This is a genomic window from Streptomonospora mangrovi, assembly GCF_027604915.1.
Lineage (GTDB): Bacteria > Actinomycetota > Actinomycetes > Streptosporangiales > Streptosporangiaceae > Streptomonospora > Streptomonospora mangrovi.
In genome coordinates this window covers 1-57,359 of record NZ_JAJAQC010000041.1, presented here as the reverse complement: position 1 = coordinate 57,359, position 57,359 = coordinate 1, and the positions used below count along the sequence as shown (strand labels likewise).

Sequence of the window (57,359 nt, the reverse complement as noted above, 5' to 3'; positions counted from 1 at the left end):
GATGCCGTTGGTGACCACCGAGATGGCCTCGGCGGTGCTCAGCGTGCCGCTGGGCGACTTCACCTTGGCCTTGCCGTCGGCGGTGACGCCCTGGCGCAGTTCGCGGAAGACGGTCACCACGCGGCGGATCTCGGCGAGGCTGGTGGGGACCTCGGGCAGCTCCAGCGAGCGGCCGAGGTCGGCCACGCGCCGGGTGACGATGTCGATCTCCTCGTCGATGGTGGCCGGCACCGGCAGCACCACGGTGTTGAACCGGCGGCGCAGCGCGCTGGACAGGTCGTTGACGCCGCGGTCGCGGTCGTTGGCGGTGGCGATCACGTTGAAGCCGCGCTGGGCCTGGACCTCCGTGCTCAGCTCGGGCACCGGCAGCGCCTTCTCCGACAGCACGGTGATCAGGGCGTCCTGGACGTCGGAGGGGATGCGGGTCAGCTCCTCGACGCGGGCCAGGCGACCGTCGGCCATGGCGGTCATGACCGGGCTGGGCACCAGCGCGGCCTGGGAGGGGCCCTCGGCCAGCAGCCGCGCGTAGTTCCAGCCGTAGCGGATGGCCTCCTCGGCGGTGCCGGCCGTGCCCTGCACCAGCAGGGTGGAGTCGCCGGAGATGGCCGCCGCCAGGTGCTCCGACAGCCAGGTCTTGGCGGTGCCGGGCACGCCCAGCAGCAGCAGCGCGCGGTCGGTGGCCAGGGTCGCCACCGCGATCTCCACGACGCGGCGGTGGCCGATGTACTTGGGGGTGATCTCGGTGCCGTCGTCGAGCTTGCCGCCCAGGATGTACTGGGTGACGGCCCACGGCGACATCCGCCACCCCGGCGGGCGCGGGCGGGAGTCGGCGCGTTCGAGCGCGGCCAGCTCGTCGGCGTAGCTCTGCTCCGCGTGCGGCCGCAGGGCGGCCCCGGTGGCGGGGTGGCTCAATGGAACTCCTTGTGCATCTCGTGGCGGAAACGCAGCTTCTCGGCGAGGCCGCGCAGGATCTCCGCGACGCGCTGGGCGTCGCGGTCGGGCTGGTCGGAGGGCGGGCCCAGGCGGGTGCGTGCGGCCTCGGCGATCCGGGGGTGTAGTTCGGGGGGCATGCGGGTCTCGGCGGCGTGGGCCAGGGCGGCCAGGCCGCTGTCGGAGTTCTCGGCGCCGATCAGGACGTCGGCCACGATCTGGCCGAGGTCGGGGCTCCAGGGGCACTCCACGCACTCGACCACCGACAGCAGGGCGGTGGCGCCCCGCGTTCCGGGGGAGACCTGCTTGGCGTGCTCCAGGGCCCAGGCGCACTGGTCGTCGGGCGGCAGCAGCCCCACGAGGGCGTGGGCGCGGCTGGACCGCACGTGGTGGCGCCGGGAGAGCCGCTGGAACAGGGCGGGCAGCAGCGCCCGCGCCCAGTCGGGGCGCCGCTGCACGACGGCGGCGTTGGCCAGGGTGTCGAGCAGTTCGGGGTGGGCGGAGGCGGCGGCCGCGACCTCGTCGGGGTCGGCGCCCAGCCGGCCCAGCCAGCAGTCCAGGGGGGCGTGGGTGACCAGCGCCCACAGCCGCTCCTCGCGGATCTCCTCGCGGGTGCCGGTGGCGGCCGACAGCCCCAGCGCGGCGGGGACGTCGGGGTCGGCGACCTCGGGCGGGCTGATTTCGACGGCGCCGTCGCGCAGGGTGACGTGGCGGCGGGCGAGGTCGGCCAGGCGCCGGCCGCGCTCGGTGTCGGGGAGCTGGGCCAGCAGCGCGAGGGCGATGCCGCGCACGCGCGAACTGCGGTCGGCCATGGCCTCTTCGAGGAGGGATTCGTCGGCGGGCGACAGGAGGGGTTCGCGGGCCTCCAGCAGCGCCCGGCGGTTCTCGGCGCCTTGGGCGCGCCACTTCTCGACGGTGAACTCGCCGGTGTGGGTGTGGCGCTCCAGGTAGGCCCAGCGGGAGCTGACGGCGGCCAGCCACCGGCCGCGCTCGCCCACCACGCGGGCCAGGGCCCGGCCGAGGTCGTGGTCGCGGGCGCCGCGGTTGAGGACGGCGGGGAGCAGGTCGGTCGGGACGACCATGCCGCGCCGGGCCGCGAGGTCGGCCCACTCGCGCAGCAGCGGGAGGTCGCCCTCCAGCAGCGAGGCCAGGCGCCGGGCGGCGGCCGCCGGCACCGCCGGGGCGGTGTCGGGCGCGGCCGGGGGCAGGCGGCCGGGGTCGTCGGGTTCGACGCGGGCGGGCACGCGGCCCGCGCGCAGCCGCACCGCCGCCAGCGCGGCGCGGTCCAGCAGGGCCAGCGCGGGGTCGTCGCGCCGGACCTCGGGCAGGCCGGCGGGTTCGGGGACCGAGCGGCGGGCGGTGCCCACCAGGGCCGCGGAGACGAGGTCGCTCCAGGTGTCGGCGGGCACGGTCGGGGAGTCGGGGGGCACAGGGGTCCTCTCACCTGGGAAAGGGCGGGGGCGAAGGGTCGGCGGCCGGGGGCGGCGGTACGGGCTCAGGCGCCCGCGGCCCCGGCCGGGACTCTGGGGTCGAGGGAGACGCAGCGGCCGTCGGGGGCCCACACCGACAGCGGGCGCAGCCCGCCGGGGGTCCACTCGCCGGCCACGGTGACCGGCGCGCCGCCGCTGACGGCGGCCGCGGTCAGCGGCGGGCAGCAGTCCTGGCGCAGCGGCAGTGCGGCCCCGGTGGGGTCGGCCAGCAGCCAGGGGGTGCCGCGTACGAACTCGGCGTCGGCCACGACCACCGGCCACGCGGTGCACCAGGGGTCGGCCGCCAGCGCCGCCGACCAGTCGGCCAGGGCGGTGTCGGCCCCGGTGCCGGGGGGTTCGGCGGCGGAGTCGCCGTGCAGGGCGACCAGCACCGCGCGGGACTCGGCGGGGTGGAAGGCGAGGTCGGCGTCGACGGCGGTGCCCACCCGGACGGGGGTCTCGGGCACCTGGCCCTGGGGCGCGAAGGACACCATCATGGCGGTGCGCCCGGTGGTGGCGCCGCGCAGCCAGATGCGCCGGCCCCGGACCTGGCCGGCGGGGAAGTCGCACCGGCCCAGGACGTGCCAGGTGTCGCGCACCGGCGCGGAGAGGTCGGGGGAGGAGGGCAGCCCCACCCGGGCGCGCACGGTGGCGCGCATGGGTTCGGGGAGGTGCTCGCGCCGCTGGTAGGCGGCGGTCAGCAGGCGCAGCAGGGAGTACTCGGTCAGCAGCCGGGCCGGCCAGTCGGGCAGCGAGGTGACGCCGCTGAGGCCGCGCACGTGGTCGGCCAGGCGGCCGGCCTGGGCGTCGACCAGGCGGGCGGCCACGGAGTCGAGTTCGCCGTAGCCCATGCCGGGCGCGCCGGCCAGCCCGGACTCGACCTGGTCGCGCAGCCAGAGTTCGAGTTCGGCCAGGCCCTCGGCCACGCGCTCCTCGCGGCGTTCGAGCCGGCGGGCGGCGGCCTCGGGGTCGGCGGGCGCGGCGGGTTCGGCCGCGGGGCGTTCGCGCGCGGCCTCGCGGCGGGCCAGCCATTCGGCGGCCCACTCTGGGGGGTCGCCGGGGTCGACCGTGTTCTCCGACCACAGGTACAGCAGGGCCAGCGCGTGCTTGCAGGGGAACTTGCGGCTGGGGCAGGAGCACCGGGAGGCGGGGGCGGCCGCCAGGTCGACCACGACCTGGTAGGGCTTGGATCCGCTGCCGGAGCATTCGCCCCACACCGCGAGCCCTCCGCCGGAGTCGCCGGCGCGGAAGCCGCGCAGCGCCCAGGAGGCCGGTTTGGCGGTCTTGACGGCGGCCTTGCGGGAGGATGCGTCAGGGGCGAGGGCCCAGACGTCGTCGGGGGTCCAGCGTTCGCTCACATCCCTGAATCTAGGGGGTGCCACCGACAATTCCGGCCGTCGCGGGGCGTGCCGCGCGGATCGGGTCGAAGTCGTTTCCCGGCGGGCGCCGACCCGGCCCTCGGCGCGGGCCGAAGGGCGCGTGGCGGCGGCCCGCAGGCGGTACGATGCGGGCCGCTGGTGGGGAAGGGCGGTGCCGCGGCGCGCACCGCCGTCGGCGGTGCCGGGCGCTCAGGGTGGCGGATCCCCCACACGGCGTTACCGTGGTCGAGGTCGAGGGCGAGGAGGGCCGCCATGGCCGGTCAGGAAGCCGAGAGCCGCGAGCTGCTGCGGCTGATGGTGGGGCCGTGGCTGGCCGAGGCCGCCGTCACCGCCGTGCGCACGGGAGTGGTCGACCGGCTCGGCGACGGCCCGTGCGGCGCCGACGAACTCGCCGCCGCGCTGGACCTGCGGCCCGAGCCGCTGGTGCGGCTGCTGCGGCTGCTGGCCGCGCTCGGCCTGGTGGCCGAGCACGACGGCCGGTTCGCGCTGACCTCGATGGGCGAGCTGCTGCACAGCGACCACCCCTCGTCGATGCGCGATCTGGCGCTGCTCTACAACAGCGACTTCTTCCTGGCGGCCTGGCGCGGGCTGCCCGACGCCGTGCGCACCGGGGAGCAGGCGTTCGAGCGCGTGCACGGCACCGACGTCTACTCCTACCTGGCGGCCCACCCCGACGACGCCGCGCTGTTCGACGCGGGGATGTCGGTGGGCAGCGGGTTCGCCGCCGGGCTGCCCGCCGCCTTCGACTTCGCCCGCGTCGGGCGGGTGGCCGACATCGGCGGCGGCGACGGCACCCGCCTGGCGGCGCTGCTGCGCGAGCACCCCCACCTGCACGGCACCCTCCAGGAGCGCCCCCAGGTGCTGGAGAACGCGCGCGAGCGGCTGGGGCCGTTCGTCGCCGAGGGCCGCTGCGACCTGGAGGGGGCCGACTTCCGCGAGCGGGTGGTGCCCGGAGCCGACGTCTACCTGCTGTGCCGGGTGCTGCACAACTGGGACGACACCGTCAGCGGGCGGCTGCTGGCCAACTGCGCGGCGGTGATGGGCCCGCGCTCGCGGCTGCTGATCGTGGAGCGGATCATGCCCGACGGCCGCCACCCGTGGCTGTCGCGGGCCTTCGACCTGCACATGATGGTCATGACCGCCGGCCGCGAGCGCACGGTGGGGGAGTACGAGGCGCTGCTGCGCCCGGCGGGGCTGCGCACCCTGGAGGTGCGCGACCTCGCCGTGGAGATGCGGGTGCTGGTGGCCGGCCCCGCCTGAGCGGCGCGGGCGGCGGGCCGCGGGGGCCGCGCGGTCGGCCGCGTTGGGGCGGCCGCGGCGGGGGAGGGCAGCGCGGGGAGCGGGGGAGGATCGCCGGCGGACCCGGGCACACGCGGTCCTGAGCTGCAAGGGGGTCGGATGGTCAAAGGACGCGCGTCGATCGGCCCGGGCCCGACCGGCAACCCCCTGAAGTGTGGCCGATTCGCGGGAATTTAGCGAGGTCAGCGGTGAAACCGCAGGTCAGCGCGGTTGACGTGGACCGGCGTGCGGGCCGGCGGATGGGGCGAGGGGCGGGTCAGGGCGCCTCGCCTCGCGCGGCGGCCAGCCGGTGGGGGCCGGAGCGTCAGCGGCCCTGGAGGGCGTCGAGCGCCACGGCCATGGCGATGACCAGGCGGCGGTCGACGTTGGGGTCCTGTACGTGGACGGTGTAGCGGTCGCGCAGGCCCCACTTCTTGTCCACCGAGAAGATCGGGTGCTGGCCCGCGACGAAGTCGAAGTGGTAGGGGATGAACTGCGCGGCCTCGATGAAACGGCGCAGCACGCCCAGCACCTGGTTGCGCTCCTGGCCGGTGGCGGTGAACAGGCCGGGCTGCTCCAGGTGCCAGGTCGAGCGCAGCAGCGACTGCTTGAAGTCCTTGCGGAACAGGCCGATCGGCTGGCCGTTGTGGTCGGTGACGTCGTAGGTCGCGCCCAGGTCGATCGCCTGGCGGGCCCGGAAGCCCAGCACCGGGTACTGCTTGGTGTCGTCGGTGTAGAGGGTGACCTGCTCCTTGAACGCCAGGCGCTTCTGCTGGGCGAAGCAGATCAGGTCGCCCTCGCTGCCGTCGGGCAGCATGGCGCGGACCTCGTACTGGTTGACCATCATCCGGATGCGCTGGCGCACGGCGAACTGGGTCAGCGTCTGCAACTGGTTCATTGGGTGACTACCTTGGGTCATGGGGACTTGGGGGGTGAACCCGGCTGATCCTAGCGTTGAGCCTGGTCGCGAAGCGTCGGCGGACGGCCCGGGCGGGATCGTCGGGCGCGGTGCGACCGGGATCCGCGAAGCGGGGAGTGTCCGCCGGGCGCCGAGGGCAGGGCGACCGGCCGGAGCCGGGGAGGCGGCGGGCGGACGGCGGGAGCGGGACCGTCCGCGGCGCGGGTACGCGCCGCCGCAGCGATCATAGACTAGCGGCCATGGACGGCGCGGCACGCATTTCCACCGAATCTCCCGATAACACCCGCGCCGCGCGCCCGGTGCGCCGCGGGCGCCCCACCGGGCGCACCCCCCAGGGCGACTCCGTGCGCGAACGCATCCTCGCCGCCGCCACCAGGCACTTCGCGGCGGGCGGCTACCACGGGTCGTCCCTGGCCCGCATCGCCGCCGACTGCGGGCTGTCCCAACCCGGCCTCCTGCACCACTTCCCCAGCAAGCGCCGGCTGCTGGAGGAGCTGCTGGCCGAGCGCGACCGCCGCGACGTGCGCGCCGTGGGCGGCTGGAGCGAACCCGGCGGTGCCGGGGTGCTCGACTTCACGCGCCGCCTGGTGGCCCACAACGCCGGCCAGCCCGACGTGGTCCGCGCCTTCGCGGTGCTCTCGGGCGAGGCCGTGGGCACCGACCACCCCGCCCGCGACTACTTCGTGGAGCGCTACCGCACCGGCGTCGCCGCCCTGGCCGCGGGCCTGCGGCGGGGGGTGGCGGCCGGCGAGCTGCGCGCCGACCTCGACTGCGCCGCCGTGGCCGCCGAGGTGCTGGCGGTCATGGACGGCATGCAGACCCAGTGGCTGCTGGCGCCCGACCGCTTCGACATGGCCGCCGCCTTCGCCGCCTACACCGACCGCCTGCGCGCGGCCATCACCGCGCCCGATCCCGCCGAGGGCTGAATCCACAGGCCGCCGAAGAGAAAGGTGCGCGCCGGCCCCGGCCGCCTACAATCACTCTGTGTTCATTGACCAGTACCGTGTGTCGCGGGCCGACGGTGTCTCCTACCGCGGCCGCGTGCAGGGGCTGCCCCTGCGGGTGTTCCGCAACGAGTGGCGGTCGCTGTGCCCGCCGCGCCTGGGCTCCTGGACGCCCCGGCTCACGGTCAGCGTCGTGGTGTGCGGCGCCGATCCCGCGCCGCTGGCCGCCACCCTCGACGCCCTGGCCGCCCAGACCTACCCGGCGGCGCTGATCGAGGTCGTCGTCGTCCACGACCCCCACCGCCCCGCGCCGCCCGGTCCCCTGGGACCGCGCACCCGCGCCGCCGCCGTGCCCGCGCTGGGCGCGGGCGGCCCGGCGCCCCAGGGCCGCCTGCGGGCCTACGGCGCCCACACCACCGGCGGCGACCTCCTGTGCTGGCTCGTCGCCGGCGCCCGCCCCGACCCCTCCTTCGTGGAGTCCCACGCCCGCTGGCACCACCTGCACGCCGAATGCGCCACCCTGGCCCGCACCGGCGCCGTGCGCGCCGCGCCCCTGGGCGGCCACCCGCCGCGCGCGGGCGCCGCGCTGATGCTGCGCCGCTCCCTGTACGAGGCGGCGGGCGGCCTCGACCCCGACTCCGGCCCCGAGTGCGAACGCGAACTCTGCGCGCGGCTGTGGCACGCCGGCGCGGTGCTGGTGCCCGAACGCGCCCTGGCGCAGGCGGCGGGGGCCGCGCGCGGGGCCGATCCCCGCGGCGCCCCGCCCGGCCCGGCGGGCGCCGCCGCCCACCGCGTCGAGGCGGTGGTCGAGGCCGGCGGGGTGCCCGCGCCGCTCGTGCGGGCCTGCGTGGACCGGCTGCTCGCCCAGACCGGGTGCGACCTCGCGGTCACCCTGGTCGGCGCCTGGGACCGCGCCGACGGCCCCGGCCCGCCGGGCGGCACCGGGCTGAGCGCCGTGCGCGACCACTACCGGGGCCATCCCCGGGTGGCGTTCAGCACCGTCGCGCCGCGCACCGGGTTCCCCGCGCCGTGGCTGCTCCAGGTGCCGGTGCACTGGGGGCTGGCGCCGGGCGCCCTGAGCCGGCTGATCGCCCGCGCCGAGCGCGCGCGGGCGGGCGTCCTTGAAGCGGTTCCGGCGCGCGCCCCCGCGCGCGGCTGCGGGGTGCGGCTGTGGCGCACCCGGGCGCACACCCGCGCGCTGCGGGTGCGGGTGCGCGGCGAGGACCCCGCCGACGTCGTGGCCGAGGTCTACGGCCGCTACCGCCTCCAGGCGGGGGAGTCCGTGCTGGTCGACCTGCTGGGACCGCCCAGAGCGCCCGCGCCGCGCGCCGCCCGGCCGCCCGCCCCCCGGCCCGAGCCCGACCCCCGGCCCTCACCGCTGGCCCGGCTCTACGCCGCGCTGCGCGCCCGCCGCCGCTGAGCGCGGGCGCGCGGCGGCGGCGTCAGCCGGTGGAGCCGATGGCGGCCACCGCGTCGAGCAGGTCGGCCCGCAGGTCCTCGGGCAGCGGCGCCGACCCGGTCTCCTCCGAGGCCGCGCGCTGGCCCGCCTCGCTGAACACGTAGCCCAGGAACGACCGCACCTGCTCGGCCTCCTGGGGGGTGGGGTAGCGCAGGCACGCGATCTCGTAGGTCACCAGCACGATCGGGTAGGTGCCGGGCTCGGTGGTGCCGTAGTCGATCTCCAGGGCGTGGTCGTGCTCGCCGCCGCCCTCGCGCTCGGGCGAGGCCGCCACCACGCGCGCGGCGGCGTCGGGGTCGACCCCCACGAACTCGCCCTCGCCGCGGCCGATGGCGGCCGTGGACATCGCGCCGATGTGGGACGCCTCGACGTAGCCGATGGCGCCCTGTGCGCTCTCGACCGCCTCGGCGATGCCGCTGTTGCCCTGGGCGGCCTCGGCGGGCGGGCGCGGCCAGTTGCCGCTGGGCTCGTGCGGCCAGGAGTCGCCGGCGGCCGCCGCCAGGTAGGACGTGAAGTTCTCGGTGGTGCCCGACTCGTCGGAGCGGGTGACCGGGGTGATGCGGGTGTGGGGCAGGTCGGCGTCGGGGTTGTCCCGGGCGATCTGCGGGTGGTCCCAGTGGGTGATGCGGCCGTCGAAGATCTCGGCGAGGACGGTGGGGCGCAGGTTCAGTTCGTCCACGCCCTCCAGGTGGAAGACGACGGCGATGGGCACCACGTATCCGGGCAGGTTGACGGCGGGCGCGCCGGTGCAGCGCTCGCGCGCGGCCCGGTGCTCGTCGGGCTCCAGCGCGGAGTCGGACCCGGCGAAGTCCACGGCCCCGTCGATGAACTGGCTGCGCCCGCCGCCCGAGCCGATGGCGTCGTAGAGCACCAGGGCATCGGAGCAGGCGATCTGGTAGGCGGCCACCCAGGTGTGCATGGCGTTCTCCTGGGCGCTTGAGCCCGCACCGGAGAGGGCGCCGTCCAGGCAGTCGAGGTCAGCGGGCACAGGCGGGGGCTCCTCGCCGCGCAGGGCGTTGTCGCTGCCGCACCCGGCGCCCAGCGCCAGCACGGCGACCAGAGCGGCGGCGTTCACAGTCCGAAGTCGGCGTCGATGCCGGGACGAGGCCACGAGGTGTCAGTCCCCCTTGTGATCGAACGGTAACCGCTCGCGGTCGGATTGCCCCAAGGATGGCCCTGGGGTATCGCTCCGATGAGCGGATGACGGCGCAGAATCTAACAGGAGGTTAACGCCCTCGATGAGAGGGGGCGCCCGACAACACGACACTGTTCCGGTCGGGGATACCGACCTCCGACCTCCGACCTCCATGGTCAATACGCCTGGAGCAGCGTGCGGCACCCGGCGCCCGCTCCGCCGCGCCTGGTCAGCGCTGGTCGGTGATGAGGTCGGTGATAGCGGACGGTCCGGAGAAGTCGGCGGCAACGGCGTCCATGAGGACCTCGGCGCAGGGTCGGCCCAGCCAGTACCCCGAGTCGCGCAGGCGTCCGGCGTGCTGGAATCCGGCCTTCTCGTAGGCGCGTATGCCGGCGGTGTTGGGTTCAAGGACCTTCAGCCAGACCATGCGCAGGCCGATGAGGTGGAAGGCGTAGTCCAGGGTGAGCCGGGTTGCCATGGTGCCGATGCGCCGCCCTTGGGCCTCGGGGGCGATGACGATGATGAATTCGGCGGTGCGCACCTGGTGGTCGATGAGCAGGCTGGCGAGCCCGACCGGGGTCGGCTGGGCGTCGGCGGTCTCGTAGACGGTGAATCGGGCCTGGTCGGGATAGCCGTGCAGTTGGTGATTGAGTCCTTCGGTGCGGGATTCAAGGCTTTCGGGGAGTTGGCGGCCGTAGCCCAGGACAGTGCGCGGGTCGTTCTCCCAGCGCCAGTACTCCGCAACGAGATCGGCACGCAGGGGGCCGAGTGCGATGCCGTCGGATTCAACCCAGAGAACCGGCCGGGTCGGGTCGCTCATGGAATGCTCCTGGAAAAGGCGTGTAGTTGGCGGTGTCGGCGGGTTCGTCGACGGGACGACCGCCGGCTTGCACCCATGCGTGCAGCCGTATCGGGTCGGTGGCTACGCCGTGCCGCCACTGAGCGCTGTACCCCAAGGCGCGTAGCGTGACCATGGCCGCTGTTGACTCCTCTAAACATGCCACGCGCGCCGGAATCAGGCGGGAGACTCGGCGTACAGCGCGTACCGCGTGGCGCACGGTGGCTGGAGGGGCGGGCCGCAGCGGAGTCTGCCGGGTAGCCAACCGTTGCAGTCGGGCGAACCGGCGTTGCCGCCTTCCGGCATGGCGGGTGATGAGTGTTGCGATCAGGGCCGCTGCCGCAGGCAGGTGCCAAGGCCATGGGGGCGCCGGGATCGCCGTCAAAGCGGCTGGGCTCACATGGGTGCCCCAGCTCGGGGATGGCTCATGGCCTATGGCCGGAGGACTCCAGGGCTGCGCGGTCGCGGTGGATAGGAGCAGTCGTCGCTGCGCCAGTGCGCTAACGGTGCGCGCCACGGTCTCGGGGGCGATACCGGCAACAGGTGCTTGCGGGTCGGCGGTGGTCGCGATTTCCGCCCAGATCTTCGCCGCCGTACCGGTCAGCGCCTGCACGGTTCCGGTGCGTGTGTCGAGGAGGACTGTGACGGCGGGAAAGGCGACCGATCGTAGGTGCTCAGGGGCGGTGACGTAAGCGTCCATTGAAATTTCCTGGTTGGGCCGTGCTGTAGGTCCAAGCGATGGGCGTTGCGGCCGTGACAGCGCGCGCCCAGACTTCGGCTGCGATGGCCGCTTCCACCGATCCGAATGGCGCGGGAAGGCCGGTCGCTCCGTTACCCAGGGCGGCGTTGAGTCGTTGGGTGTCGATCAGTCCGTGTCCGGCGAGCCATCCTTCGGTCAAGTCCCGGGTCTCTGTGAGATGGTGGCGCAGGCCGCGATAGTGGTCGGCGGTGGTGTCGCCTTTCGTGTGGCGTCGCCGAACCAGGGCCGGAAGGACGTCGGCCATCGCGACTGTGATCTGCGGTTTGTAGTTCCACGGGGACCCGCGGTCGACAGGGTGGAAGCGGAGAGCCGCCTCGATCACCGCACGGTCGAAGAACGGAGCGTCGAGTCGGATGCCCCAGGCTGCGGCAATCTGGGTGTCAGCCTGGGCGGTGCGGGCGGTGGTGCGTATCTCGGCCAGAGTTCCGGTGTCTTCCCCGTCGTCGCCCTTGTCCGCGCCGATTGCGGTCAAGTCCTGAGCGCGCCGCGTGACCCATGCCGGCGGCTGCTCTGGAGGCGGCATGATGAGTCCGCGCAGGTGGGACCAGGGACTTGTCCGGTTCAACTTGGCTCTGCCGTACTCGTTCACGAAATGGCGAAGGTAGTGGTGTGGTCCCTGACTCATTGGCCCGGTCAGAGCGGATGGGGGCGGAATGAGTAGTGCGTCGCCCCCGTCACCGGTGATGTGATGTCGGCTGCCGATACTGGACAGGGTTTGGTAGGCGGCGCGGTGGCGTGCGTAGGTGATCGTGGTCGGCGCGGGTTCGTCGGTAGGACCGATCTCGCGGAGCGCGGCATAGGGATCACAGCCCGTCCCCAGAGGCAAGAGGACGTGCGAGATGTCGCCGCGTTCGCGCACGATGGCGCGGGCGTAATCCAGGTCCCCGCCGCTGTCAACGGCGGCGGGGCGAACAGTCAGCGCAGTTACCCGCGCAGGCGGCCGTGCGTGGTCGGCTGCCAGCAGACAAAGGGTTGTCGAGTCCAAGCCTCCGCTGAGATCACAGGAAAGGTGCTGGGCAATGGCCGTCCGGGCTGCCACGGCATCCTCCAGTGCGCTGCGTAGACCCCAGGCGGCTTCTCGCGCGGGAAGAAGGCGGGGAATTCGCCACCATGGCCGCGACCGCGGCCGACGGCCCGGACGCAACGTCACGCGGTGCCCAGGAGCGATGGCGTTGACACCGCTGAAAGCCGACTGCCTTTCCGGGCGGAACGAGATGGGACGGCTGATGGCACCAGCAACCCATGCCGGGTTGATCCGACTGCCTGCCAACGCCGCGAGTGCACGGCTCGATGAGCCCCAGACCAATCCGCCACCCAGTTCGGTGCAATAGATCGGTACGGCGTGGGCCGGGTCGGTGAAGACGGTGATCTCATCGGGGTCGCACACGACGACCGTGTAGCAGCCGGGCCATGCGGGCGGCGCGTGGAAATCACGAAGCCAGGAGGCAACTGCCTGCGAAGGCACGGCGTGGACTCCGAAGATGATCGCCTCGCGCCCGTGCGCACTGGCGTGGGTTGTTTCGCGCCCGCTCCACTCGCCCACCGTCCATACCGGATGCGGCGACTCCGTCAGCAGACGGGCGCCGTGGGGGCGGGGAAACGGTGCCGCCGGTGTGTTCGTGACGTGGCCACCGAACCAACGCATGACGAAGCCTTTCGTGGGAGGTGCAGTAGAGCGTGGCGACAGGGATCGAGAGTTCCTGGCGCCACGCTGGAGGGGTCAGGTGTACTTGTAGCGCTTGTCCTCCGGACCGCTCCGGTTGGTCGTCCCTTCAGTCAGTTCCGATGCGTCGCCGATGGTGATGACCTTCGGCTCCTCGGATGTCTCTTCCGGTTGAGTCTCGGGCTCCACAGTGCTCGCCTCTCTCATTCCTTTGACACAGCGTGCTTGGTGCGTAACCGTGTTCATGCCCGGCTGGAGCCCTAGCGCCTTGTCGTGGTGCTGGCCACGTTCGGCCGGAGGTTCACTTTGTTGGCGGCGCGGCCGGGCATGCGGGACGCCCGACAACACGAAGGCCCCGAGGGGGAACCTCGGGGCCGGGGGCGTAGGTCTGTTCGGGGAGGGCTAGAGCCGGTCCACCTCGGCGAGGAAGGCCGACCACTCCGTCACGGGGAACGCCAGCATGCCCCCCTCGCGGTTCTGGGTGTCCCTGACCAAGGCCGCGCCATCGTTGGCAATACGGGCTTCAAGGCAGTCGCCCCGAGGACCGCTGTAACTGCTCTTACGCCACTGCGTATCCATCTCGAATCTCCTCCAACGCGGCCAAACTCCGCTCTGGATCGTAGCCCCAGCTCGCAAGCTCGGAGAACACAGCCGTCAGCCTTCTGACCTCGGGCGGCCGGACTTCCACGATCGAACCGGTGGCATGTTCGCATTCAACCCGAGGAACACGGTCGTCAAAGGAGAGGATTCGGAATGATCCCGCGAACCGGCCGTGGTAGCCGATGTCATCGGGGAGCACCTGGATGCGGACCCGACCTGAGAGATCGATGAGGTGTTGCAGTTGCGCCCGCATGGTCGCAGCGCCGCCGACTGGGTAGCGCAGAATGGAATCCGGGATGATGACCCGCACAGCGCTCGCCAGTTGGCGGAGGCGATCACATCGTGCTTCAACCAACGCATCAATCGTCTCCGGATTCTCGCCCGGTGATGCATCGCGGAAAACTATCCGGGCGTAGTCAGGCGTTTGGAGTAGTCCGGGGACGTACAAGGGATTGAACGCCCGGATCTCGACGGCCCGCTCCTCGCTCTCTCGGATGCGGTTCAACCAGTCGGGATCGGCTGCCCGTTGCCGAGACTCGCGCCAAGCCGTTACGACTTCGCCTTCGGCCCCCAGCAAGGCGTCAAGCCGTTCGACGTTGGAGAGGGTGGTAGACCGGTATCCCGACTCCAATTTGCTGATCGTGCTTTTGGCTAGATTTGTTGCATTTGCGACCTGATCAAGGGTCATGCCCTTGCTGTTTCGCCATTCGCGGAGGGTGGCACCGAACTGCCGGTAATGCACGTTCATGTTGGCGAGCATGGCACAAGACGTTGGCACCCGAGGGCTACTTCCCCCAGTCCGGTCCCATCGATGCCACCCCGCTTCTCCTGGCGGGTTGGCAGCGCCACCCTGGATGGTGCTGGACGTTCCCCGACACAGGAGAAGACGACATGCGCCTGCCGCCCGACCACATCATCGCCGCGCTGCCCTCGGACGTGGCAATCCGGATTATCGACCTCAACGCGGTCAATCCGGCCTATTACGTCTGGCCGAGTATGGACAACGGAGAGTTCGGCGGCTCCTATTACGCCACCCTCGATCCGGAAAAGATGCCCGAGGGAAAGGACTGGGCGCCCACTCTCGCCAGTCCCAATCCTTCGCAGATGGAGCGAATGCTTGAGTACCCGCCCAACCGAGTGGAGGTCGCGCAGTGGAAGGAAACGACGAAGGTCACCCGTCTGCGGTAGCGGCCGGGCCTCCCGCGCCGCCGCAGGCGTGGACGTGCCGACTCTGCGAGCGGGACGGCAATACGGAGGAGTGCTGCCGCTGGTGCGGCAACCCGTTGGCCGAGAACGACCGCCTCACGCCGCTGCCGGATGAGCGGCCGCCCCGCGTGCGGCCCCGCCTCGACCGCTGAGGCCGCGGCGGGCGCAGGCTGACCCCCGGCCCGTCCGACCCCCGGCCCGTCCGACCCCCGGCCCGTCCGACCCCCGGCCCGTCCGACCCCCGGCCCGTCGGACCGACGGGCCGGGGGTCAGCCGCGTGCGGTGCGGCGTTCCTCGATGCGGGACAGGACCGCGCGCAGGGCCAGTTCGTAGCCGAAGGGGCCGCAGCCGGCGATGTAGCCCGCCGCCACCGGGGCCGTCACCGAGGTGTGGCGGAACGGCTCGCGGGCGTAGACGTTGGAGATGTGCACCTCCACGCACGGGGTGTCCACGGCGTCGATCGCGTCGCGCAGGGCGATGCTGTAGTGGGCGAAGGCCCCCGGGTTCAGCACAATCCCGTCCATCTCGCGCGCGCGGTGGACGTGCTCCACCAGTTCGCCCTCGTGGTTGCTCTGCGCGCACTCCACCGCGACCCCCAGCTCCGCGCCCAGGCTCCGCACCCGCCGCTCGATGTCGGCCAGGGTCTCGGTGCCGTACTGGCCGGGGTCGCGTGTGCCCAGCAGGTTGAGGTTGGGGCCGTTGAGCAGCAGCACGGTGGTGGCGGCGGGGGTGGCGGAGTCGGCCATCGCGGGCGGCCTTTCTGGCTGCGGGTCGGGTCTGCGGTGGCGCCTGCGGCGCAGACGCATCCTAGTGCCGCCGCCCCCGCGACCCGCCGCACACCGCCACCGCACACCGCCGCCGACCGGGCCGGAATCCACGGTTCAAGCCGCCCGGCACGGGCACAAGATCCAACGTGCGTCCCAAAACCCCGTCCTCCACCTACCGGCTCCAACTCGGTCCCGCCCTCACCCTCACCCGGGCCGCCGACCTCGTCGGCTACCTGCACCGCCTCGGCGTCGACACCGCCTACCTGTCGCCGATCCTCACCGCCGCGCCCGGCTCCGAGCACGGCTACGACGTGGTCGACCCCACCGAGGTCGCGCCCGCCCTGGGCGGCGACCCCGCCCGGCGCGCCCTGGTCGAGCGGCTGCGCGAGCACGGCATGGGCGTGGTGGTCGACATCGTCCCCAACCACATGTCGGTGGCCGCCCCGGCGGCCAACCCCTGGTGGTGGGACGTCCTGCGCCACGGCCGCGAGTCCGCCCACGCCCGCTGCTTCGACATCGACTGGTCCCAGGACGTCCTGGAGCTGCCGGTCCTGGCCGACGACGGCGACGACGGCGCCGCCGCCCTGGCCAAGCTGGGAATCGCCGACGGCTGCCTCACCTACGAGGACCACCGCTTCCCGCTGGCCCCGGGCACCCACCAGGCCGGCGACAACCCCGCCGACGTCCACGCGCGCCAGCACTACCGCCTGGTGTCCTGGCGGCGCGCCCGCACCCGGCTGGACTACCGCCGCTTCTTCGACATCACCGGGCTGGCCGCCGTCCGCATGGAGGACCCCGACGTGTTCGCCGCCGGCCACGCCGAGATCCTGCGCTGGGCCGAGCGCGGCGAACTCGACGGCCTGCGCGTGGACCACCCCGACGGCCTCGCCGACCCCGGCGGCTACCTGCGGCGGCTGCGCGAGCACTTCGCCGGGTGGATCGTGGCCGAGAAGATCCTCGAACCCGGCGAGGAGCTGCCCGCGTCCTGGCCGGTCGCCGGGACCACCGGCTACGACGCCCTGCGCGAGGTCTGCGGCGTGTTCGTGGACCCCGCCGGCGAGCCCGGCCTGACCGCCGCGGCCGAGGAACTGGGCGTGCCCACCGACCACGCCGCCGCCAAGGCCGAGGGCCGCCGCATGGCCGCGCGCGAGCTGCTGCACCCCGAGGTCGTGCGCATCGCCGCGCTGCTGGAGCACCCCGACCCCGGCCGCGCCGAGGACGCCGTCGCCGAACTCCTGGCGTCCTTCCCCGCCTACCGCAGCTACCTGCCCGAGGGCCGGGACGCCTGGGACACCGCCCTCGCGCAGGCCCGCGCCGCCCGCCCCGACCTGGCCGACCTGCTGGCGGAGATCGACACCCGCGTGCGCGCCGAACCGCACGGCGAACTCGCCCTGCGCGTGCAGCAGACCAGCGGCATGGTCATGGCCAAGGGCACCGAGGACACCGCCTTCTACCGGGCCACCCGCATGGTCGCCCTCAACGAGGTCGGCGGCGACCCCGCCCGCTTCGGCGTGCCCGTGGCCGAGTTCCACGCCGCCTTGGCCCGCCGCGAGTCCGCCTGGCCGCAGACCATGACCACGCTGTCCACCCACGACACTAAGCGCTCCGAGGACGTCCGCGCCCGCCTGGCCGTCCTCAGCGAGGTCCCCGAGGAGTTCGCCGCCGCCGTGCGCCGCTGGCGCGGCCGCCGCGCCCTGCCCGACCCCGCCCTGGACCTGCTGGCCTGGCAGACCCTCGTGGGCACCTGGCCCATCAGCGCCGACCGGCTGCGCGACTACCTGCTCAAGGCCGCCCACGAGCAGAAGGTCCGCACGTCCTGGCTGGACCCCGACCCCGAGTTCGACGCCGAGGTCGCGGCCTGGCCCGAACGCGTCCTGTCCGACGACGACCTGTGCGCCGACGTCGCGGCGTTCGTGGCCCGGGTGCGCCCGGCCGGGTGGAGCAACGCATTGGGCCAGAAGCTGCTCCAGCTCCTCGGCCCGGGGGTGCCCGACGTCTACCAGGGCACCGAGCTGTGGGACCTCTCGCTCGTGGACCCCGACAATCGCCGCCCCGTCGACTTCACCCTGCGCGAGTGCCTGCTGGAGCGTCTGGAGCGCGGCCACCTGCCCGAGGTCGACGCCACCGGCGAGGCCAAGCTGCACGTGGTGCGCCAGGCGCTGCTGCTGCGCCGCGACCGCGACCTGCGCGGCTACCTCCCGCTGGAGCCCAGCGGCCCGGCCGCCGCCCACGCCGTGGCGTTCGCGCGCGGCCCCCGGCGCGACGTCGCGGCCGTGGCCACCCGGCTCCCGCTGGGCCTGGCCCGGTCGGGCGGGTGGCGCGACACCGTCCTGCCCCTGCCCTCGGGCCCGGGCACCTGGACCGACCTGCTCACCGGCCAGGTCCTGCCCCCCGAACGCACCGACGGCTTCACCACCGCCCCGCTGTCCACCCTGCTCACCCGCTATCCGGTGGCCCTTTTGGTGCGTCGCTAGCCGTGCGCGGCGGGCCGTGGGCCCACCGCGGCTCTAGGCCGGAGTCGTCGCATAGTCCACGTTGCCGTCGCACACCGGGACACTGCCGGATGATCCGGTTTCCCGGCCTTTCGGCGTGTTCACATACAGTTCCGAGATCCACCGGCCGTCGTTGAGCAGGAACCACACCGTGGACTCCCGCGGATAGTTTTCGGGGAACGCGGCGTTCTCCGGATCGGCGACGAGAAGCCCGTCGGGCTCCTGGCAGACGATGGACACGTGAACACCGTCGAAAAGGTCCTGGGCCGCGCCCGCGGCGAACTCTGTTCCCGGGCCGCAACGGGTCATGAAACCCAGCCCTTCGGTGTAGACGACCGTGGCCATACGGGTTCGGAGCGTGTTCCCGTCCAGCGGCGCGGGCCGTTCGCACGTGGTGAGCCCGTCACCCTCGGCGGGAAGGACGTTCACCCCCACGACGGCGAGGGCCACCACGGCGACCACTCCGAAGACCACCAGGCCGGAGTTGTGGCTGACGCGGGAGCCGCTGTAGTTGTCGCGGCCGGCGCGCTGCCCGCCCGGGGGGACAACGGCGTCCGCAGCGGGGGCCGCGGCGGGCGCGGCGGCGCCGCCGGCAGAGGACTCACCGCAGCGCTTGCGCGCGAGTTGCCCGAAGAAGGCGGCCACCGCTGTCAGAGCGCCGACAACCGACGCGAGGTGGCCGGCGAGTTCCATTCCATCGGTCAAGGCGGCCCACGCCAAGGCGAACACGACGGCCAGGACGCTGGTGCCGCCAAGGGCGTACACGGCCAGAGAAAGGGCTGAGAAGCGACGTTGCATCGTTACCCCGAGGCAAAGAGTCGTGAATGGGGAAAACGAGTATTACATGCATCCGTGTGATCCCATGAGCGGGCGTTATCCCTATTGTATGTGAATCGCATGGTGATTATCTGAAATGAAATCATGTTCTGTTTCCTGTGGTGCCGAAAGGGCGTTTATGTGTGTTTTTGAAGATCAATTGGTGGTCGTGTAGGCCAAGGGATGCCGATATGTGTGCTTCGTCACTGGCCGGGCGTGCGAAGTACCGACCAGAGGCCTTGGACACTCGTGCGCACCGGCCCCGACGGCCCACCTCCCGCGAAAGGGCCTAGGCTGTGAGGCGCCATGACCTCCGCTGACGGACTGCCCGCCGCTGCCCCCGTGTCGCGGTTGCGGATGCCCGCGGCCGTGCTCGCCGCGCTGGCCTGCCCCGTGTGCGGTACGGGGCTGGCGGTTGACGGCCGGGGACTGGGGTGCGCGCACGGACACCGGTTCGACGTGGCCAAGGAGGGGTACGCCGGGCTGCTCACCGGGCATCGGCCGGCCACCACCGGCGACACCAAGGAGATGGTGCGCGCCCGCCAGGAGTTCCAGGAGGCCGGGCACTACGCGCCCCTGGCCGAGCGGCTGGCCGGTCTCGCCGCCGACCACGGGCCATCCGGCGAGGGGGTCGTCGCCGACGCCGGCGCGGGCACCGGCTACTACCTGCGCGCCGTCCTCGACGCGCTGCCGCGGGCCGCCGGCCTGGCGCTGGACGTCTCCAAGTTCGCGCTGCGCCGCGCCGCCCGCGCCCACCCCCGGGCCGGCGCCGCCGCCTGCGACACCTGGCGCGGCCTGCCGCTGCGCCCGGGCGGTGCCGCGCTGCTGCTCAACGTGTTCGCGCCCCGCCGGCCGGCCGAGTTCCACCGCGTGCTCGACCCCTCCGGCGCGCTGATCGTGGTCACCCCCACCGCCCGCCACCTCGCCGAACTCGTCTCCGCGCTGGACCTGGTCAGCGTCGACGCCCGCAAGGAGGAGCGGCTGGAGGAGGGCCTGGCCGGCCACTTCACCCGCGTCCACCGGGAGGAACTGGAGGTCGGCCTGCGCCTGGCCCCCGAGGAGGCGCGCGCCCTGGTGGCCATGGGCCCCAGCGCCCGCCACCTGGACGCGGGCGGCCTCGGCGCCCGGCTCGCCGCCCTGTCCGCCCCCGTCGAGACCACCGCCTCCTTCGCGGTCTCCGTGCACCGCCCCCGCCACGGCTGAACCCGCGCGTGAGCCGCCGCCCGGCGGGGTAGGAACGGCGGCGTGAGTACGCGCGAGGGGGACCCGTTCGAGGTGTGGGCGCCCGACCGCGGGCGGGTGCGGGTGCGCGTGGGCGGCGCCGACCACCCCCTGCGGCCGGCCGGCGGCGGCTGGTGGCGCTCCGACACCACCGCACGCACCGGCGACGACTACGCCTTCCTGCTGGACGACGACCCCACCCCCCTGCCCGACCCCCGCTCCCTGCACCAGCCCGCCGGCGTGCACGGCCCCTCCCGCGTCTACGACCACACCGCCTACACCTGGGGCGACTCCGCCTGGACCGGCCGGGCGCTGCCCGGGTCGGTCCTCTACGAGCTGCACGTGGGCACCTTCACCCCCGAGGGCACCCTCGACGCCGCCATCGGCCGCCTCGACCACCTGGTGGACCTGGGCGTGGACCTCGTGGAACTGATGCCGGTCAACGCCTTCGGCGGCGCCGACCACGGCTGGGGCTACGACGGCGTGCTGTGGGGCGCCGTCCACGAGCCCTACGGCGGCCCCGACGCCCTCAAGCGGTTCGTCGACGCCTGCCACCGGCGCGGCCTGGGCGTGCTCCTGGACGTCGTCTACAACCACCTCGGCCCCGACGGCGCCTACCTGCCCCGGTTCGGCCCCTACTTCGCCGGCGAGACCGCCTGGGGGCCCTCCCTCAACCTCGACGGCCCAGGATCCGACGAGGTCCGCCGCTACGTGATCGACAACGCCCTGGGCTGGCTGCGCGACTTCCACCTCGACGGCCTGCGGCTGGACGCCGTGCACGCGCTGCGCGACTCCCGCGCCCGCCACCTGCTCACCGAGCTGTCCGCCGAGGTCGACGCGCTGGCGGCCGGCCTGCGCCGCCCCCTCAGCCTCATCGCCGAGTCCGACCTCAACGACCCCCGCATGGTCACCCCGCGCGAGGCCGGCGGCCACGGCATGGCCGCCCAGTGGTCCGACGACCTCCACCACGCCCTGCACTGCGCCCTCACCGGCGAGGACCACGGCTACTACGCCGACTTCCGCCCGCCCGAGGTGCTGCCCCGCGTGCTGCGCCGGGTGTTCCTGCACGACGGCGGCTACTCCAGCTTCCGCGGCCGCACCCACGGCGCGCCGGTCGACACCGCCGCCACCCCCGGCCACCGGTTCCTCGCCTACCTCCAGAACCACGACCAGATCGGCAACCGCGCCCAGGGCGACCGCATGGCCGCCCGCACCTCCACCGGCCTGCTGGCCTGCGGCGCCGCGCTTGTGCTGTGCTCGCCCTACACCCCGATGATCTTCATGGGCGAGGAGTGGGCCGCCGCCACCCCCTGGCCGTTCTTCGCGTCCTTCACCGACCCCGGCCTGGCCGACGGCGTGCGCCGGGGCCGGCGGCGCGAGTTCGCCGCCATGGGCTGGGCGGAGTCGGAGGTGCCCGACCCCATCGACCCCGACACCCGGCGCAGCGCGGTGCTGTGCTGGGACGAGCCCGAGCGCCCGCCGCACAAGGCCGTGCTGGGGCTCTACCGCGACCTGATCGCGCTGCGCCGCGCGCGCCCCGAACTCGCCGACCCCCGCCTGGACCGGTTCACCGTCGAGGCCGACCCCGACGGCCGCGGCCTGGTGCTGCACCGGAGCGTCCTGCGCGTGGCCTGCAACCTGGACGGTGCCGAGCGCGCGTTCACCCTGGACCGCCCGGCGCGGCGGGTGCTGCTGACCTCGGCGCCCGAGGCGGCGGCCGAGGGCGCGCGGGTGGTGCTGCCCGCGGAGTCCTTCGCCGTGGTCGACACCGGCGGGCCGGCGCCCACGTAACGCCTCGGGCGCCCGGCGCGCGCCGGGCGCCGCACCGCCGGGGACCCCGCCGCCGGGGCGCCGCGCGGGCGGCGCGGCCGGCCCCGTTCCGGTCGGGCCTGATGTGCGATTCCGCCGCCGATCCGCCGAGGCGCCGACGTTTCGGGCGATCCGTTGCCGCATTGACTGGCTTGTCGCATTCTGCTTTGCTACACCATGCCCAATCCGGTGCCCCTCCGCCTCTGACGGCGCCGCATCCCCCCGGTGCCCACCCCTGCGCCCCGGCGAGCACCCTTCGACGCCCGGCGGACGCGGCCCCTCCCCGCCGCTCGCGAACGCGAAAGTGAGACTGGAATGGTGGACCAGCCGACCGGTCCCGCCGCGACACCCCCTCCGCCCCCGGGGCGCACCGACCTGCGCGGCCGCCTGGCCGCGCTGGGCCGGCGCACCCGCTCGGGCGCCGCCGGCCTGACCATCGTCGTGCTGGCCACCGCCCTCATCAGCACCGCGTTCGGCCTGGGCGCCATGGGCCGCGCCGACGAGATGTCCGACGGCGCCGCGTGGCTGTGGAACAGCCCGGCCGGCGAACTCGCCCGCGTCAACGGCAACAACGCCGAGGTCGACCTGGTGACCTCCCTGCCCGACTCCAAGGGCGGCGCCGTCGAGGTCACCCAGAACGACGAGTACCTCCTGCTGCACGACCCCGCCACCGGCAAGGTCACCTCGGTGGACCTGCGCGAGATGGGTTTCTCCGGAGCCCTGGACCTGGGCCGCAGCGGCGACTTCGGCGTGGTGCTGGGCAAGCACACCGCCGTGGTCATCGACCGGCTCGGCGGCGAGATCAAGGCCGTGGACCCCGCCACCCTCCAGCCCACCGGCGCCTCCCTGGAGATCCCCGGGCCCCTGGTCGGCGGCGCGTTCGACAACTCCGACACCCTGTGGCTGGGCGTGCCCACCCAGGGCACCGCCGTGGGCGTGCGCGTGGAGGGCAAGGACGCCGCCATCGCCCGGACCGTCTCGGTGTCCGACCCCGGCGCCGACCTGGGCCTGACCGTCCTGGACGAGGGCGCCCTGGCGGTGGACCGCGGCGGCGACCGCATCGTGGCCGTGGACGGCGCCGGCGACGCGCGCGTCCTCGACGCCCCGGTCAAGCTCAAGGACGCCGACATGCCGCCGCGCACCCGCGGCGACCTCGCCGCCGTCACCGTCCCCGGCAAGGGGCGGGTGGTCACCGTGTCCGACCCCGCCGGCTCCGCCGAGGTCGCCTCCTTCGCGATCGACCCCGACGGCGCGGGCACGGCCGTGGCCTACGAGGGCCGCGTCTACGTCCCCTTCGCCGACGACGGCCGGGTGCGCGTCTTCCAGGCCGACGGCACCGAGCTGAACCCCATCAGCCTGCCCGGTGCCAAGGGCCCGATCGAGCTGGAGGCCCGCGAGGGCCACCTGTTCATCAACTCGCCCGACACCGGTGTGGCCGCGGTGGTCGACCCCTCCGGCCAGGCCAACCTGGTCGACAAGACCGACCCCCCGCCCGGCGACGGCGAGGGCAGGGGCGGGGGCGCGCCCGCCTCGGGCACCCCCGAGCCCAGCGCGCCGCCGCAGACCCAGCCCCCCGGCGGCCTGCCCGCCACCCAGGCGCCGCCCCAGCCCGGCGGGGTGCCCAGCACCGAGCAGCCCGGCGGCGGCGAGGCGCCCACGCCCCGACCCGGCACCGGGCAGGAGTCCGAGACGCCCACGAACCCGCCGGCCGGCGACGACGACGAGGACGAGGGCGACGGCGGCGGCGGTCGCGGCGGCGACGAGACCGACGAACCCGAGAGCACCGACGCCCCCGGCGCGCCCACGCCCGTCTCGGCCACCGCCGGCGACGGCAGCGTGACCCTGTCCTGGCCCGAGGCGTACTCCCCGGACGCCCCCGTGGAGTCCTACGAGATCACCTGGGAGGGCGGCAGCCGCACGGTCGGCGGATCGGAGCTGAGCGCCGAGATCACCGAGCTGACCAACGGCACCGCCTACCGCTTCCGGGTTCGCGCGGTCAACCGGTACGGCACCGGCCCGGCCGCCCAGACCCAGGAGGTCACCCCCGGCCCCGAGGCGCCGGGCGCACCGGCCAACGTCACGGCCGAGGCCACCGGCAGCGACACCGCGACCGTGTCGTGGGACGCCGTGGAGGGCGCCGCCGACTACCAGGTGACGGCGTCGTCGGGTTCGGGCTCGGCGGTGCCCGCGCCGCGCACCACCAACAGCGCCTCCGCCGAGATCACCGGGCTGGAGCCCGGCGGGTCCTACACCTTCACCGTGGTGGCGCGCGCCGAGGGCGGTGTCAGCGGGGAGCCCGCCTCCAGCCAGGAGATCACCATGCCCCAGCAGCAGTTGGGCGCTCCCGCGAGCGTGAGCTGGCAGGCGTCGGGCGACACGGTGACCGTGTCCTGGGACGCGGTCGAGGGCGCGGCGGAGTACCGCGTCGTCCCGGGCGGCGACGGCGCCGCCGCCCTCCAGGAGGCCACCGCCACCGGGACCTCCCACACCTACCAGCCGCGCGGCGCCGGGCGCTGCTACTCGTTCACGGTGACGGCGCTGGGCGCCGACGGCACGGCGGCCGAGAGCGGCACCACCAGCCAGGCGAGCTGCGTGCGCGAGTTCAACTGACCGGCACGACCCGCCTGACCTGACCCGCACGACCCACGGACGCCGGCCGCCCCACGCGGGCGGCCCGAGGACAGCAGAAGGGAGCGACGGTGTCGCCCAGGAAGCACCGCACCCGGACCTGGATCACCGCGACGGGCACCGTGGCGGCCATCACCGCCTCGCTGCTCATGACGTCGGCGACGGTGGCCCAGGGCGCCGACCCCGCGCAGGTGTGCCGCGACGGCCGCGCGGGCAGCACCTACACCCAGCCGGTCAACCAGGCCGCCGTGCCCGGCGGCGGGGGCACCGTGTACCTGTACTACGACAACAACACCGGCTACAACTGCGCCGTCACCATGGGCGCGGTCTCGGGGTCCACCTACATGGACGTCGGGCTGCGCCGCACCCAGGAGGGCGCGGGGCAGTGGGACTCCGGCACCTTCTCCTCCTACGCCGGTCCGGTCTACGTCGAGGCCAAGGGCATCTGCGTCGACTTCACCGGCGCCGTGGGCGACCGCTCGGTCACCGTCGTCGGCGAGAACTGCGGCGCCTGAGCCCGCCCGCCGGCGGCCGCGCGGGCTGCGCGGCCGCCGCCGGGCACCGGTATAGGGTGCCGTGCGTGGCGCCCCCGCCCGCGCCGCGTGCGGGCGGCGCCGCGGCAGTCCGCAGTCAGCACAGGGGGAGACCGCAGATGAGCCCGTCCATCGCCACCAACACGAAGGTGTCGCGCGAGGAGCTGCTGGAGTTCGTCCGGCCGCGCCACCGCGCCGTCCTGCTCACCCGGCGCGCCGGCGGTGAGCCCCAGATGTCGCCGGTGACCTGCGGTGTCGACGACTCCGGCCGCATCGTGGTCTCCACCTACCCTGAGCGCGCCAAGGCCCGCAACGCCGCCCGCGACCCCCGCGTGAGCGTGGTCGTGCTCTCCGACGACTTCAACGGCCCCTGGGTGCAGGTGGACGGCGCGGCCGAGGTCATCGAGGGCGAGGACGCCGTGGAGCCGCTGGTGGAGTACTTCCGCAACATCTCCGGTGAGCACCCCGACTGGGAGGAGTACCGCGCCGCCATGCGCCGCCAGGGCAAGGCCCTGCTGCGCCTGACGCCGGAGCGCTGGGGGCCGGTCGCCACCGGCGGGTTCCCCGCCCGGCTGGCCTGAGACCCCCGCCCCGCCCGCCGCGGCGGCCCGCACCCGCACCGCACCCGAGTCCGCACCCAGGACCCGCGACCCGAACCCGCGACCCGCACCCCGCACGCGCCGGGCGGGGCCACCGGAACAGCCCCGCCCGGCACCCGCGCCGAGCGCATCCCGCCGGCGCGGGCGCGCGCCGATCCGGCGCCCGTTCCGGCCCCGCCCCACCCGGCCGCGGAAGACGCCCCCGCCCCCGGCTCCCTCCGCCCGGTCCGCGCAGCCGGCCGCACGCCCGTCCCCGGCGGCCCGCCCCCACGGCCGCGCCGTCTCCACGGCGTCCGCGCCACGGCCCGAAGACCGCTTCCGGTGGCCGCGTCGTCACCCGATCGGCGGCCCGAAAGCGACTATTTGGTCGAACCGGAAGAATCCGCAGGGTACCGACGCCGACTTCGGGAACTTTGCGGCACAATGGCTGCGCTGTCCCTTCTTGATCAACTCATGCGGAAAGATTCCCAGTGAGCACCCATGTACCTCCCGGTCCGGCCGGCGCTCCCCACGGCGCCTCCGGCGCGGTGACAGCGGACGAGGCGGCACTGTTCGCGGACGAGTTCGACGGGATCGCCGCCTCCATCGAATCAGCCCTCTTCGGCAAGGCCGAGGTCGTGCGCCTGGCGCTGGTGGCGATGCTGGCCCGCGGCCACATCCTGCTGGAGGACGTCCCCGGCACCGGCAAGACCACCCTGGCCCGCGCCATCGCCGCCTGCGTCAACGGGCACTGGCGCCGCGTGCAGTTCACCCCCGACCTGCTGCCCTCCGACGTCACCGGGGTCACGGTGTTCAACCAGGGCACCCGCGAGTTCGAGTTCCACCCCGGGCCCGTCTTCGCCAACGTCGTCGTCGCCGACGAGATCAACCGCGCCTCGCCCAAGACCCAGTCCGCCCTGCTGGAGGTCATGGAGGAGGGCATGGTCACCGTCGACGGCTCCCGCTACATGGTGCCCTCGCCGTTCCTGGTGGTGGCCACGCAGAACCCCGTCGAGATGGACGGCACCTACCGGCTGCCCGAGGCGCAGTTGGACCGGTTCCTGGTGCGCCTCTCCCTGGGCTATGCCGACCACGCCGCCGAACTCGCCATCATCCGCGGCGACCGCCTCACCTCGCCCGAGGACCTCACCCCGCGCACGGGCGCCGAGCAGATGGACCGCATGGCCGAGGCCGCGCGCCGGGTCCACGTCCACGACTCCGTCTACGAGTACGTGCTGCGGATCGCGCACGCCACCCGCAACCACCCCGCCCTCAGCGTGGGCCTGTCCACCCGCTCCACGGTGGCCATGGCCCAGGTGATGCGGATGCTGGCCCTCACCTCCGGGCGGCCCTACGTCAGCCCCGAGGACGTCAAGCGGCTGGCGCCGCCGGTGTGGGCGCACCGGCTGGTGCTCGCGCCCGAGGCGGCGGTGGGCGGGCGCACCGGCGCGGCCGTGCTGACCGAGATCCTGGAGGAGGTCCCCGCGCCCCAGCCGGGGTACACGGGGGCGGCGGCGGGCCGCTGATGCCGACGACACGGGGATGGCTGGTCGCCGCCGCCGGCGCGCTGCTGCTCACGGCGGGGGTGGTGTCGCAGTACAAGGAGGTGGCGGTGCTGGGCGCCGTCGCCCTGCTGGCGGTCGCCGCCGCCGTCGCCGTGGTGGGCCGCCCCGCCGAGGTGGTCGCCGAGCGCACCCTCCCGGCCGTGCGCACCACGCCCGGCTCCACCGTGCGGGTGCGCGTGCGCGCCCGCAACACCGGGCGGCGCGCCCTCCAGGTCAGCGAGCGCGTGGCCGGCGCCGACGGCGAGCGCCACGTGCCGCTGCCGCCGCTGGGCGCCCGCGCCACCGGCGAGGCAGGCTACCGGGTGGCCGCCTCGCGGCGCGGGGTGATCGAACTCGGTCCGCTGCGCGCGGGGCGCTCCGACCCGCTGGGCCTGGCCGAGCTGCGGCGGGGTTTCGGTCCGACCGACCGCGTCTGGGTGCACCCCCGCTGGGAGCACCTGCGCGCCATCCCCGTGGGCCGGGTGGCCGACCCCGACGGGGTCGTGGACAACGCCCGCGCCGGCACCCTGACCTTCCACACGCTGCGCGACTACGTGCCCGGCGACGACCTGCGGCACGTGCACTGGCGCAGTTCGGCGCGGCTGGACAAGCTCGTGGTGCGCGAGTACATCGACACCTCCCAGACGCGGGTGTGCGTGCTGCTGGACGACCGGCCCACCCCCGGCGGCGACACCCGCCTGGACGAGGTGGCCGGCGCAGCCGCCTCCATCCTGGCCACCGGCGTGCGCGCCTCGCTGCACTGCGAGTTGCGGCTGGTCAGCGGCCGGGGCCGGGAGAGCACGGGCGGGCTGCCCACCCTGCTGGACCTGCTGGCCGAGGCGCGGCCCACCCCCGAGGCCGACCTGGCCAGCGCCCTGCGCCTGGCCCGCGCCCGGCCCGCCGGGGACACCGCCGTGCTGGTCAGTGGCGCGCTCACCGACGCCGACCTGCGGCTGTTCGCCCAGGTGCGCGACCGCTACGCCGGCCTGCTGGCGGTCCTGGTCGGCGCCGAGGAGCGCCCGGCCGCGCCCGCGGGCATCACCCTGCTCGCCGCCGGCGACGCGGCGGGATTCGCCGACCGCTGGAACGAGGCGCCATGGTCGCGGTGACCCCGCCGCCCTCCGCCGGGACGGCCCGCCGCCGCAGGGCGGCGCTCGCCGGCGCACCGGTGGCCGGCGGGAAAGCGGCCCGCGCGGCCGCCCCGGGCCGCCCGGCCGGTTCCGGCGCGTCGCCGAGGGGAACCACGGCGCGCCCGAAAGCCGTCCTAGGGGGTGCTCCACCGGGCGCCCCGCCGCACCACCGCCCGCACCCGTGGCGTCCGGCCCGGCCGGGCGCCGCCCCGGACCACACCGCCCCGCACCCCCACAGGAGCCCGACCGCAGACCGCGCACAGCCCGGCGCCGACCGCAGGAAGGAGGCGGCATGACCGCGACCACCGCCCCCAGCGCCGGCGCGCCCGCGCCGCCCGGCCGGCCCGCGCGCCGCCCCGGACCCCGGCCGCGCGCCCTGGTCGCCGCCGCCGGGCTCGTCCTGGCCACCGCCGCCGGGGGAGTGGCCCTGGCCCCCGGCTACGCCCAGCCCGGTGTCCTCTACGCCGTCCTGCCCGCCTGCGCCGTGGCCTCCGTCGCGGTCGCGCTGCTGCTGCGGCGCCGCACCACCGCGTTCCGCACCGTCCTGGCCGGCCTGCCGCTGCCCCTGGCCGCCGTGCTCGCGGCGGCGGCGTGGCTGCCCGGCGAGGGCACCGGCGTCCTCGGCGGAGCCGGGGAGGCGCTGCTGCACTCGGGCGCGCGCATCCTCACCAGCACCGCGCCCACGCCGCTGAGCGTGGACACCCTGACCCTCCCGCTGCTGGCCACCTGGCTCGCCGGCACGGCCGCGGCCCTGGCCTGGCGCGCCCGCCGGCCCTCCCTGGCCCTGCTGCCGGGCCTGCTGCTGCTCGTGGGCGCGGTGGTGCTCAACGGGCCCGCCGCCCCGCCCGGGTTCCCCGCCATCGGCATGCTCGCCGTGGCCGCCGCCGCCCTGATGGCGGTGCCCCAGCCCGCCCCCGGAACCGGCGGCGCCGACGACGCCGCGCTGACCGTCGAGGTGGAGGCCGCCGACGCCCGCGCCCGAGCATCGGGCCTGCGCCGGGCCGCCACCACCGCCGTGATCACCGTCGTCGTGGCCGCGCTCACCGTCTTCGGCGGCCCCGCCCTGCTCGCCGGCTGGGACGCCGAGCCCGGCGACCCGCGCACCGCCCTCACCCCGCCGATGGCGCCCCAGGCCGCGCTCAACCCCCTCAGCTACCTGTCGGGGTGGGCCGCCGACCCCGACGAGTCGCTGCTGACCGTCACCGCCGAGGAGCCCGTGGACCTGCGCTGGGTCGTGCTCGGCGAGTTCACCGGCACCACCTGGCTGCCCGAGGGCGGCTACCGCGCCGCCGGGCAGACCCTGCCCGCGCCGGTGCCGCCCCCGCCCCACGCCGCCGAGACCACCGCCCGCATCGCCGTCGGCGACGACCTGCCCGGCAACTGGGCGCCCGTAGTGGGCGCCCCGCAGCGGGTGGAGCTGTCCGGCCTGGGCTACGACCCCGTGACCGGCACGGTGGTGCGCCGCGAGGGCGACCTGGCGGGCGCCGAGTACCGGGTCACCGGTCAGGTGCCCGACTGGCGGGCCGGCGAACTGGCCGGCGCCGCCACCCCCGCCGAGGAGGTCTTCGACCGCTACCGCGACCTGCCCGAGGGCGCGCCGCCCGTCCTCAACCAGATCGTGGCCGCCGTCGCCGCCGAAGGGGCGCCCTACCAGCGCGCCACCGCCATCGCCGAGTACCTGCGCGAATCCCACTCCTTCGACCCGGAGACCCCCGGCGGCCACGGCTACGCCAACGTCGCCGCGATCCTCGCCCCGCCCGGCGAGAAGGGCGGCGGCGGCACGTCCGAGCAGTTCGCCAGCGCGTTCGCCATGCTGGCGCGCGCGGCGGGCCTGCCCAGCCGGGTCGCGGTCGGGTTCGGTCCCGGCACCGACGAGGGCGAGGGCCGCTACTCCGTCCAGACCGGCGACGCCGTTGCCTGGGGCGAGGTCTACTTCGAGGGCGTGGGCTGGGTGCCGTTCTCGGTCACCCCCGGCGGCGAGGACGGCGAGGACGCCGGCACCGCGCCGCAGAGCGCGCCCGAACCCCAGGACGCCGAGGAGGACAGCCGGGACGACCCCGACTCCGACACCCACGACGTGTCGGCGCCCCCGCGCGAGCGCGGCGGCAGCGGCCCCTGGGCGGCCCTGCTGTGGAGCGGCGGCGGCCTGCTCGCCCTGCTGCTCGCCGTCCCGGCGGCGCGCCTGGCGCGCGGCGCCCGCCGGCTGCGCGCGGGCACCCCCGAGCGGCGCGTGCTCGGAGCCTGGCGCGAACTGCGCGACGGCCTGCGGCAGAGCGGCGCCGACCTGCCGCCCGGCAGCACGGTCGGCGACACCCTCGCCGCCGCCCGCGACCTGCTGCCCGAGAGCGCCCGCGCGGGCGCCCAGGCCGACCTCGACCGGCTCGGCCACGCGGTCAACGGCGTCGGGTTCGCCGAGGGGCCCGCCGTGGACGCCGCGGCGGCGGCGCGCGTGGCCGACGGCGTCCGCCGCTGCCTGCGGCTGCTGCGCGCCGGCCGGGACCGCCGCAAGCGGCTCACCTGGTGGTTCGACCCCCGCCCCCTGTTCTGGCGGACGCCGTGAACGCGCGCACGCGGCCCGCCGCAGCCCACCCACCGACGAGAGGACGCCGATGAGCGGCGCGGAGCACGAAAGCAGACTGGCCCCCGGGTTCCACTCCCTGGAGGTGCTGCATCGCGGCGCGGCCTCGACCCTGTACCGCGCGCTGCGCGACGGCACCCGCGAGCCGGCCGCGCTGAAGGTGATGCGCGACGAGTCCGGCGCCGCCGAGATCGAGCGGCTGCGCGCCCTGGCCCGCCTGCCCGGCGTCGTGCGGGTGCTGGGGCGGGGCCGCACGTCCTCGGGCCGGATCTTCGTGGCCATGGAGTACAGCACCGACGGCGACTACGCCACCAACCTGCGCCGCCGCCACCCGCTGCCGGTGGAGGAGGTGGTGCGCGTGGGCAGCGCCGTCGCCACCGCCCTGGAGGCCGTGCACGCCACGGGGCTGCTCTACCACGGTGTGGAACCGTCCAACGTGCTGAAGTTCGGCGACGCCGCCGCGCTCACCGACGCGGGCGAGGTGCTGCCGATGGACGCCCCGCCGGCCGTGCCGGGGCTCGACCCCGACGCGATCGTGCACGCGCCGCCGGAGGTCCTGCGCGGGGAGCCGGTGGGTCCGGCCTCCGACGTCTACCGGCTGGCCTCCACGCTGTGGACGCTGCTGGCGGAGTACCCGCCGTTCGCCGAGGGCGCGGGCGCGCCGATCGACCCGTTCGCCTACCGCGACCGCGCGCTGGCCGACCCCCCGCCCGAGCTGCCGCGCCCCGACCTGCCGCACCTGCTGCGGCCGGTGTTCGAGCGGGCGTTGGCCAAGGACCCGGCGGACCGGTTCGCCTCGGCGGCCGAGTTCCGCGCCGCGCTGCGCCTGGAGATCCGCGTCACCGCGCCGGCGCCCGCGCGGCAGCGGCCGGAGGAGCGGCCCGAGGAGCCGGACGTGACGACGGCGGGCGCCGCCGGGGCGGCAGTGGCAGCCGGAGCGGGAGCGGCGGGCGCCGCACAGGGGGGCGCGCCGGAGGTCCCGGCGGCATCGGAGGCGGTTGCGGCGCCCGCACCCACCGCGCCGGAGGCACCCGAGGCATCCGCACCGCTCGCGCCGGAGGTCCCGGCGGCGGCGGACGAGGAACCGGCCGCTTCCGGCGGCTTCGCGCCCTCGGCGGAGGAGACCGTGCAGGGCCAGGCGGCCGAGGCGCCGGCGGAGGAGTGGCCGCCCGCGCCCGGGGCCGACGCCGTCCCGGCGGGCGGAGCGCTGCCCGGTGACGACCTGGTGGCGGAGGCGACGTCGTGGCAGTCGGCGTGGGCCGTGCAGGAGACGCAGGCGGCCGAGCCGGTGAGCGGAGACGCGGCCGCCTGGGCGGCCGCGTCCGATGGCCCCGAGGCCGACGGCGTCCGAAACCAGCCAGCCGGGACCGAAACCGGTGCGGGCGCGTCCGCCGCCGATGCGGAGGTGACGTGGGCGGCCGCCCCGGAGGGATACGACGGAGACGCAGCCACCGCCGATGAAGGCGCGGATCCGGCGGATGAGCCGGGTTGGCAGTCCGCTTCGGGCGGCTACGCGCCGCCCCTCGGCGGTGAGGAGGCCGGTCAGGCGATCGGCGGCGCCGAGGAGGAGGCCGTCTGGGCCGCTGCCTCCGGCGGTCCCGAGTCACCCGTGGCCGGGCCGGAACCGGTGGCGGAGTCCGACGAAGAGACGATGACGGCGCCGCCCGCTCCGGAGGGCGGCGAGCCGCCGGTCGGTGAGGGCGAAGGCGTCGCGGAGGCGGAAGAGACGTGGGCGGCCGCGTCCGGCGGCGACGCCTCGCCGGTTGGCGAGGACGGCGGGCCTGCTGCTGGTGCCGTGAGCGGTGTCGGTCCGGCCGGTGAGCCGGGTTGGCAGGCGGCGTCGGGCGGCTATGGGCCGCCTGCCGTCGAGGATGCCGACGAGACGACGGCGATGTGGCCGCCCGTTCCGGATGACGGCGAGTCGCCGGTTCACGGTGCGCAGGCCGATCCGACGTCCGGCGGTGTCGAGGGCGAGGCCGCGTGGGCGGCTGCGTCTGGCGGTTATGCGTCTCCCGCAGCCGACCCGGAGCCGGTCGCGGATCCGGAGCCGGTCGATGCCCGAAACCTCGCTGCCGGGACCGGAGCGGGTTCCGACGAGGAAACGATGATGTGGCCGCCTGTCCCCGCGGCGGAGGAGTCGCCGGTCGGTCCGGCCGGTGAGCCGGATTGGCAGGCGGCGTCGGGCGGCTATGCGTCGCCTGCTGCCGAGGTGCCTGACGAGCAGACGGCGGTGTGGCCGCCTGTTCCCGAGCAGGACGAACCGCTGGTTGGCGATGATGGTGGGCATGCCGTTGGCGCCGTGAGTGGTGTCGGTCCGGCTGACGAGTCGGGTTGGCAGGCGGCGTCGGGCGGCTATGCGTCGCCTGCTGCCGAGGTGCCTGATGAGAAGACCACGATGTGGTCGCCTGTTTCGGAGCAGGACGAACCGCTGGTTGGCGATGATGGTGGGCATGCCGTTGGCGCCGTGAGTGGTGTCGGTCCGGCTGACGAGTCGGATTGGCAGAGGGAGTCGGGGGGTTATGAGCCTCCTGCTGCCGAGGTGTCCGACGAGCAGACGACGATGTGGCCGCCTGTGCCGGAGGACGAGGGCTCGCCGGTCGACGGTGCGCAGGCCGATCCGACGTCCGGCGGCGCCGAGGGTGAGCCCGCATGGGCGGCCGCCTCCGGCGGATACGCGCCTCCCGTAGCCGAGCCCGAACCGGTTGCGGAGGCGGAGTCCTTCGCTGACCGAAACCCCGCTACCGGGACCGGAACCGGTGCCGGCGACGAGACGATGATGTGGTCGGCAGCGTCCGAGGACGACGGCTCCGGCGTCGGCGGCGCGATGCCCGTCCGGGAGCAGGAGCCGGGTTACGGCGACGCCGAGGAGACCTCGGCCGCCGCCTCCGGTGGCTACGTGCTGCCCGCCGACCAGCCCCGGCCCGGTGCGGACCGTGCCGACGCGGAGGCCGACGAGCCCGGCGCCGGCCACGGCGCCGAGGAGCCCGCCATGTGGCCCGCCGCCTCCGCTGGGCACGCCGCCTATGCGCCGCCCGCTCCGCGCCTGGGGGAGACCCCCGCCGCGCCCGCCTCCACCGGGGGAACCGGTCCGCAGTGGCCGATGGGGGAGCAGCGCCCCGACGACGCCTGGACCGGGCCGCAGGGCCGGCCCGGCGGCCCCTACGCCGGCGCCGGCGTCGACACCGGCCCCTACGCCGGCCCCTCGCCGGCCGGCGGCGGCAGCGGCCCCCACCCCGCCTTCGGTCCCAGCGGCGGCGGCCCCGGCCCGGACTCCGGCGCCTACGCGCCCCCGCACCCGCCCGTCGCGCCCCTGCCCCCGCCGCCCTCGAAGCGGTCGAACTCCTCGCGCGGCCCGCTCTACATCGCCATGGGCGCGGCGGCCGTCACCGTCGTCGCCGTCGCGGTCGGCGTGGTCGCCATCGTGGGCTCGGGCGACGACGGCGAGCCGGCCGCCGGCGGCTTCCCCGAGGCCGGGCAGTCCGCCCCCGCCGGCGGCGAGAGCGGCCCGCCCGCCCCCTCGGCGGGCGACGTCGCCGAGCTGGCGCCCACCGACGTCGCCATGGAGGACAGCGGCACCACCGTCGTCCTCAACTGGACCGACAACACCGGCGGCACCGCCTCCCACCACGTCGTCGGCGGCCCCATCGGCACCACGCCGGTCAACCTCGCCGACGTGGACCCCGGCGAGACCACGGCCACGGTCAACGGGCTCAACGCCGGCCAGGAGTACTGCTTCGTGGTCCTGGCCGTGGTCAGCGTGGAGGAGATCGGCCGCTCCGAGGAGACCTGCACCCAGCGCGCCGAGGAGGGCTGAGCAGGGCAGAGCGGGGGTGGGCGGCGGGCCGGGCAGTCGGTGCGCCCGTCGGGTCCGGCGGCCCCGCCGAGGGGCCGGACCGGGACCGGCGGGCTGCCGCCGCCCACCGGCTGCTCCGCCGCCGCACCGCCGGCGCCCCCCCGCGCTACTCCACGATCACGACCTCCAGCGTGCGCGGACCGTGCACGCCCTCGACGCGGTTCAGTTCGATGTCGCTGGTGGCGGACGGCCCGCTGATCCAGGTCAGCGGCCGCGCGGGGTCCAGCCGCGGCAGCGCCTGCGGCACCCCGTCCACGATCTGGTCGGCCCGCACCACGCACAGGTGGTAGTCGGGGATCAGGGTGAGGGCGCGGCGCCCCTGCGCCGCCCCCGCGTCCAGGACGATCGTGCCGGTCTCGGCGACGGCCACCGCGCAGCCGGTCACCACGCCGTCCATCCCGTCCAGCTCCGCCACGTCCAACCCGCCGCCGTCGCGCACGACCGTGGTGGCGGTTCGGGCGAACCACTCCTCGGGCGCGTCGGCCGGCGCCGCCACCCGGTGGGCGCGCCGGTGGGCCAGCGCCAGGCCGATCCGCTCGGCCAGCTCCTCCGGCGCCACCCGGTGCACGTGCGCCCGGTAGTCCACCAGGCGGTCCACGAGCAGGTCCACGGTCGCGCCCTGCCCGTGGGCGGGCGTGTAGGCGCGCGGCACCGCGACGTCCTCGGGCGCCTCGCGGGCGGGCACGTCGGCCAGCGCCGCGCGCACCCGCGCCAGGACGCGCTCGCGCGAGCCGCCGCCCGGCCGCGCCCCCTGCGTCCCGAACTCCCCGCGCTCCTGCGGTGTGCTCATCGCCCACCGTCCTCTCCGCGCCCGGCCCGCTCTGCGGGGTCGTCCCGCAGTTGGCCCGGCGCCGGACCCTCGGTCTCCGCGCGCCCGTGCCGCCCCTCGCGGCGCCACCAGGAGCGGAACGACTCCTCGGGGATCTCGGGGATGTCGCGGGTGTCGGTCCAGGCCGCGCCCGGCCCCGGCAGGCGGCGCGGCACCAGCCCCCGCGCGGCCGAGGCGGCGCGCTGGGCGGCGCCCAGCCGGCGCTCGCCCTCCAACACCCAGCCCGCCGCGCCCATGGCCGCCTTCTCGCCGAGGTGGCCGGGCCGCGCGGTGACCTCCTCGCGCAGGTGCACCAGCACCTCGGGGATGTCGATGGCCACCGGGCACACCTCGTAGCAGGCGCCGCACAGCGACGACGCGTAGGGCAGCGCGGCGTCGGCGGGCGAGGCCGTCCCGCGCAGCTGCGGGGTGAGGATGGCGCCGATGGGGCCGGGGTAGACCGAGCCGTAGGCGTGCCCGCCGGCGCGCTCGTAGACCGGGCAGATGTTCAGGCACGCCGAGCAGCGGATGCAGCGCAGGGCCTGGCGGCCCACCGTGTCGGCCAGCACGTCGGTGCGCCCGTTGTCCAGCAGCACCAGGTGGAACTCCTGCGGACCGTCGCCCGGGGTCACCCCGGTCCAGGTGGAGGTGTAGGGGTTCATCCGCTCGCCGGTGGAGGAGCGCGGCAGGAGCTGGAGGAACACCTCCAGGTCCGACCACGTGGGCACGATCTTCTCGATGCCCACCACCGAGATCAGCGTGCGCGGCAGCGTCAGGCACATCCGGCCGTTGCCCTCCGACTCCAGCACCACCAGGGTGCCGGTCTCGGCGACGGCGAAGTTGGCGCCGGAGACCGCCACCCTGGTCCGCAGGAACCGCTCGCGCAGGTGCACGCGGGCGGCCTCGGCCAGGGCGCGCGGGTCGTCGCTGAGGTCGTCGGGCGCCGGCGCGCCCCACGCCGCCATGCGGTCGCGGAAGATCTCGCGGATCTCGGCGCGGTTGCGGTGGATCGCCGGCACCAGGATGTGGGACGGCAGGTCCTCGCTGAGCTGCACGATCAGCTCGGCCAGGTCGGTCTCGTAGGCGGTGATCCCGGCCTCGGCCAGCGCCTCGTTCAGCTCGATCTCCTGGGTGGCCATGGACTTCACCTTGACCACGTCGCGCTCGCCGGTGGCGCGCACCAGGCCGGTGACGATCGCGTTGGCCTCGGCGGCGTCGGCCGCCCAGTGCACGGTGCCCCCGGCGGCGGTCACCGCCTCCTCCAGGCGCTCCAGGTAGTGGTCAAGGTGGCGCAGCGTGCGGTCCTTGATCGCCTTGCCCGCCGCGCGCAGCTCCGACCAGTCGTCCAGTTCGGAGACCACGGTGTCGCGCTTGTCGCGGATGGTGTGGGTGGCCTTGCGCAGGTTGTGCCGCAGTTGGGAGTCGCGGGTGGCGGCGCGCGCGGCGTCGGGGAAGGGCGGCATGCCCACGAACGTCGCGGAGCGGTGGGCGGGCACCGCCTCGGCGGGGACGGCGCTGTGCGGGCTGCGGGGGCTGACGCTGCTCATATGCGGGCCGGCTCCTGTTCGGTCGAGGCGAGGATCTCGGCGAGGTGGACGGCCTTCACGCCGGTTCGGCCGCGCTCCAGGGTGCCGCCGATGTGCATCAGGCAGGAGTTGTCCACCGCGCACAGCACCTCGGCGCCGGTGGCGGCGACGTTGCGGGCCTTGTCCGAGCCCATCGCGGCCGACACGTCGGGGTTCTTCACCGCGAAGGTGCCGCCGAAACCGCAGCACTCGGCGGCGCCGGGCAGCTCCCGCAGGTCGATGCCGCGCACCTCGCGCAGCAGCCGGTAGGGGCGGTCGCCCAGCTTGAGCAGGCGCAGGCCGTGGCAGGTGGGGTGGTAGGTGACGGTGTGCGGGAAGTAGGCGCCCACGTCGGTCACCCCCAGCACGTCCACCAGCAGTTCGGACAGGTCGTAGACGCGCGGCGCCAGTTCGGCGACGGCGCGGTCCAGCCGGCTGCCGGGCTCGCCCAGGCGCGGGTAGTTGTCGCGGACCATCGCCGCGCAGGAGCCCGAGGGCGCGAGCACGGCGTCGGCGTCGGCGAACGTCTCCACGAACCGCACCGCCAGCCGCTGCGCCTCGCGCCGGTAGCCGGTGTTGTAGTGCATCTGCCCGCAGCAGGTCTGGGACTCCGGGAACACCACCTCGTGGCCCAGGCGGCGCAGCAGCCGCACGACCGCCTGCCCCGTGCGGGGGTAGAGGGTGTCGTTGACACAGGTGATGAATAACGCGATGCGCATGCGCTCCCTCACTTCCGGCGCCGGGGCGCCGGCCGGCCCGGCCCCGGGGCCGCCGACCCCTCGACTCTAGGCCGCGCCGCCGCCCGCGCCCGGGACCCGGCGGGGCGCGTCGGGCCGCCGCGCCGGCGGGGGCGCCCTCCCGGTCGCCCCTGCCGGACAGTGGTCCGACAACCGCTGTGTCCCTGGTCACTGATACGGGGATGCGGCACGGCATTCGCGGTCGCTCGGCACCGCCGGATTCCCTATTGGTCCGATCACTTCTACGCTGGTGGCGGCTCGGGTGTCAAGATGGGACCCCGGCCGGTGCCCCCGCCGCGCGGGGCGTCCGGGCGGCGCGCGGGGTGCCGCCGCCCCCGGAGGAAGGCAGGCCCACGTGACCACCCCCGACCCCGCCGCGCCGGCAGCCGCGCGCATGCCGGTGACCCAGCGGGCGATCGAGCACGTCAAGCGGATGATCGCCGGCGGCGAGCTGCGGCCCGGCGACCGGCTGCCCACCGAACGCGACCTCGCCGCCGGGCTGGGGGTCTCCCGCAGTTCCATGCGCGAGGCCATCCGTGCGCTGACCACCCTGGGCGTGCTGGAGGTGCGCCACGGCTCGGGTGTCTACGTGACCGCGCTGCGGCCCGGCGACCTGCTGGAGACGTTCTCCGTGCTGGCCGAGGTCTCCCAGGGCGAGACTTTGGTGGAGGTGCTCCAGGTGCGGCGCATGCTGGAGCCGGCGGCCACGGCCCTGGCGGCGGCGCGGGCCGACGACGCAGCGCTGCGGCGCCTGGGCGCGCTCCTGGACCGGATCGAGACCGGCGGCGAGGGCGAGACCGTGGCGGCCGACATCTCCTTCCACCAGGCGATCGTGGAGATCACCGGCAACGCCACGCTGGTGGCCATCAACGACGGCCTGTCCTCGCGCACGTTCAACGCCCGGGTGTGGCGCGGCCACCGCGAGGCCGGGCTCGCCGCGCGGCTGCGCGAGGACCACGAGCGCATCTACCAGGCACTGTGCGCCCGCGACCCCGACGCCGCCCGCGCGGCGGCCACCGTGCACGTGATGGAGGTCGAGCGCTGGCTGCGGGGCGCCCTGGAGGCGGGGGGAGAGGGCTGAGGAGCCCGGGGGAGGGGCGGTCGGCCGGTGGCCGTTGGCCGTTCGCCCACGGGGTTGTGCTCCGGCGGGCGCCCTCCGTATCCTGAAAGGCTTTCCACTCCGGTGGATCGCGCGACGTCCGATGCCGAAGAGAGCGAAAGAGGGAGGTGCGCGGTGGTGAAACGGGCGACCTAGCCGCCCGCCCGGATGGTCCGGGAGTACGGGCGGCGGGTTCCAGAAGGAACGAGATGTCCCGTACCGACAAGACGAAACCGCTGTGGGTGCGCCACGCCGAGCACGGTCCGCAGCCCATCCACGACCACAGCCACGGCCACGTCTGCGACCTGCCGCCGGGACCGGCCCCCCGATGGCTGACGCCTGACACCCGCTGCCGCTGGGAGGACCCGGGCGCCCACCTGCTGTCGTTCAAGAAGCCGTGCTGCGCGGGCTGCAAGCGCCGCAGCCACATCCGCGAACGCCAGGACTGGGCCAAGGCCGGCAACCGCCGCGACCGCTACGCGGCCCGCCTCCGCGTACGCCGCTACCTGACCGGCCGCGACGACGACTGACCGCGCCGCGACCACGGAACGCCAAGCCGCCCGCCGCTGCCCGCCACCGCGAGCGGCGGCGGGCAGCACACCTCAATCCCCTAGATCCCCTGGTCCGCCGCCAGCGCGCGTTCCAGGACGTCGCGGACGGTGTCGCGGAGCAGGGCCGCCTTGTACCCGTTGCGGGGCAGCGGCGCGCAGCGCCCGACCACGCCTTCCACCGCCCCCGCGGCCGCCTCCGGGCCGGTGGCGCCGATCAGGGCCTCCTCCACCTCCGGCAGCCGCAGGGGGGTGCGCGCCACCGCGCCCACCGCCACGGCGGCGTCGACCACCGCGCCCTCGCGCCACACCACGCGGGCGACCGCCTCCACCAGCGGCCACTCCGCGCGCGAGCGCGAGGTGGCGCGGCGGTAGGCCGCCGTCTCGCCCTCGGCGGGGGCGGGCAGGCCCACCGCCGTCAGCAGTTCGCCGGGCGCGAGCACGTGGTCGCGGGAGGAGTCGGCGCCGTCGTAGAGGTCGGCCACCGGTCGCCGCGGCCCGCCCCCGGCCGTGCCCTTCGCCTGCCCCGCCACCTCGGCCTCCGCCGCGTACGCCAGCAGCGCCACCGCCAGCGACGACGGGTGCGGGGCCACGCACGCCGACCCCAGGTCCACCACGGTGCCGTTGGCGTGGTCCCCGGCGCGCGCCGGGCAGGTGTCGCCGCCGCTCTGGTGGCAGTCGAACAGCGGGCTGCGGAAGTAGGCGCAGCGGTTGCGCTGGAGCAGGTTGCCGCCCACCGTGCCCACCGCGCGGATCTGCGGGGTGGCCAGCGCCGCCGCCGTCAGCGCCAGCGCCGGGTAGGCGGCGCGCAGCCGGGCGTCGGCGGCGACCTCGGCGACGGTGGTCAGCGCGCCGATGCGGGCCGACCCGTCGGCCCGCCACTCCACGCCGCGCAGCTCGACCAGCCCCGCCAGGTCGGTGACGGGTCCGCCGGCGATCCCCTCGCGGCGGCGCGCCATGAGGTCGGTGCCGCCGGCGCGCGCCTCGGCGCCGGTCTCGCGCAGCGCCGCCGCGACGGCGGCGACGTTTTGGGGTGCGTTCACTTCAAACCGATCCCTTCGAGCAGGCGGTCGGGGCGGATGGGGACTTCGCGCGGGCGCCAGCCCGTGGCGTCGTGGACCGCGTTGCCCACCGCCGCCGCGACCCCGATGGTGGAGACCTCGCCGATCCCGACGCCGCCGCCCACCACGTGCTCCCAGCCCTCTTCGTGGAAGTGCACGGTGATCTCGGGGGTGTCGCCGATACCGGGGATCCGGTAGTCCTCCAGGTTGGTGGTCAGCACCGCGCCCGTGACGGGGTCGTCGCGGCGCTGCTCGTAGAGCGCGTAGCCGATGCCCTGCACCACGCCGCCCTCGCACTGGTTGCGGGCCAGGCGATCGTTGTACATCCGGCCGGCCGAGATCCCGGCCCAGCAGCGCAGCGGCCGCACCTGCCCGAGCAGGGTGTCGACCTCGACCTCCATGACGTGCACCGCGCCGGTGAGGCCCCGGCCCGGCGCGCCCATGCCCGGCAGCGCCACCGGCGTGAGGTAGCCGCCCCGGTCGCGCCGGCGGCGCCCACCGGCCTGGGTGCCCTCCAGCGACTTCAGCGCCTCGGGGTCCAGCGCGCCCGAGCCCGACACCGCACCCGGCGCCCGGCGGCGCACCTCCTCGCGCAGCGCGCGGGCGGCGTCGCGCGCGGCCGGGCCGATCGATGCGGTCGTGCGGCTGCCGTTGGAGCCGGGCGCGTAGGACCAGCCGCTGCGCCCCACCCCCACCCGCACGCGGTCGGCGGGCAGGCCCAGTTCGGTCCGCACGACGTCGGTGATCACCGACCGCGATCCGGTGCCGATGTCCTGCACGGCGCTGCGGGCCACCACGGCGCCGTCCTCGACCACCAGGTCGACCACCGTCGCGGGGTCGGTGAGGTAGATCCAGTTGGCGGCGGCCACCCCGACACCGCGCCGGAACCGGCCGGTGCCGGCGCCGCGCGTGCGCTCGGCCCACACCGGCAGTGCCGCGGCCCAGTCGTAGAGCGCGCGCCGCTTGCGGTTGCCGTCCCAGCGCCGGCGCAGCGCGAGGGGGTCCTCGCCCAGCCGCTCGGCCATCATGTCCACGCCCTGCTCCAGCGCCCAGTGGAACTGCGCGCCGCCGGGGCCGCGGAACGGCGCGCCGGGGGGCCGGTTGGTGAGGACGTCGAAGTCGCGCAGCCGCCGGGGCGCGTTGCCGTACATCAGCAGGCCCAGCGTGGCGACCATGCCGCCGGTGGACATGCCGCCGTCGTTGTAGGCGTCCATGGTCAGCGCGGCGAGGTCGCCCTTGGCGTCGGCCAGCAGGCCCAGTTCGACGCGGGCGCCGGGGCGGTGCCCGGCGTCGGTCAGCTCCTCGGCCCGGTCGAACACCAGGCGCACCGGCGCGCCGGCCGCGCGGGCGAGTTCGGCGGCGGCGACCACCTCCACGCGCAGGCCGCCCTTGGCGCCGAACCCGCCGCCGACGTGCTCGGCGGTGACGTGCACGCGCTCGCGGGGCAGGCCCCACCGCTTGGCGGCGGCCTCGGCCACGCCCACCACCGCCTGGGTGGAGGTGTGCAGGTGCAGGTCGCCGTGCTCGTCCCAGCGGGCCACGCACGCGTGCGGCTCCAGGGCGGTGTGCACCTGCGGCCCGGTGCGGAACACCTCGGCGACCAGGCGGCGGTCGCCGCGCTTGGCGGCGTCCTTGACGCGGCGCACGGCGGTGCCGCCGCGCCAGCCGAACCCCGAGGGCCCCCGCAGGTTGCCGCGCCAGCGCCCGGGCAGCGGCGGGCCCTCGTTGTTGGAGGGCGCCGCGTTCTGCGCCTCGCGCGTGGGGTAGACCACCGGCGCGCCCGCGTGGTGGGCGGCGGCGGGGTCGAGCGCGGCGGGCAGGTCGCGGTAGTCCACGGCCACCCGCTCGGCGGCGGCGCGCGCCTCGGCGGGGGTGGGTGCGGCCACCGCCAGCAGCGGCTGGCCCACGTAGCGCACGGTGCGGTCGGCGCCGAGCAGGTCGACGTGCACCGCGCCGCCGGCGTCGACGGCGGCCACCCGGGCGTGGGCGCGGGTGGAGCGCACCAGCACCGCCTCCCAGCAGCCCTCGGGGCGGACGTCGGTGGTGTAGCGGGCGCGGCCGGTGACCTTCTCCTCGGCCTCGGCGCGCGGCGGGGGCAGGGGGGACTCGGTGTCGTGCTCGCCCGCGCAGGCGGCCGCCACGGCGGCGTAGATGCCCTCGTAGGCGCCGCAGCGGCACAGGTGGCCGGCGAGCGCGTCGGCGATCTCGGCGCGGCTGGGGCGGGTGTCGCCGTGCTCGGCCCGGTGGCGGTCCACGAAGGCGGCGGCCTCCACGACGAAGCCGGGGGTGCAGTAGCCGCACTGCATGCCGTCGTGCGCGGCGAAGGCGCGCTGCACGGGGTGGAGCCCGTCGGGGCCGGCCAGCCCTTCGACGGTGGTGACGGTGCGCCCGGCCAGCGCGGTGGCGGGCAGCAGGCAGGAGGCGGTGGGGGTGCCGTCGACCAGGAGCGTGCAGGCGCCGCAGACCCCCGCTCCGCAGGCGACCTTGGTTCCGGTAAGGCCGAGTTCGTCGCGGACGAGTTCGGCGGCGGTGGTGTCGGAGCCGGGGCTGGCCTCAGCCGCGGCTCCGTTGAGGGTCATGTCCAACGTGGGGCTCCCCGGTGGATCGTGTTGACAACGTCAACGTAGGCAGTGTGGTTGACGCTGTCAACCTGGTGTCGTAGGCTCGGCGCATGTCCGCAGCTCAGAGGCGCGCCGCCGCAGGAGCGGCACCCCCGGAGCCCGCCGACTCCACCGATTCCGCCGCCGCAGACTCCGCTGACTCCGCCGCCGACTCCACCGGTGCGGCCGACACCCGCCGCCGCCTCATCGACGCGGCCTGGGACATGCTCGCGGCGGGCGGCCCCGAGGCGGTCACCATGCGCGGCGTGGGCGAACGCGTCGGCGTCTCGCGCACCGCCCCCTACCGCCACTTCCGCGGCAAGGACGACCTGCTGCGGGCGGTGGCCCTGCGCATGATGGAGCGCATGTGGGCCGAGGTGGTCGGCAACCTCCCCGGGCCCGACACCGCACCCGAGGAGGTGCCCGGCGCGCTGCTGCGCGCCTTCTCCGGCTACGTCCGCCTCGGCCTGGAGGCGCCCGAGCACTACCGGCTGGCCCACGGCGAGCACCGCGACCACGTCGACGAGGACGACCTGCACGACTCCGCCGCCCGGATGATGGAGGAGTGCGTGCGCGCGGTGGCCGAGGGCCAGCGCCTCGGCGCCATCCGCCCCGGCGACCCCTGGCGGATGGTCCTGCTGAGCACCGCCGCCCTGCACGGGGTGATCACCCTGGCGCTGTCGGGCCACCTGGCCAAGAAGCTGTCGGGCCACCGGGGCGGGCGGGGCGAGCCCACCGACGTGGAGCGCGAGCTGCACCTGCTGCTGGCCGACCTCGTGGCGGGGCTGACCGCACCGGGCCTGCGGCCGGAGTGAGGCGGGCGCGGGGCGTCGGCGACGCGGACGCGGGGTGCCTGCGCCGGTGCCGGCGGCCGGTGTCGGCGCTCGGCCCCGCGTTCCGGCAGGAAGACGGCGGGGCCCTACAATCCCCGCATGTCCCTCGGCACCTCTGAATTCATCGTCCTCGCCGTCGTGGTCGTCGTCGCCGTCCTCGTGGCGGCCAGTGCGGTGACCGCCCGGCGGCGCGGCGCTGCCCGACCCCCCGTGCGCCCGGCCGCGCCGCTGCTCCAGCCCCTGCCGCGGGACCTGGTCGAGCGCGCCACCGCGCTCATCCGGCAGAACAAGCAGATCCCGGCCATCAAGCTCATCCGCGAGGAGACCGGCTACGACCTGCGCAGCGCCAAGGAGGTCAGCGACGCGCTGGCCCAGGGCCGCACCATCCCCACGCTGCCCGAGCCCGGCGCGGGACCGGTCCCGGCCTCGGCCTCGGTCGGCGGTTCGCTGGCCGAGCGGGCGCGCGACCTGCGCGACCAGGACCGCGTGGCCGACGCCGTCCGGCTGGTCGCCGGCGAGACCGGCATGAGCGAGGCCGAGGCCACCCGGTTCGTCACCGGACTGGACTGAAGCACCCGCCCGAACCCCCGCCGCGCGCCCCCTCTAGGCTCCCGACCATGGAGTACACAACCGCATTCGTGACCGGCGCCAGCACGGGTTTCGGCGCCGAGATCACCCGCCGCCTCGTGGAGTCGGGGCTGCGCGTGGCGGCCGCCGCCCGCCGCGCCGACCGGCTCGCCGAGCTGGCGAAGGAGCTGGGACCGGCGGTGCTGCCGGTGGAGCTGGACGTGCGCGACCGCGCGGCCGTGGACCGGGCGCTGGCCGGCCTGCCCGAGGAGTTCGCGCGCGTCGACGTCCTGGTCAACAACGCCGGGCTGGCGCTGGGCCTGTCGAGCGCGGCGGAGGCCGACCTGGAGGACTGGCAGCGCATGGTCGACACCAACGTCACCGGCCTGCTCTACGTCACGCGCGCGCTGCTGCCCGGCATGGTGGAGCGCGGCCGGGGCCACGTCGTCAACATCGGCTCGGTGGCCGGCAACTACCCCTACCCCGGCGGCAACGTCTACGGGGCGACCAAGGCGTTCGTGCGCCAGTTCAGCCTCAACCTGCGCGCCGACCTGCACGGCACCGGGGTGCGGGTGACCAACGTCGAGCCCGGGCTGGCGGGCGGCACGGAGTTCTCCCAGGTGCGGTTCCACGGCGACGACGAGCGCGCCTCGGCAGTCTACGCCGACACCCAGCCCCTGACCCCGGAGGACGTCGCCGAGGCGGTGCGCTGGGTCGTGGACCAGCCCGCGCACGTCAACGTCAACACCCTGGAGCTGATGCCGGTGGCCCAGAGCTTCTCCCCGCTGAGCGTGCACCGCGAGGGCGCCTGACCCTGGTGGCGGTGCCGGTACCGCCACCGGTGACCCCAAGGGCCGGGCGGACGACCCGCCCGGCCCTTGGGGGAGGGGCGCGGGCGCGACGGCTCGTCCCGGCCTCCGCCGTCCGCGCCACGGGCCGATAGCCGCGTGCCCGCACCAGCCCTCAGGTGCTCAGGGCAGGGCGATGTCCTCCGGCCGCAGCGGGACCCGGGTCAGTGGGCGGCCGGTGGCGGCGCGTACGGCGGCCACCACCGCCGGGGTCGCCGACAGCGTCGGCGGCTCGCCCGCCCCGCGCAGGCCGTAGGGCGCCTGCGGGTCGGCGTGCTCCAGCACCTCCACGCGCATCGGCGGGACGTCCAGCACCGTGGGGATCAGGTAGTCGGTGAACGACGGGTTGCGGATGACGCCGTCGGCCACCTGCACCTCCTCCATCAGCGCCAGCCCCAGCCCCTGCGTGGCGCCGCCGTGGATCTGGCCGACGAGTTGGCGGGGGTGCAGCGCGCGCCCCACCTCCTGCACGGCGTCCAGCGCCACCACCCGCACCAGGCCCAGCTCCACGTCCACGTCCACCACCGCGCGGTGCACGCACATGCCCAGTTGCGCGTGCGAGGAGCCCTGGCCGGTGACCGGGTCCAGCGGGCTGGTGGGGCGGTGCCGGAACTCCCGCGTCTCCTCGACCACCGCGTCACCCAGCACCTCGGCCAGCGGGACCGGCGCGGCGCCGCCCGGCGGCACCAGGCAGTCCGCCGCCAGCCGGACGCCGCCGTCAGCCCCACCGACGGCTCCGCCGCCCTCACCCGCAAGCAGCCCCCGCGCCCGGGCCAGGGCCACCACCCGGGCGCGCACCGCCTCGCAGGCCGCCTTCACCGCGCCGCCGGTCATGTGCGACTGGCGCGAGGCCGACGACGACCCCGCCGAGCCGACCGACGTGTCGGCCGGGTGCAGGGCCACCCGCCGCACCCCCAGTTCGGTGCGGGCGATCTGCTCCTGGAGCGTGACCAGCCCCTGCCCGACCTCGGCCGCCGCCGTGTGCACCAGCGCCACCGGCACCCCGCCGACCACTTCCAGGCGCACCCGCGCCGTGGAGTGGTCGTCGAAGCCCTCCGAGAAGCACAGGTTCTTCAGCCCCACCCCGTAGCCCACGCCGCGCACCACCGAAGCGCCGACCCCGGCGCCGCCCGCGCCGCCGGGCAGCGCGAGGGGGTCGACGCGGCCGGGCGCGGCCTCCGGCGGCGGGGGCATCGGCAGCGCGCGCGCCCGCTCCAGCATCTCGGCCATCGGCAGCGGCGCGTCGATCCGCTGGCCGGTGGGCAGCACCGACCCCCGCCCCACGGCGTTGCGCAGCCGGACCTCCACCGGGTCCATGTCCAGCGCTTCGGCGAGCCGGTCCATCTGCGACTCGTAGCCGAAGCACGCCTGCACCGCGCCGAACCCGCGCATCGCCCCGCACGGCGGGTTGGTGGTGTAGACGCCGTAGGCGTCCACCGCCGCGTGCGGGATCTCATACGGCCCCAGGCCCAGCGACGCCGCCACCCCTACCACCGCCGGGGTGGTGGAGGCGTAGGCGCCGCCGTCGAGCACGATCTCCAGCGCCGCGTAGAGCAGCCGCCCGTCGGCGGCGGCGCCGTGCTCGAACCGCAGGTGCGCCGGGTGCCGGTGGACGTGGCCGTAGAACGACTCCTCGCGGTTGTAGACGATCTTGACCGGCCGCCCGGTGCGCAGCGCCAGCAGGCAGGCGTGGACCTGCATGGACAGGTCCTCGCGGGCGCCGAACGCCCCGCCCACCCCCGCCAGCGTCACCCGCACCAGTTCCGGCGGCAGCCCCAGGCACGGCGCGATCTGGCGCTGGTCGGCGTGCAGCCACTGGGTGGCGACGTAGAGGTCGACCCCGCCGTCCTCGGCGGGCACCGCCAGCCCCGACTCCGGTCCCAGGCACGCCTGGTCCTGCATGCCGACCTCGTAGCTGCCGGTGACGACCACGTCGGCGCGCTCGCGCAGGTCGGCGACCGTGCGCCCGCGCGCCAGGTCGCCGGTGCGGATCGGCTGGTGGCGCAGCACGTTGCCGCGCGGGTTGTGCTCGGGGCGCAGCGGCACCGACCCGGGCGGGTGCACCAGGGGGCAGTCGGGGTCGAACGCGGCGCGGCGGGCGTCGCACACCGGCTCCAGCACCTCGTAGTCCACGACGATGCGCTCCAGGGCGCGCCGCGCGGTCTCGGGGTGGTCGGCGGCCACCACCGCCACCGGCTCGCCCCGGTAGCGCACGGTTTCGGCGGCCAGCACCGGCTGGTCGCGCACCTCCAGCCCGTAGCGGGGTTCGCCGGGGACGTCCTCGTGGGTGAGGACCGCGTGCACCCCGGGCAGCCGCAGCGCCGGGGCGGTGTCCACGCGGACGATGCGCGCGTGCGGGTGCGGGCTGCGCAGCGTCATGCCCCACAGCATGTTCTCGGCCCACAGGTCGGAGGAGTAGGCGAACTCGCCGGTGACCTTGAGCGTGCCGTCGGGGCGCGGCGGGCTGTCGCCCACGCCGCCGCCCGCCGGCTCGGCCGCCCGCTCCCCGGCGGGCGGGGCCGAACCCGGAGCGGAGGGCGGCGGTGCGGCGGGCGCGGTCGGCGCCGGTCCGGGAGTCATCGGTCCGCCACCAGGCGGCGGTGCGCCCGCCGGCCCGCCGCCGCTGCCGCCTCGGGCGTCACCGTGCGCGACTCACCGCGCTCGACCACCGTGGCGCCGCCCACCAGCAGGTGCTCCAGCGGCGCGTCGGGGCCGAACACCAGCGCCACCACCGGGTCGTCGACGGTGTCGTGGCCGAAGCCGTCCACCCGCCACAGCGCGACGTCGGCCAGCATGCCCGGTTCCAGCGACCCCAGGTGGTCCTCGCGCCCCAGGCAGCGGGCGCCGCCCAGGGTTGCCATGCGCAGGGCCTGGCGGGCGCTCAGCGCGCGCGGCCCCTTGCGGGCGCGGGCCGTCAGCACCGCCTGGCGCAGCTCGCCCACCAGGCGCGTCAGCTCGCTGGAGGCCGCGCCGTCCACGCCCAGGCCCACGGCCACGCCCGCCTCCAGCAGTTCGGTGGTGCGGCACACGCCCGCGCCCAGGCGGGCGTTGGAGGACGGGCAGTGCGCCACCCCGGTGCCGGAGGCGCTGATGCGCGCGATCGCGGTGTCGGACAGGTGCACGGCGTGGGCCACCCACACGTCGTCGCCCAGCCAGCCCAGCTTGTCGGCGTACTCCACGGGCGTGCAGCCGTACTCGGCTTGGCACTGCTCCTCCTCGTCCCGGGTCTCGGCGAGGTGGGTGTGCAGCCGCACCCCGGCCGCGCGGGCCAGCCGCGCCGACTCGCTCATCAGCTCCGGGCTGACGGTGAAGGGCGAGCACGGCGCCACCGCCACCCGCGTCATGGCGTCGGGGGAGGGGTCGTGGTGGGCGTCGACGGTGTCGGCGGTGCGGGCGAGCGCGGCGTCGGTGGTCTCCACCACGGAGTCGGGCGGCAGGCCGCCCGCCGAGCGGCCCCGGTCCATGGCGCCGCAGGCGAGTTCCAGGCGCACCCCGACGGCGCGGGCCGCCGCCACCTCCGCGTCGGAGATCCCGCCGCGCCCGCGCGGGAAGACGTAGTGGTGGTCGGCGGCGGTGGTGCAGCCCGACAGCGCCAGCCAGGTCAGCCCGGCCGTGGTGGTGTCGGCGACGGTCTCGGCGTCCAGGCCGCTCCAGATCTCATAGGAGCCGGTCAGCCACTCGAAGAGGGTGGCGTCGGCGAACAGCCCCTGGGTGGCCCACTGGAACAGGTGGTGGTGGGCGTTGACCAGGCCGGGGGTGGCCAGGCACCCGCGCCCGTCGATGCGCCGCGCGCCCGGCGCCGTGGGCGCCGGTCCCGGCCCCACGTGCGTGATGACCCCGCCCGAGGCCACGACGTGGCCGCCGGGGTACTCCTCGCCGCCCACCGTGGCGACGTAGGCGCCGTCGATGACGACCGTGTCCGCCCCGCCCGCGCCCGGCTCCGTTGCCACCGCCCGTCTCCCTTCGTCCACCGCGCCCGTGGGCGCCCCTTTCGACTGCTGTGCTCCCGTACCCGCCTACCCACCCGCGCCCGGCCCCCGCAGGCCGGTCACGCCGGGCCCCTGGCGTGGCGCGACCAGCGGCCCGCTGAGGGCACGGCGCCGGCCCGGCCCCCGCCGCGCCCACCGGTGCGCGGGCGCCCCGGGCGGCGGCTCACGGCCGCTCTTGGCCGGCCAGGCGCGCGTGCTCCCGCTCGGCGGCCCGGCGCACGGCCGCGACGATCGCCTGGTAGCCGGTGCAGCGGCACAGGTTGCCCGCCAGCGCCTCGCGGATGTGCGCGTCGCCGGGCACCGGTCCGCCGGCGCCCACCGTGCGGGCGACCAGGTCGTGGGCCTGCACCAGCAGGCCCGGCGTGCAGAACCCGCACTGCACCGCCCCCTCCTCCAGGAACGCCCGCTGCACCGGGCTCAGTCGTTCGGCGTCCGGATCCCGCTGCCCGGTGTCGGCACCCGCCGCGCCGCCCGCCGCCGTGTCCCCGCGTGCGCCGAGTGCGCTCCCCGGCCCTGCCGCCACTGCGGCACCTCCGGCCCGCCCGTCCGCGCCGATCCCTCCGGCCTCTCCGACCCCTCCGTCCGCTCCGGCGGCACCCGCCCCCGCCCTGGCGGGCTGGGCCGCCAGACCCTCCACGGTGCGCACCCGCCGCCCCGCCGCCTGCCCGGCGGCCACCAGGCACGCGCACACCGTCACGTCGTCCAGGTAGACCGTGCACGACCCGCACTCGCCCTGCTCGCAGGCGTTCTTGCTGCCCGGCAGGCCCAGCCGCTCCCGCAGCACGAACAGCAGGCTCTCGCCGGGCCACACGTCGTCGGCCGCGACCGCGTGCCCGTTCACGGTGAACTCCACGCGCATCAGACGCCGCCCCCGCGCACCTCGGCGGCGCACCGCGCCCACGCCCGCCGCGCCAGCACCGCCAGCGCGTGCCGGCGGTAGGCGGCGCTGCCGCGCACGTCGTCGATGGGCCGCGCGGCGCCGGCCACCAGGTCGCCGAAGCGCCGCGCCGCCTCGGGGGAGGGGTCCGCGCCGCCCGCCCAGTCGAACTCCCGCGCCAGGAACTCCTCGGCGGCCCGCGCCCGCAGCGGGGTCGGCCCCGCCGACCCGATCCCCGTGCCCGCCCGCCGCGCGGCGACGTCCAGCGCCAGCGCGAACGACACCACGGCGATCACCATGGCGTTGCGCGGCCCCACCTTGGCGAACACCTGCGGTCCGCGCGGCTCGGGCACCAGCACCGCCGCCACCAGTTCGTCCTCCCGCCGCACGGTGCGCCCCGGCCCCAGGTAGAACTCGCTCGCGGGCACCCGCCGCACGCCCGCCGCCGAGGCCAGCTCCACCAGCGCGCCGGCGGCCAGCAGCGGCGGATGGCAGTCGCCGGCCGGCGAGGCGCCGCCGAGGTTGCCCCCCACCGAGCCCCGGTTGCGGATCTGCGGCGAGGCCACCGACCGGGCGGCGGCGGCCAGCGCCGGGGCGCGGGAGCCCACGCGCTCGACCAGGCGGGTGTAGGACACACCCGCGCCCACCCGCGTGTACCCGTCCTCGGCGCCCCACCGCGCGAGTTCGGGGACCCGCGTGAGGTCCAGCAGGGCGTGCGGCCGCCGTCGGCCCAGGTTCAGCTCCACCATCACGTCGGTGCCGCCCATGACCGGCACCGCCTCGGGCCGCGCCGCCTTGGCGGCCAGCGCCCCGGCCCAGGTGTCCGGGCTCAGAAAGTCCACACGCCCACCCCTCGCCGACCGCCGGAGTCCCCGGCCGCGGCGGCGGGCGCCCGGGACCCGTCTTCCCGTCCGTCTCCCCGGGGCGCACCGCCGCCGCGACCGGTGATGGCAGTGAACCGCCCCCGACCGCCGCCCGGCCAGCGCCCGAACCCCTGAAGTGCGTGAGCGGCCCGCGGCGGTTCCTTGTAGTTTTCTACAATTCACACGTGGGCTAACGTTGTCCGCCACGCCGCGCGCACCGCACACCGCGCCCACGCGGGCGGGCGCGCGAGGCGGGGAGGAGGGCGCCGATGCGCATCAGCGACCTGGTCGCGGTGCCGCACCTGAAGCTGCGGCTGCTGGGCGGCGGCGAACCGGCCGACCGCGCCGTCTCGGGGGTGGCCACCACCGACCTGCTGCACCCCGAGCGCTACCTCTCCGGCGGCGAACTCGTGCTGACCGGCATGATGTGGCGGCGCCGCCCCGAGGACTCCGCGGAGTTCGTCCGCGCGCTCGCCGGCGCCGGCGCGGCCTGCGTGGGCGCGGGCACCGCGCTGGGCGAGGTCCCGCCCGACCTGGTCGCCGCCTGCGCCGAGCACGGCCTGCCGCTGGTCGAGGTCCCGGCCGAGACCTCGTTCGCCGCCGTCACCGAGGAGGTCCGCCGCGCCCTCGACGCCGAACGCGACGACGGGGCCGCCCGCACCCGCGAACGCCACCGCCGCCTGCTGGCCGAACTCGCCGGCGGCGCCGACCTGCCCGGCGTCTTCGCGGCGGCGGCCGCCCAGGCCCGCCTGGCCTGCTGGGTGGTCTCCACCACCGGCCGCCTGCTGGCCTCCGGCGGTCCCGCGCTGGGCGAGCGCGAACGCCTGCGCGTGGCCGCCCAGACCCCGGTCCGCCCCGGCACGCGCACCCTGGACCTCGCCGCCGCCGAGGGCGCGCCCGCCCGCCGCCTCACCGTGCTGCCCGTGCGCACCCGCGAGTGGCACCCGCTGGCGGGCTGGCTGCTGGTCTGCGAGGGCGACCCCGCCCGCTGGCCCGCCGACGTGCGCGAGTCGGTGGACCACCTCGCCGCCATCGCCGCCCTGGCCCGCAACCGCGTGGAGCAGCGCGCCGCCGACGCCGCGCGCCACCTGGAGGGCCTGCCCCGGCTGCTGGCCGCCCAGCGGTTCGAGGAGGTGGCGGCGCTCCTGCGCGTGGCCGGGCCGCCCGACGAGAAGGAGCGCGCCCGCACCCCCCACGCCGTGGTCGAGGCCGCGCTGCTGCCCGCGCCCGCCGAGCCCGACCTGGCGCGGCGGGTGCTCGCCGAACTGCTGGCCGCCTGGCCCGGCGCGGCCGTGACCGGCGCCGACCCCGCCTTCGCCGTGGTCCCGGTGGCCGAGGACGCGCCGCGCGCCGATACGGGCGGCGCGGGCGAGCCGGGCCACCCGGGCGCGGCACCCGCTCCCGGCGGCCCGGACCGGTTGCGCCGGCACCTGGCCGAGGGCGCGGCGGCGCTGGAGTCCCGACTGCTCGACCACCGGCTGGCCGCCGGGGTCAGCGCGGCCGTGACCGGGGTCGCCGACCTGCGCGGCGCGGCGGCCGAGGCCCGCCACGCCCGCCGCCTCGCCGAGATGCGGCCGGGCCGCGCCGTCGTGGCCACCGGCGCCGAACTGGACTCCCACGAGCTGCTGCTGTCGGCCGTGCCCGAGGAGGTCCGCGCCGCCTACCGCGACCGCCTCCTGGGGCCGCTGCTGGCCTACGACCGCGCCCACCGCTCGGACCTGCTGGCCACCCTGGAGCGCTTCCTGCGCTACTCCGGCTCCTGGCAGCGCTGCGCCTCGGCCATGCACATCCACGTCAACACGCTGCGCTACCGCATTGGCCGCATCGAGGAGCTGACCGGCCGCGACCTCAGCAGCCTGGAGCACCGCGTCGACCTGTTCCTCGCGCTGCGCCTGCACCGCTGACCCCTCGCAACTGCCAGGCCGGGGGGCAGGAGGCACGGGGGCGGGGCGCGGGCGCGCGGCGGGCAAAGGTGTCGGCGGCGGCCGGTAGCGTTCCGCCATGACCGACCCCGACCTGAGCACCGGCGGCGAGGTGAGCGGCGCCGACCTCGCCGGGCGCGACCTGCGCGACGCCCTCGCCGCCGCCTCCGCCCACCCCCGCGCCTTCGTCGGCTGCGACCTGCGCGAGGCCGACCTGAGCGGGGCCCACCTCATCGACGCCGTGTTCACCGACTGCCGGCTGGACGGCGCCCAGCTCACCGGCGCCGCCCTCGACGGCTCCCGCTGGTCGGGCGGCGGCGCGCCGGGCGCGGTCTTCACCGGCGCCGAGTGCGCCGAGGCCGCCTTCGACCGCGTCGACCTCGCCAACACCGGGTGGGCGGGGGCGGTCCTCACCGACACCGTGTTCACCGGCTGCCGCCTCACCGGCGCGGCGCTGGGCGGCAGCCGCGGCCTGGGCTACGCCTTTGTGCGCTGCAACCTCATGCTGGCCCGCCTCAAGGGGCTCAACCTGCGCGGCCAGGAGCTGCACGGCCTGCGCCTGGACGACGCCGACCTCACCAAGGCCGACCTGCGCGCCACCGTGTGGCACGACAGCCGCCTGCGCGGCGCGGTCCTGGCGGGCGCCGACTTCGACGGCGCCGACCTGCGCGGCGCCGACCTCGGCGAGGTCCGCCTCTCCGACGCGGTCGCCCTGCGCGGCGCCACCGTCTCGCCCGAGCAGGCCGGCATGCTGCTGGGCTCGCTGGGCATCCAGGTCGCGGCCCCCGACCGGGCGGGCTAGTCCGGGCCCAAGAGGGCGCGGGCGGGCGGGGCCGCCCCGCACGGCACACCCGCACCGCACCGCCGGGCAGCACTCCCGGACAGCCCCGCCGGACAGCACCTCCAGACAGCACAGCGCCCGCCCGGCGGGCCGGGTGGCCCTGCGCCGGACGGGCGCTGCGTGCGGGGGAGCCGGCCGGGGCGGGCCGGCGGGCGGGGCCGCGCGGAGGCGGCCCCGGTCCTACTTGGCGTGACCGCGCACCGCCACCACGACGAACACCGCCGCCGCGGCCACCGCCGTGCCGAGCATGACCAGGGTCATGCTGGTCATCGTCGTGCCGCCGTGCAGGCCGGCCGCCGCCGCGATGGTGCCGCCCAGCGCGAACTGGAGCGTGCCCAGCAGCGCCGAGGCGCTGCCCGCCGCGGAGGCGGGCTGGCTGACGATCGCCAGCGTGGTGGCGTTGGGCGAGATCAGGCCGGTGAAGAACATCATCACGAACAGCACCGCCGTCACCGTCACCAGCGTGGCCAGGCCCGAGACGTCCAGCGCCAGCAGCAGCGCCACGCTGGCCGCCGCGCCGAACAGCCCGTACAGCAGGCGGCGGGTGGTGTGCACCTTGCCGATCAGCGCGGCGTTGACCTGGTTGCCCAGGATCATGCCGAGCGTGTTGATCCCGAAGATCAGGCTGAACTGCTGCGGGGTGGCGTCGAACTCCGACTGGGAGACGAAGGAGAACGCCGAGATGTAGGTGAAGCTCATGGCGAAGCTGAGCGCCATGGTCAGGGTCGGGCCGATGAACCGGGGGTTGACCACCAGGTGGCCGAACTGCCGCAGCATCTGGCCCGGGTGCTGGCGGGTGCGGTCCTCGACGGGCAGGCTCTCGGGCAGGCCGAACAGCACCAGGGCGAACCCGGCCAGGCCGGAGGCGCCGAGCACGGCGAAGATGAGCTGCCAGGGACCCATCAGCAGGAGCTGGCCGCCCAGCAGCGGGCCGAGCATCGGGGCCAGGCCCACCAGCAGCACCAGCCGCGAGAAGAACTTCGCCGCGGAGTCGCCGTCGAAGGTGTCGCGGACCACGGCCCGGGAGATCACCATGCCGGCGGCGGCCGCGAGGCCCTGCACGAACCGGACGAGGCTGAACACCTCGGCCGACTGCACCACCATGCACAGGAACGACGTGGCGGCGAACACCGCGATCCCCACCAGCAGGGGCTTGCGGCGGCCGAGCTGGTCACTGAGCGGACCGATCACGAGCTGGCCGAGGGCCAGGCCGACCATCACGGCGGTCAGCGTGAGCTGGATCTGCGACTCGGGCGCCTTCAGGTCCGCGGCGATCTCCGGGAACGCCGGCAGGTAGAGGTCGGTGGCCAGCGAGCTGGTCGCGGACAGGACCCCCAGGATGAACACGAGCAGCACGACGGAGCGGCGCGGGCGGTCGGCGGACTGGTTGGCGCGCTGAGTCGGCACCTGGGCTCGGGTGGTCCCGAGGCGCGAACGCACAGCGGTAAGGCTCACTAAGACTCCAGCAGGCAGGACGAAGTGACTGCGAACGAGGTAAAGGAGATGCGGCACCGCGAGAGACCCGAGGGCCGGTGCCCGGTGCCCCAGAACGGGGTCACCTGGCCTGCAACACGGCACTCCCTTTGCGAAATCCCGAGGTGCCGTTGATCTTCCCGTGATGTGAATTACGTGGGAGAAAGCCCGTGTCTGCGGGGATTTCCGGGGCCTGTGACGGCCCGCACGGGGCGATTCGCCCGATCCACCGGTCAGCGTCCGGTAAAGCCGGTCCGCCGCCAGGTCACGAGTGGTGCCGCGAACCCCACGAATGGGGTCACGGGGGCTGGAACACGGCATGTGCTTTGCGAAATCCCGGGAGAGCGTTGATGTTCCCGTGATCTGCGTTACGCGGGTGAAAGCCCGTAATGGCAGGGGTTCTGGGGGCCGCCGGCCGGCCGGTCCACGGTAAGGCAGGCGCCGGGTCGGTCAGCTACGGGTAAAAGCGCGGCCGCGCGCGGGCGCCTCCGCCGCCCGGCCCGGCGGCCGCCGCGCGGCGGGGAGGGGCGGGATCCGGCGCGGGGGCGGGGGAGCGGCCGCGCGGGACGGGGCGGCGGTCGCCCAGCGGGCCGCGAGCGCGCGGCCCGCTCGGTCGGGCGCGGGTCAAGGCGGGGTCAGGACCCGGTGGAGCGCGGACCGGCCGCACCCGGATCACGCGCCCGCGCCCAATCCGCGGCGTTGCCGCAGGCGGTGGCGGGGTTGGAAATTCCTTGGCGATCCCTGTGCATGATCGGGGCCGGGGCGGTTAGCCGGGACGGTGCACGCACAGCGGAGAGTCGAGGGCCTCTCCGGCGTGCGGGTGCGAACCCCACAGGGGGCACCCGGACCGCCCCGGGCGGCGGGCGCTTCGACGCGCCGGCCGTCCGCACGGCCGGTGCCGCACGGCTCGGGGGGAGCCGACGGTGCCGGTCCGGGGAGCCGCAGGACGCTCCCCCCGGTGGGCAGTTGTCCCGTCCACCGGCGCGACGAGGGGTACGGCCGGGGCGTGCGGCGCTTCCGTCCCGAAATGGCGCCCGCCCCGGCCCGGGTCCACTGACCGGGGCGCGGGCCTTCCTGGCCGCCAGGAGCGTCCGCCCCCGAGGTCCCCCTCGTGTCCACCGGTACCGCCGGCGCGGCCGGCCTCCCGCGCCCGCCGCACCGACTCCTCCTCCACGCCGTCCCCGCGCTCCTGGCAGAGCGGCGCCGCCCCCTGCGCCCCCTGCGTTCTCCTGTGTCCCCCTGCGGCGCGCCGGTCCGGTGCTCAGCCGCGGCGGCCCAGCGCGGTGGCGATGACGTCGGCGGCGGGGGCGTGCACGGCCTGGGCCGCCGTCTGCCCGGTGGCCGCCAGGTAGGCGTCGGCCAGCCGGTTGCCCACGGCGTAACCGGCCCCGGTCGGCAGCCCCACCGGCTCCACCCCCAGCCGCTCGGCGATGGCGTCGCCGTGCACCCAGGCGGGGAAGTTGTGCATGCCGGTCACGTCGAACCCCGACGCCAGCTTGGCGAACACCGCGTCGTCACCGAGGTGGGGCACGCCGATGCGGGTGCGGCCGAGGTCGTCGCCCACCACCTGGCGGGCGAACGCGTCGGCCAGCCCTTCGGAGACCACATGCTCGCCGACCGTGACCGTCGCCGGGTCCCACACCACCCCGCCCGGCCCGAAGCGCACGTTGTGGTGCAGTTCGTGCAGGGCGGTGGCCTCCAGCCGCGCGAGGTTCTCGGGGAAGGGCCACAGCGTGACCAGGATCTGGCCGGAGATCCCCCCGAAGCCGGTCACGCCGAGGCTGGTCTCCATGAACAGGGGGTCGCCGGGGTCGCCCAGCACGAGCAGGAAGGTGATGTCGGGGAACTCCAGTTCCGGGGCCGCCGCCTCCAGCAGGGATGCGGCACCCTCCAGCGCGCGCCGCAGGCGGCCCCAGGCGTCGGCCGCCGCCAGCGCCTCCAGCGCGGCCAGGCAGCGCTCCTCGTCGCGGTCCAGTGGGAACCCGGAGGACTGGAGGTGCAGGGCCACCAGGTCGACCTCGCCGGGGGCGTGGCGGTACATCTCCTTGACGGTTTCGAGCATCGACCGCAGCAGGGCGGGGCGCTCGGCGGCCGGGGCCGTCAGCACCCGCTTCATGGCGGAGTGGCTGTCCACAACGGTGATCTTCATGCCGGGGACCCTAAACACTCACGCCGCGGCAGGGTCAACCGCGGCGGCCG

At 75.8% G+C, this 57,359-nt stretch carries 45 protein-coding genes (1 of these 45 running past the window's edge); 21 read left to right on the top strand and 24 right to left on the bottom strand.

The window, feature by feature from the left end; all coding sequences use genetic code 11:
* The 3 genes from LG943_RS20910 to LG943_RS20900 all read right to left on the bottom strand — a co-directional run.
* Window positions 1–912: the 5' portion of an ATP-binding protein gene (locus LG943_RS20910; RefSeq protein ID WP_270074028.1), read on the bottom strand. It extends 186 nt beyond the left edge of the window; 912 of the gene's 1,098 nt are visible here — the first part of the coding sequence; it begins with the start codon at window positions 910–912; its stop codon lies beyond the left edge, outside the window.
* A complete protein-coding gene (locus LG943_RS20905; RefSeq protein WP_270074027.1) occupies window positions 909–2,360 on the bottom strand; it encodes a DUF5691 domain-containing protein in 1,452 nt (483 codons plus the stop codon). Before LG943_RS20905 ends, LG943_RS20910 begins: the two co-directional genes overlap by 4 nt.
* 65 nt (window positions 2,361–2,425) lie before the next feature.
* The gene (locus tag LG943_RS20900; protein ID WP_270074026.1) at window positions 2,426–3,757 is read right to left on the bottom strand and encodes an SWIM zinc finger family protein; all 1,332 of its coding nucleotides are present in this window, start codon (window positions 3,755–3,757) and stop codon (window positions 2,426–2,428) included.
* A gap of 273 nt (window positions 3,758–4,030) precedes the next feature.
* Between LG943_RS20900 and LG943_RS20895 the strand changes: the two genes are divergently transcribed.
* Window positions 4,031–5,038, top strand: coding sequence for a methyltransferase (locus tag LG943_RS20895; protein WP_270074025.1), 1,008 nt, complete (start codon window positions 4,031–4,033; stop codon window positions 5,036–5,038).
* Window positions 5,039–5,381: 343 nt separating this feature from the next.
* On the opposite strand, the gene LG943_RS20890 is transcribed toward LG943_RS20895, so the two are convergent.
* Window positions 5,382–5,954: an LURP-one-related/scramblase family protein gene (locus LG943_RS20890; protein ID WP_270074024.1), complete on the bottom strand. Its 573-nt coding sequence runs from the start codon at window positions 5,952–5,954 to the stop codon at window positions 5,382–5,384.
* A gap of 365 nt (window positions 5,955–6,319) precedes the next feature.
* Here LG943_RS20890 and LG943_RS20885 point away from each other — a divergent pair, with 365 nt between their 5' ends.
* Both LG943_RS20885 and LG943_RS20880 read left to right on the top strand, forming a co-directional pair.
* A complete protein-coding gene (locus LG943_RS20885) occupies window positions 6,320–6,901 on the top strand; it encodes a TetR/AcrR family transcriptional regulator (RefSeq protein ID WP_270074023.1) in 582 nt (193 codons plus the stop codon).
* 58 nt (window positions 6,902–6,959) lie between these two features.
* Window positions 6,960–8,339, top strand: a complete 1,380-nt coding sequence (locus LG943_RS20880) for a glycosyl transferase family 2 (RefSeq protein WP_270074022.1) — start codon at window positions 6,960–6,962, stop codon at window positions 8,337–8,339.
* A gap of 22 nt (window positions 8,340–8,361) precedes the next feature.
* Here LG943_RS20880 and pstS read toward each other — a convergent pair whose 3' ends face one another.
* The 7 genes from pstS to LG943_RS20850 all read right to left on the bottom strand — a co-directional run bounded on the left by pstS (window position 8,362) and on the right by LG943_RS20850 (window position 14,134).
* Complete coding sequence (gene pstS, locus LG943_RS20875; protein ID WP_270074021.1) at window positions 8,362–9,453, bottom strand: phosphate ABC transporter substrate-binding protein PstS; 1,092 nt, start codon at window positions 9,451–9,453, stop codon at window positions 8,362–8,364.
* A gap of 289 nt (window positions 9,454–9,742) precedes the next feature.
* Entirely contained in the window at window positions 9,743–10,333 is a 591-nt protein-coding gene (locus tag LG943_RS20870) for a GNAT family N-acetyltransferase (RefSeq protein WP_270074020.1), read from the bottom strand.
* Window positions 10,299–11,051 (bottom strand): lasso peptide biosynthesis B2 protein, encoded by a 753-nt coding sequence (locus LG943_RS27785; protein WP_408648626.1) that lies wholly within the window; start codon window positions 11,049–11,051, stop codon window positions 10,299–10,301. Before LG943_RS27785 ends, LG943_RS20870 begins: the two co-directional genes overlap by 35 nt.
* Complete coding sequence (locus LG943_RS20865) at window positions 11,026–12,756, bottom strand: albusnodin/ikarugamycin family macrolactam cyclase (RefSeq protein ID WP_270074019.1); 1,731 nt, start codon at window positions 12,754–12,756, stop codon at window positions 11,026–11,028. The genes LG943_RS27785 and LG943_RS20865 overlap by 26 nt, the downstream gene beginning before the upstream one ends.
* Window positions 12,757–12,831: 75 nt before the next feature.
* Entirely contained in the window at window positions 12,832–12,963 is a 132-nt protein-coding gene (locus LG943_RS20860) for an albusnodin family lasso peptide (RefSeq protein ID WP_270074018.1), read from the bottom strand.
* 213 nt (window positions 12,964–13,176) lie between these two features.
* Window positions 13,177–13,353, bottom strand: coding sequence for a DUF397 domain-containing protein (locus LG943_RS20855; RefSeq protein WP_270074017.1), 177 nt, complete (start codon window positions 13,351–13,353; stop codon window positions 13,177–13,179).
* A complete protein-coding gene (locus LG943_RS20850) occupies window positions 13,334–14,134 on the bottom strand; it encodes a helix-turn-helix domain-containing protein (RefSeq protein ID WP_270074016.1) in 801 nt (266 codons plus the stop codon). The genes LG943_RS20855 and LG943_RS20850 overlap by 20 nt, the downstream gene beginning before the upstream one ends.
* A 131-nt stretch (window positions 14,135–14,265) precedes the next feature.
* Here LG943_RS20850 and LG943_RS20845 point away from each other — a divergent pair, with 131 nt between their 5' ends.
* Window positions 14,266–14,562: a hypothetical protein gene (locus LG943_RS20845; RefSeq protein ID WP_270074015.1), complete on the top strand. Its 297-nt coding sequence runs from the start codon at window positions 14,266–14,268 to the stop codon at window positions 14,560–14,562.
* A 287-nt stretch (window positions 14,563–14,849) separates the two neighbouring features.
* On the opposite strand, the gene aroQ is transcribed toward LG943_RS20845, so the two are convergent.
* The gene (gene aroQ / locus LG943_RS20840) at window positions 14,850–15,326 is read right to left on the bottom strand and encodes a type II 3-dehydroquinate dehydratase (RefSeq protein ID WP_270074014.1); all 477 of its coding nucleotides are present in this window, start codon (window positions 15,324–15,326) and stop codon (window positions 14,850–14,852) included.
* A 167-nt stretch (window positions 15,327–15,493) separates the two neighbouring features.
* Between aroQ and treY the strand changes: the two genes are divergently transcribed.
* Complete coding sequence (treY, locus tag LG943_RS20835) at window positions 15,494–17,821, top strand: malto-oligosyltrehalose synthase (RefSeq protein ID WP_270074013.1); 2,328 nt, start codon at window positions 15,494–15,496, stop codon at window positions 17,819–17,821.
* 33 nt (window positions 17,822–17,854) lie between these two features.
* On the opposite strand, the gene LG943_RS20830 is transcribed toward treY, so the two are convergent.
* A complete protein-coding gene (locus LG943_RS20830; protein ID WP_270074012.1) occupies window positions 17,855–18,604 on the bottom strand; it encodes a hypothetical protein in 750 nt (249 codons plus the stop codon).
* 408 nt (window positions 18,605–19,012) lie between these two features.
* Between LG943_RS20830 and LG943_RS20825 the strand changes: the two genes are divergently transcribed.
* The 9 genes from LG943_RS20825 to LG943_RS20785 all read left to right on the top strand — a co-directional run bounded on the left by LG943_RS20825 (window position 19,013) and on the right by LG943_RS20785 (window position 34,490).
* The gene (locus LG943_RS20825; protein WP_408648628.1) at window positions 19,013–19,858 is read left to right on the top strand and encodes a putative RNA methyltransferase; all 846 of its coding nucleotides are present in this window, start codon (window positions 19,013–19,015) and stop codon (window positions 19,856–19,858) included.
* 42 nt (window positions 19,859–19,900) lie between these two features.
* A complete protein-coding gene (gene treZ, locus LG943_RS20820; protein WP_270074010.1) occupies window positions 19,901–21,667 on the top strand; it encodes a malto-oligosyltrehalose trehalohydrolase in 1,767 nt (588 codons plus the stop codon).
* Between the two features lie 333 nt (window positions 21,668–22,000).
* The gene (locus tag LG943_RS20815; protein ID WP_270074009.1) at window positions 22,001–24,295 is read left to right on the top strand and encodes a fibronectin type III domain-containing protein; all 2,295 of its coding nucleotides are present in this window, start codon (window positions 22,001–22,003) and stop codon (window positions 24,293–24,295) included.
* A gap of 89 nt (window positions 24,296–24,384) precedes the next feature.
* Window positions 24,385–24,828, top strand: coding sequence for a spore-associated protein (locus LG943_RS20810; protein WP_270074008.1), 444 nt, complete (start codon window positions 24,385–24,387; stop codon window positions 24,826–24,828).
* A gap of 137 nt (window positions 24,829–24,965) precedes the next feature.
* On the top strand, window positions 24,966–25,427 hold the full coding sequence (locus tag LG943_RS20805; RefSeq protein ID WP_270074007.1) for a PPOX class F420-dependent oxidoreductase: 462 nt from the start codon (window positions 24,966–24,968) through the stop codon (window positions 25,425–25,427).
* A gap of 545 nt (window positions 25,428–25,972) precedes the next feature.
* Window positions 25,973–26,950 (top strand): AAA family ATPase, encoded by a 978-nt coding sequence (locus tag LG943_RS20800; protein ID WP_270074041.1) that lies wholly within the window; start codon window positions 25,973–25,975, stop codon window positions 26,948–26,950.
* Window positions 26,950–28,077 (top strand): DUF58 domain-containing protein, encoded by a 1,128-nt coding sequence (locus LG943_RS20795; protein WP_270074006.1) that lies wholly within the window; start codon window positions 26,950–26,952, stop codon window positions 28,075–28,077. Before LG943_RS20800 ends, LG943_RS20795 begins: the two co-directional genes overlap by 1 nt.
* Before the next feature lie 313 nt (window positions 28,078–28,390).
* Window positions 28,391–30,658 carry a DUF3488 and transglutaminase-like domain-containing protein gene (locus LG943_RS20790; protein WP_270074005.1) on the top strand — a complete coding sequence of 756 codons (2,268 nt, stop codon included), beginning with the start codon at window positions 28,391–28,393 and terminating at the stop codon, window positions 30,656–30,658.
* A gap of 49 nt (window positions 30,659–30,707) precedes the next feature.
* The gene (locus LG943_RS20785; RefSeq protein WP_270074004.1) at window positions 30,708–34,490 is read left to right on the top strand and encodes a protein kinase domain-containing protein; all 3,783 of its coding nucleotides are present in this window, start codon (window positions 30,708–30,710) and stop codon (window positions 34,488–34,490) included.
* Window positions 34,491–34,635: 145 nt separating this feature from the next.
* On the opposite strand, the gene LG943_RS20780 is transcribed toward LG943_RS20785, so the two are convergent.
* From LG943_RS20780 to LG943_RS20770, 3 genes are all read right to left on the bottom strand, one after another.
* Window positions 34,636–35,319, bottom strand: a complete 684-nt coding sequence (locus tag LG943_RS20780) for a LutC/YkgG family protein (RefSeq protein ID WP_270074003.1) — start codon at window positions 35,317–35,319, stop codon at window positions 34,636–34,638.
* On the bottom strand, window positions 35,316–36,800 hold the full coding sequence (locus LG943_RS20775; RefSeq protein ID WP_270074040.1) for a lactate utilization protein B: 1,485 nt from the start codon (window positions 36,798–36,800) through the stop codon (window positions 35,316–35,318). Before LG943_RS20775 ends, LG943_RS20780 begins: the two co-directional genes overlap by 4 nt.
* A gap of 80 nt (window positions 36,801–36,880) precedes the next feature.
* The gene (locus LG943_RS20770; protein ID WP_270074002.1) at window positions 36,881–37,621 is read right to left on the bottom strand and encodes a (Fe-S)-binding protein; all 741 of its coding nucleotides are present in this window, start codon (window positions 37,619–37,621) and stop codon (window positions 36,881–36,883) included.
* 412 nt (window positions 37,622–38,033) lie between these two features.
* Here LG943_RS20770 and LG943_RS20765 point away from each other — a divergent pair, with 412 nt between their 5' ends.
* Window positions 38,034–38,720: a FadR/GntR family transcriptional regulator gene (locus tag LG943_RS20765; RefSeq protein WP_270074039.1), complete on the top strand. Its 687-nt coding sequence runs from the start codon at window positions 38,034–38,036 to the stop codon at window positions 38,718–38,720.
* A gap of 227 nt (window positions 38,721–38,947) precedes the next feature.
* Entirely contained in the window at window positions 38,948–39,268 is a 321-nt protein-coding gene (locus tag LG943_RS20760) for a hypothetical protein (protein ID WP_270074001.1), read from the top strand.
* Between the two features lie 80 nt (window positions 39,269–39,348).
* Here the strand turns inward: LG943_RS20760 and LG943_RS20755 are convergent, their stop codons facing one another.
* Window positions 39,349–40,329 (bottom strand): FAD binding domain-containing protein, encoded by a 981-nt coding sequence (locus LG943_RS20755; RefSeq protein ID WP_270074000.1) that lies wholly within the window; start codon window positions 40,327–40,329, stop codon window positions 39,349–39,351.
* Entirely contained in the window at window positions 40,326–42,932 is a 2,607-nt protein-coding gene (locus tag LG943_RS20750) for a molybdopterin-dependent oxidoreductase (protein ID WP_408648625.1), read from the bottom strand. The genes LG943_RS20755 and LG943_RS20750 overlap by 4 nt, the downstream gene beginning before the upstream one ends.
* Window positions 42,933–43,018: 86 nt before the next feature.
* Here LG943_RS20750 and LG943_RS20745 point away from each other — a divergent pair, with 86 nt between their 5' ends.
* The 3 genes from LG943_RS20745 (at window position 43,019) to LG943_RS20735 (ending at window position 45,159) form a co-directional block, all read left to right on the top strand.
* Entirely contained in the window at window positions 43,019–43,762 is a 744-nt protein-coding gene (locus tag LG943_RS20745; RefSeq protein ID WP_270073998.1) for a TetR/AcrR family transcriptional regulator, read from the top strand.
* Window positions 43,763–43,879: 117 nt separating this feature from the next.
* A complete protein-coding gene (locus tag LG943_RS20740; protein WP_270073997.1) occupies window positions 43,880–44,350 on the top strand; it encodes a hypothetical protein in 471 nt (156 codons plus the stop codon).
* 47 nt (window positions 44,351–44,397) lie between these two features.
* Window positions 44,398–45,159, top strand: coding sequence for an SDR family NAD(P)-dependent oxidoreductase (locus tag LG943_RS20735; protein ID WP_270073996.1), 762 nt, complete (start codon window positions 44,398–44,400; stop codon window positions 45,157–45,159).
* Window positions 45,160–45,318: 159 nt separating this feature from the next.
* Here LG943_RS20735 and pucD read toward each other — a convergent pair whose 3' ends face one another.
* From pucD to LG943_RS20715, 4 genes are all read right to left on the bottom strand, one after another.
* Complete coding sequence (pucD, locus tag LG943_RS20730) at window positions 45,319–47,775, bottom strand: xanthine dehydrogenase subunit D (RefSeq protein WP_270073995.1); 2,457 nt, start codon at window positions 47,773–47,775, stop codon at window positions 45,319–45,321.
* On the bottom strand, window positions 47,772–49,145 hold the full coding sequence (locus LG943_RS20725) for an 8-oxoguanine deaminase (protein WP_270073994.1): 1,374 nt from the start codon (window positions 49,143–49,145) through the stop codon (window positions 47,772–47,774). The genes pucD and LG943_RS20725 overlap by 4 nt, the downstream gene beginning before the upstream one ends.
* Before the next feature lie 202 nt (window positions 49,146–49,347).
* On the bottom strand, window positions 49,348–50,043 hold the full coding sequence (locus LG943_RS20720) for a (2Fe-2S)-binding protein (RefSeq protein ID WP_408648624.1): 696 nt from the start codon (window positions 50,041–50,043) through the stop codon (window positions 49,348–49,350).
* Entirely contained in the window at window positions 50,043–50,903 is an 861-nt protein-coding gene (locus tag LG943_RS20715) for an FAD binding domain-containing protein (RefSeq protein WP_270073992.1), read from the bottom strand. Before LG943_RS20715 ends, LG943_RS20720 begins: the two co-directional genes overlap by 1 nt.
* A gap of 290 nt (window positions 50,904–51,193) precedes the next feature.
* Between LG943_RS20715 and LG943_RS20710 the strand changes: the two genes are divergently transcribed.
* Both LG943_RS20710 and LG943_RS20705 read left to right on the top strand, forming a co-directional pair.
* Entirely contained in the window at window positions 51,194–52,828 is a 1,635-nt protein-coding gene (locus tag LG943_RS20710; protein WP_270073991.1) for a PucR family transcriptional regulator, read from the top strand.
* Between the two features lie 97 nt (window positions 52,829–52,925).
* A complete protein-coding gene (locus LG943_RS20705; RefSeq protein WP_270073990.1) occupies window positions 52,926–53,648 on the top strand; it encodes a pentapeptide repeat-containing protein in 723 nt (240 codons plus the stop codon).
* Between the two features lie 219 nt (window positions 53,649–53,867).
* Here the strand turns inward: LG943_RS20705 and LG943_RS20700 are convergent, their stop codons facing one another.
* Window positions 53,868–55,094: a multidrug effflux MFS transporter gene (locus tag LG943_RS20700; RefSeq protein WP_270073989.1), complete on the bottom strand. Its 1,227-nt coding sequence runs from the start codon at window positions 55,092–55,094 to the stop codon at window positions 53,868–53,870.
* A gap of 1,327 nt (window positions 55,095–56,421) precedes the next feature.
* Entirely contained in the window at window positions 56,422–57,309 is an 888-nt protein-coding gene (locus LG943_RS20695; RefSeq protein ID WP_270073988.1) for a DUF2268 domain-containing protein, read from the bottom strand.
* Between the last annotated feature and the right edge of the window lie 50 nt (window positions 57,310–57,359).

What these genes read in the sequence shown, in the direction of transcription:
- LG943_RS20895 (WP_270074025.1), top strand. Translation starts at nt 4,031, where the DNA reads ATGGCCGGTCAGGAAGCCGAGAGCCGCGAGCTGCTGCGGCTGATGGTG.
- LG943_RS20890 (WP_270074024.1), bottom strand. Translation starts at nt 5,954, where the DNA reads ATGAACCAGTTGCAGACGCTGACCCAGTTCGCCGTGCGCCAGCGCATC.
- LG943_RS20870 (WP_270074020.1), bottom strand. Translation starts at nt 10,333, where the DNA reads ATGAGCGACCCGACCCGGCCGGTTCTCTGGGTTGAATCCGACGGCATC.
- LG943_RS27785 (WP_408648626.1), bottom strand. Translation starts at nt 11,051, where the DNA reads ATGGACGCTTACGTCACCGCCCCTGAGCACCTACGATCGGTCGCCTTT.
- LG943_RS20865 (WP_270074019.1), bottom strand. Translation starts at nt 12,756, where the DNA reads ATGCGTTGGTTCGGTGGCCACGTCACGAACACACCGGCGGCACCGTTT.
- LG943_RS20855 (WP_270074017.1), bottom strand. Translation starts at nt 13,353, where the DNA reads ATGGATACGCAGTGGCGTAAGAGCAGTTACAGCGGTCCTCGGGGCGAC.
- LG943_RS20850 (WP_270074016.1), bottom strand. Translation starts at nt 14,134, where the DNA reads ATGCTCGCCAACATGAACGTGCATTACCGGCAGTTCGGTGCCACCCTC.
- LG943_RS20845 (WP_270074015.1), top strand. Translation starts at nt 14,266, where the DNA reads ATGCGCCTGCCGCCCGACCACATCATCGCCGCGCTGCCCTCGGACGTG.
- aroQ (WP_270074014.1), bottom strand. Translation starts at nt 15,326, where the DNA reads ATGGCCGACTCCGCCACCCCCGCCGCCACCACCGTGCTGCTGCTCAAC.
- LG943_RS20825 (WP_408648628.1), top strand. Translation starts at nt 19,013, where the DNA reads ATGCCCGCGGCCGTGCTCGCCGCGCTGGCCTGCCCCGTGTGCGGTACG.
- LG943_RS20815 (WP_270074009.1), top strand. Translation starts at nt 22,001, where the DNA reads ATGGTGGACCAGCCGACCGGTCCCGCCGCGACACCCCCTCCGCCCCCG.
- LG943_RS20805 (WP_270074007.1), top strand. Translation starts at nt 24,966, where the DNA reads ATGAGCCCGTCCATCGCCACCAACACGAAGGTGTCGCGCGAGGAGCTG.
- LG943_RS20795 (WP_270074006.1), top strand. Translation starts at nt 26,950, where the DNA reads ATGCCGACGACACGGGGATGGCTGGTCGCCGCCGCCGGCGCGCTGCTG.
- LG943_RS20790 (WP_270074005.1), top strand. Translation starts at nt 28,391, where the DNA reads ATGACCGCGACCACCGCCCCCAGCGCCGGCGCGCCCGCGCCGCCCGGC.
- LG943_RS20785 (WP_270074004.1), top strand. Translation starts at nt 30,708, where the DNA reads ATGAGCGGCGCGGAGCACGAAAGCAGACTGGCCCCCGGGTTCCACTCC.
- LG943_RS20780 (WP_270074003.1), bottom strand. Translation starts at nt 35,319, where the DNA reads ATGAGCACACCGCAGGAGCGCGGGGAGTTCGGGACGCAGGGGGCGCGG.
- LG943_RS20775 (WP_270074040.1), bottom strand. Translation starts at nt 36,800, where the DNA reads ATGCCGCCCTTCCCCGACGCCGCGCGCGCCGCCACCCGCGACTCCCAA.
- LG943_RS20770 (WP_270074002.1), bottom strand. Translation starts at nt 37,621, where the DNA reads ATGCGCATCGCGTTATTCATCACCTGTGTCAACGACACCCTCTACCCC.
- LG943_RS20765 (WP_270074039.1), top strand. Translation starts at nt 38,034, where the DNA reads ATGCCGGTGACCCAGCGGGCGATCGAGCACGTCAAGCGGATGATCGCC.
- LG943_RS20760 (WP_270074001.1), top strand. Translation starts at nt 38,948, where the DNA reads ATGTCCCGTACCGACAAGACGAAACCGCTGTGGGTGCGCCACGCCGAG.
- LG943_RS20745 (WP_270073998.1), top strand. Translation starts at nt 43,019, where the DNA reads ATGTCCGCAGCTCAGAGGCGCGCCGCCGCAGGAGCGGCACCCCCGGAG.
- LG943_RS20740 (WP_270073997.1), top strand. Translation starts at nt 43,880, where the DNA reads ATGTCCCTCGGCACCTCTGAATTCATCGTCCTCGCCGTCGTGGTCGTC.
- LG943_RS20735 (WP_270073996.1), top strand. Translation starts at nt 44,398, where the DNA reads ATGGAGTACACAACCGCATTCGTGACCGGCGCCAGCACGGGTTTCGGC.
- pucD (WP_270073995.1), bottom strand. Translation starts at nt 47,775, where the DNA reads ATGACTCCCGGACCGGCGCCGACCGCGCCCGCCGCACCGCCGCCCTCC.
- LG943_RS20720 (WP_408648624.1), bottom strand. Translation starts at nt 50,043, where the DNA reads ATGCGCGTGGAGTTCACCGTGAACGGGCACGCGGTCGCGGCCGACGAC.
- LG943_RS20710 (WP_270073991.1), top strand. Translation starts at nt 51,194, where the DNA reads ATGCGCATCAGCGACCTGGTCGCGGTGCCGCACCTGAAGCTGCGGCTG.
- LG943_RS20705 (WP_270073990.1), top strand. Translation starts at nt 52,926, where the DNA reads ATGACCGACCCCGACCTGAGCACCGGCGGCGAGGTGAGCGGCGCCGAC.
- LG943_RS20695 (WP_270073988.1), bottom strand. Translation starts at nt 57,309, where the DNA reads ATGAAGATCACCGTTGTGGACAGCCACTCCGCCATGAAGCGGGTGCTG.